At 73.0% G+C, this 57,671-nt stretch carries 27 protein-coding genes and 1 pseudogene (1 of these 28 running past the window's edge); 13 read left to right on the top strand and 15 right to left on the bottom strand.

What is annotated here, in order from left to right:
• From ACFYY6_RS31920 to ACFYY6_RS31900, 5 genes are all read left to right on the top strand, one after another.
• On the top strand, window positions 1-570 hold the end of the coding sequence (locus ACFYY6_RS31920; protein WP_351523618.1) for a class I adenylate-forming enzyme family protein. The gene continues 1,023 nt to the left of window position 1, outside the view; 570 of the gene's 1,593 nt are visible here — the last part of the coding sequence; the start codon falls outside the window, past its left edge; its stop codon occupies window positions 568-570.
• Window positions 571-827: 257 nt separating this feature from the next.
• Window positions 828-1,730, top strand: a complete 903-nt coding sequence (locus tag ACFYY6_RS31915; RefSeq protein ID WP_389196874.1) for a class I SAM-dependent methyltransferase — start codon at window positions 828-830, stop codon at window positions 1,728-1,730.
• Entirely contained in the window at window positions 1,727-3,544 is a 1,818-nt protein-coding gene (locus ACFYY6_RS31910) for a CoA transferase (RefSeq protein WP_386609375.1), read from the top strand. The genes ACFYY6_RS31915 and ACFYY6_RS31910 overlap by 4 nt, the downstream gene beginning before the upstream one ends.
• A gap of 29 nt (window positions 3,545-3,573) precedes the next feature.
• The gene (locus tag ACFYY6_RS31905; protein ID WP_389196872.1) at window positions 3,574-5,289 is read left to right on the top strand and encodes a class I adenylate-forming enzyme family protein; all 1,716 of its coding nucleotides are present in this window, start codon (window positions 3,574-3,576) and stop codon (window positions 5,287-5,289) included.
• A 234-nt stretch (window positions 5,290-5,523) separates the two neighbouring features.
• Window positions 5,524-5,799, top strand: coding sequence for a hypothetical protein (locus tag ACFYY6_RS31900; protein WP_388652541.1), 276 nt, complete (start codon window positions 5,524-5,526; stop codon window positions 5,797-5,799).
• Between the two features lie 94 nt (window positions 5,800-5,893).
• Here ACFYY6_RS31900 and ACFYY6_RS31895 read toward each other — a convergent pair whose 3' ends face one another.
• The 6 genes from ACFYY6_RS31895 to sbnA form a co-directional block, all read right to left on the bottom strand.
• Complete coding sequence (locus tag ACFYY6_RS31895; RefSeq protein WP_389196870.1) at window positions 5,894-8,710, bottom strand: hypothetical protein; 2,817 nt, start codon at window positions 8,708-8,710, stop codon at window positions 5,894-5,896.
• Complete coding sequence (locus ACFYY6_RS31890) at window positions 8,707-9,819, bottom strand: AAA family ATPase (RefSeq protein ID WP_351525091.1); 1,113 nt, start codon at window positions 9,817-9,819, stop codon at window positions 8,707-8,709. Before ACFYY6_RS31890 ends, ACFYY6_RS31895 begins: the two co-directional genes overlap by 4 nt.
• A 189-nt stretch (window positions 9,820-10,008) precedes the next feature.
• Complete coding sequence (locus ACFYY6_RS31885) at window positions 10,009-11,637, bottom strand: VWA domain-containing protein (protein ID WP_388652539.1); 1,629 nt, start codon at window positions 11,635-11,637, stop codon at window positions 10,009-10,011.
• Window positions 11,634-13,025, bottom strand: a complete 1,392-nt coding sequence (locus tag ACFYY6_RS31880) for a hypothetical protein (RefSeq protein ID WP_389196898.1) — start codon at window positions 13,023-13,025, stop codon at window positions 11,634-11,636. The genes ACFYY6_RS31885 and ACFYY6_RS31880 overlap by 4 nt, the downstream gene beginning before the upstream one ends.
• Window positions 13,025-13,528 (bottom strand): hypothetical protein, encoded by a 504-nt coding sequence (locus ACFYY6_RS31875; RefSeq protein ID WP_351525088.1) that lies wholly within the window; start codon window positions 13,526-13,528, stop codon window positions 13,025-13,027. The genes ACFYY6_RS31880 and ACFYY6_RS31875 overlap by 1 nt, the downstream gene beginning before the upstream one ends.
• A gap of 409 nt (window positions 13,529-13,937) precedes the next feature.
• On the bottom strand, window positions 13,938-14,897 hold the full coding sequence (gene sbnA / locus ACFYY6_RS31870) for a 2,3-diaminopropionate biosynthesis protein SbnA (RefSeq protein WP_351525087.1): 960 nt from the start codon (window positions 14,895-14,897) through the stop codon (window positions 13,938-13,940).
• 863 nt (window positions 14,898-15,760) lie between these two features.
• Between sbnA and ACFYY6_RS31865 the strand changes: the two genes are divergently transcribed.
• Together ACFYY6_RS31865 and ACFYY6_RS31860 are read left to right on the top strand one after the other, a co-directional pair.
• Window positions 15,761-16,627, top strand: a complete 867-nt coding sequence (locus ACFYY6_RS31865) for a BTAD domain-containing putative transcriptional regulator (RefSeq protein ID WP_389196868.1) — start codon at window positions 15,761-15,763, stop codon at window positions 16,625-16,627.
• Window positions 16,628-16,921: 294 nt separating this feature from the next.
• Window positions 16,922-17,093: pseudogene (locus ACFYY6_RS31860) on the top strand (transposase); the annotation flags it as partial.
• Window positions 17,094-17,109: 16 nt separating this feature from the next.
• On the opposite strand, the gene ACFYY6_RS31855 reads toward ACFYY6_RS31860, so the two are convergent.
• Both ACFYY6_RS31855 and ACFYY6_RS31850 read right to left on the bottom strand, forming a co-directional pair.
• The gene (locus tag ACFYY6_RS31855; RefSeq protein WP_389196866.1) at window positions 17,110-18,582 is read right to left on the bottom strand and encodes an IPT/TIG domain-containing protein; all 1,473 of its coding nucleotides are present in this window, start codon (window positions 18,580-18,582) and stop codon (window positions 17,110-17,112) included.
• 136 nt (window positions 18,583-18,718) lie between these two features.
• Window positions 18,719-19,516: an IPT/TIG domain-containing protein gene (locus ACFYY6_RS31850; protein ID WP_389196864.1), complete on the bottom strand. Its 798-nt coding sequence runs from the start codon at window positions 19,514-19,516 to the stop codon at window positions 18,719-18,721.
• A 605-nt stretch (window positions 19,517-20,121) separates the two neighbouring features.
• Between ACFYY6_RS31850 and ACFYY6_RS31845 the strand changes: the two genes are divergently transcribed.
• Window positions 20,122-20,610 (top strand): Ig-like domain-containing protein, encoded by a 489-nt coding sequence (locus tag ACFYY6_RS31845; RefSeq protein ID WP_351526154.1) that lies wholly within the window; start codon window positions 20,122-20,124, stop codon window positions 20,608-20,610.
• Window positions 20,611-21,198: 588 nt separating this feature from the next.
• On the opposite strand, the gene ACFYY6_RS31840 is transcribed toward ACFYY6_RS31845, so the two are convergent.
• Window positions 21,199-22,140 carry a TauD/TfdA family dioxygenase gene (locus ACFYY6_RS31840; RefSeq protein ID WP_386609368.1) on the bottom strand — a complete coding sequence of 314 codons (942 nt, stop codon included), beginning with the start codon at window positions 22,138-22,140 and terminating at the stop codon, window positions 21,199-21,201.
• Between the two features lie 189 nt (window positions 22,141-22,329).
• On the opposite strand from ACFYY6_RS31840, the gene ACFYY6_RS31835 reads away from it, so the two are divergent.
• The 5 genes from ACFYY6_RS31835 (at window position 22,330) to ACFYY6_RS31815 (ending at window position 37,237) form a co-directional block, all read left to right on the top strand.
• Entirely contained in the window at window positions 22,330-28,197 is a 5,868-nt protein-coding gene (locus tag ACFYY6_RS31835) for an amino acid adenylation domain-containing protein (protein ID WP_389196862.1), read from the top strand.
• 70 nt (window positions 28,198-28,267) lie between these two features.
• Window positions 28,268-29,332 carry a ketoacyl-ACP synthase III family protein gene (locus ACFYY6_RS31830; RefSeq protein WP_389196860.1) on the top strand — a complete coding sequence of 355 codons (1,065 nt, stop codon included), beginning with the start codon at window positions 28,268-28,270 and terminating at the stop codon, window positions 29,330-29,332.
• A gap of 23 nt (window positions 29,333-29,355) precedes the next feature.
• Window positions 29,356-34,605, top strand: coding sequence for a type I polyketide synthase (locus tag ACFYY6_RS31825; protein ID WP_389196858.1), 5,250 nt, complete (start codon window positions 29,356-29,358; stop codon window positions 34,603-34,605).
• 421 nt (window positions 34,606-35,026) lie between these two features.
• Complete coding sequence (locus ACFYY6_RS31820; RefSeq protein ID WP_351522280.1) at window positions 35,027-36,589, top strand: tryptophan halogenase family protein; 1,563 nt, start codon at window positions 35,027-35,029, stop codon at window positions 36,587-36,589.
• A 105-nt stretch (window positions 36,590-36,694) separates the two neighbouring features.
• Entirely contained in the window at window positions 36,695-37,237 is a 543-nt protein-coding gene (locus ACFYY6_RS31815) for a flavin reductase family protein (protein WP_386609364.1), read from the top strand.
• On the opposite strand, the gene ACFYY6_RS31810 is transcribed toward ACFYY6_RS31815, so the two are convergent.
• The 6 genes from ACFYY6_RS31810 to ACFYY6_RS31785 all read right to left on the bottom strand — a co-directional run bounded on the left by ACFYY6_RS31810 (window position 37,152) and on the right by ACFYY6_RS31785 (window position 57,653).
• Complete coding sequence (locus ACFYY6_RS31810; protein ID WP_389196856.1) at window positions 37,152-38,147, bottom strand: ArsR/SmtB family transcription factor; 996 nt, start codon at window positions 38,145-38,147, stop codon at window positions 37,152-37,154. The two genes, ACFYY6_RS31815 and ACFYY6_RS31810, sit on opposite strands and share 86 nt — an antisense overlap.
• A 110-nt stretch (window positions 38,148-38,257) precedes the next feature.
• The gene (locus ACFYY6_RS31805; protein ID WP_389196854.1) at window positions 38,258-39,601 is read right to left on the bottom strand and encodes an NAD(P)/FAD-dependent oxidoreductase; all 1,344 of its coding nucleotides are present in this window, start codon (window positions 39,599-39,601) and stop codon (window positions 38,258-38,260) included.
• On the bottom strand, window positions 39,598-39,879 hold the full coding sequence (locus ACFYY6_RS31800; protein WP_351522274.1) for an acyl carrier protein: 282 nt from the start codon (window positions 39,877-39,879) through the stop codon (window positions 39,598-39,600). The genes ACFYY6_RS31805 and ACFYY6_RS31800 overlap by 4 nt, the downstream gene beginning before the upstream one ends.
• Entirely contained in the window at window positions 39,876-45,059 is a 5,184-nt protein-coding gene (locus ACFYY6_RS31795) for an amino acid adenylation domain-containing protein (RefSeq protein ID WP_389196852.1), read from the bottom strand. Before ACFYY6_RS31795 ends, ACFYY6_RS31800 begins: the two co-directional genes overlap by 4 nt.
• A gap of 82 nt (window positions 45,060-45,141) precedes the next feature.
• Window positions 45,142-46,449, bottom strand: a complete 1,308-nt coding sequence (locus tag ACFYY6_RS31790) for an MFS transporter (protein WP_389196850.1) — start codon at window positions 46,447-46,449, stop codon at window positions 45,142-45,144.
• Window positions 46,450-46,454: 5 nt separating this feature from the next.
• Window positions 46,455-57,653, bottom strand: a complete 11,199-nt coding sequence (locus ACFYY6_RS31785) for an amino acid adenylation domain-containing protein (protein WP_389196896.1) — start codon at window positions 57,651-57,653, stop codon at window positions 46,455-46,457.
• Window positions 57,654-57,671: the final 18 nt, after the last annotated feature.

Below are 57,671 nucleotides of genomic sequence, written 5' to 3'. Positions count from 1 at the left end.
GAGCGCACCGCCACCGCCCGCGACCTGGGCCGCCCCATCCCCGTCAAGACCCGGCTGCGCGTGGTCGACCCACGCACCCAACTGCCCCTGCCACGCGGCCGGACCGGGCTCCTCCAGGCCCGGACCGCCGCCCTCGCCCTCGGCTACGTCGGCGAGGAGGACCGCTGGGCCGACAAGCAGCACCAGGGCTGGTGGAACACCGGCGACATCGGGCTGCTGCGCCGCGACGGCAGTGTCCGTCTGCTCGACCGCGAGGTCGACAACCCCGGCCGGATCAGCTGTCTGGAGACCGAGGACCGGCTGGAGGAACGGCTTCCCGAGGCACTGGAATGCGTCGTCCTCGGCCGCCCGGACGACAAGGATCCGCTGCCCGTCGTCGTCACCCGGGACGGGTGCCTCGACCCGTCGCGCTGGAAGACCGCCGCGGACGAACTCCCGCCCCTTGCCGATCCCGTCGTGCTCACCTGGGACGAGGTGCCGCGCACCGGGACCGGGAAGGTGCGGCGCGCCGCCCTGCTGCGGCAGCTCACGGGCGACTCCGAGACCTGCGGCACCGGCCGCTGGACCTGACCCCCGCCCGTCCGGGCCTCGGCCTTTCTGTCCTGGGCCCGGCCTGTCCGTCCCGGCCCCCATCCGGTCCCTCCCGGGCCCGGCCCTGTCCGTCCTGGGCCCGATCCGGTCCCGCCTGGGCCCGGTTCGTGATCCCCGTGTCGGGGTGTGATCGCCGCTCACCACACACCGCGCCAAGCCCCAACTCACCTGACACACCGTCAGTCCAACCGAGCCCCCAGTCCCATCGAGTTCCAGCCCCACCGGAGGAGAACACCGTGCCGCAGCCGACGGCCGCCCGCCCCACCCCCGCCCAGCCCGGGCCGGAGCACGTCTCGCCCGATCCGGGATCGGCCCGGCCCGCAGCCCCGGAACAGGTCCGGCCCGACCCCGGGTACGCCTTCGACAACGCCACCCCGCACAGCACGGAGCAGCACCGCTGCCTCGCCGCCGCCTACGACCCCGTGACCCTGCCCCGGCTCGCCGCCACCGGTGTCGGTCCGGGCTGGACGTGCCTGGAGGTCGGCGCGGGCGGCGGCAGCGTCGCCCGCTGGCTCGCCGGACGCGTCGGCCCCGGCGGCTCCGTGCTCGCCACCGACCTCGATCCGCGCCACATCTCCCCCGCCCCGCACCTGGAGGTGCGCGCACACGACATCGTGCGCGACCCGCTCCCCGAGAACCACTACGACCTCGTGGTGGCCCGCCTGGTCCTCCAGCACCTGCCGGAGCGGCGCGCGGTGCTCGACCGGCTCGTGCGTGCGTTGCGACCCGGCGGGGTGCTCCAGATCGACGAGTTCGACACCTCCTACGAGCCCCCGCTGCTCGCTCCCGACGCGGAGTCCGAACAGCTCTACACCGCCTTCCTCGCGGCCAAGTCCGCCGCCTTGCGCGCCTCGGGGGGCGACCCCCACTGGGGCCGGCGCGTTCCTGCGGCACTGCGGGAGGCCGGGCTCGTCGCGATCGACGTCCGCCCGTACGTCGAGGTGCGGCACGCCGGATCGGCCAGCCTCCAGCTCCAGCTCCACCACACGCATCACCTGCGCGACCGGCTCCTCGCCCAGGGGATGACGGATCGTCAACTCGACTGCATTCGGGAGCTGATGACCGATCCGGGCTTTCGCGCGGCGTCCAGCGTCCTGTACTCGACACAGGGCCGGAAGCCCGGAGGAACTCCCCGATGAGCATCGCCTTCTCCGCGCCCTCCCCCGCACCCCTCGCCCCTCCGGCCGCCCCGCCGGTCGTCGGCGAGGTGGCGGCACGGCTGCTGCGCGACACCCTCGGGGACACCGGAGACACCCGGGACACCGGGGTCGCCGGACCGTGCGCCGTGCGCCGTACGGCCGACTGGGCCGGGCCCGTGGCCGAGGATCTCGACGGGGAGGGCGCCGTCCAGGCGGCCTGCGGGATCATGCACGTCCACGGCAGGGCGGGCGGCGGGCCGCTCCCGCTCGCCGTGGACTACGCCGCCACCGCGGCCGGGGTGCTCACCGCCCAGGGTGTGTCCGCCGTACTGCTCGCCCGGCACCGGGGGCTGGAGCTGCGCGAGGTACGGACCTCCGCGGCGCAGGGGGCGCTGCTCGCGCTCTGTCAGTACCTCGCCGAGGCCACGGCCCCACCGGACGAGGGCGCCGCACCACGGATCCCCGTTCCGTCCGGCAGGGCCGCGTCCGGTGCGGCCCTTGGCGGTGCGACGCTCGTGTCGGCGGAGGGCGCGGCCTTCGAGCTGGAGACCCTCGATCCCGAGGCGTGGCGGCGGTTCTGGGCGCGGCTCGGGATCAGCGCACGGGTGGCGGGGCGCGGCTGGTCCCCGTTCCAGCAGCGGTTCGCGACCGCCGTCTGCGTACTGCCGGGGGAACTGCGGGAGGCCGCCCGTACCGCCCCGCTCGACGCCCTTCGCGCGGCCGCGCGGGCGTGCGGCGTCAGCCTGGTCGCACTGTCGGACGACCCGGTGCCGCCCGGACTGCCGGAGCCCGTACGGCTGGTACCGGCACCGGGCGGCGCGTGCGTCCCCCGGCCGGGCGGCGGGCCCGCGTCGCCGGGCGCTCTCCCACTCAGCGGCATACGGGTCGTCGAGTCCACCCGCCGGGTCCAGGGCCCGCTCGCCGGGCACGTACTGGAACTGCTGGGCGCCGAGGTGATTCGCGTCGAACCTCCGGGCGGCGACCCGATGCGGGGGCTGCCGCCGCTGGCCGACGGCTGTTCCGCCCGCTATGCGGCGCTCAACGCGGGCAAGGCCGTCGTGGAGGCCGACCTGCGTACCGCCGAGGGCCGTGCGGTGCTGTGCGAACTCGTCGCGGACGCCGACGCGTTCGTGCACAACTGGGCGCCCGGACGTGATGTGCGCCTCGGTCTCGACGACGAGGGGCTGTGGCGGGTGCGACCGGACCTGGTGTACGCGGGTGCGTCCGGTTTCGGGGACGCCTACCCGCCCGAGCACACCCCGATCGGTACCGACTACCTCGCCCAGGCCCGCAGTGGCCTCGCCGCCGCCCTGCGCCCGGCCGGGGAGCCGCCCGCGCCGTCGCTCATGACGCTGACCGACGTCCTCGGCGGTCTCGTCTGCGCCCAGGCGGTCGTGGCCGGGCTCCTGCGGCGGGCGAGGACCGGGAGCGGTGTCCGTGCCGAGACCTCGCTGCTCTCCGCCGCCGCCCTGGTGCCGCGTCCGCCCGTACGCCGCGCGGCGTGGTCGCCGTTGGAACTGCCGTTGCGTACGGCGGACGGCCACCTGTACCTGGGCGAACGGGCCCGCGCCGACCTGGCCGCGCTCGCCCGGGTCACCGGGACGGCGCACGCCGCTCCGGGGGCCGTCGCCGGGCGCTTCGGCAGGCGCACGACCGGGGAGTGGCGGGAGCGGCTGCACTCGGCCGGGCTCGGCGCCACCGAGGTCCGCACCGATCTGAGCGCCCTCCCCGCCGACCCCGTCTTCCGGGACGCCGTCGTCCCGGCCCCGCCCGGTGGATACGCGACGGTGCGCAGCCCCTGGACGTTCTCGTGACGGGCGCGGTGCGGGAAGCCGCGGCCCGCATGCGCACCGTTCCCGGGGCACGCCGCGACGGTGTGTGGACCTCCCGGGCCGGTCTGGCCGTACCCGACCTCGTTCCGCGTGCCGAGCGCCGCGCCTGGACCGAGGAGGGGCTGTGCCCGGACCGCGACCTCTACGCCCTGTTCCGGGAGCGGGTACACCGCCATCCCCGTCGGCAGGCGCTGGTGGAGAGCGGCGACCCGGCCGACGGGGGGCTCGACTACGCGGGGCTGGACGCCGAAGTCCGCCGCATCGCCGCGCTGTTCACGGAGGCGGGGCTCGGCGCCGGGGACGTCGTGGCGTTGCGGCTGCCCGGCGGCAGGGACGCGGTCGCCGCCGAACTCGCCGTGTACGCCATCGGGGCGGTCGCCCTCCCGCACCCGCCGGGCGGGGACGACCGGGACACCCTGGCCCTGCTGGGGCGCTCCCGCGCGCGGGCCGCCGTGCTCGCCGACCGCGCCGATGCGGCCGTGTGCGCGCGACTGCCTCTTCTCGACGTGGTGTTCGGCACCGAGCGGGGGATGGCGGGCACACGTTGGCTGGGCGAGCGGGCCCGGCGCCCATGGCGTCCCGTACCGGTGGACCCGGCCGCGCCCGCCCGTGTCCTCGTCTCCTCCGGCACCGAGACCGCGCCCAAGATGGTCGCCTACGCCCACCAGGCGATGGCCGGGGGCCGGGCCGCCTATCTGAGGGCACTCGATCCGGACGCGGCCGTGCGCCGCCACCTGGTCCTCGTACCGCTCGGCTCCTCCTTCGGGTCGTGCGGTGTCGTCACCCTCGTCGCGCTCGGCGGCACGCTCGTCGTCCCGCCGTCGTTCTCGGTGCCCGAGGCGCTGCGTGCCCTCGCCGTCCACCGCCCCACCCACGTCTTCGGGGTGCCGACGATGCTGCGCCGGATCGCCGAGAACTGTCCGGCGGACGCCGGGGACTTCCCGGGGCTGCGGGCCCTCGTCTCCAGCGGTGCCGCCCTGCCGCACGGCACCGCTCGGGCGTGCGCGGAGCGTTTCGGCCGGCCGGTGCTGACCGTGTACGGCTCCTCGGACGGTGTCAATTGCCATACGGTCTGGTCGCCCGGCGCCGAGGACGGGCGCGTCGGGAGACCGGACCCCGCGGTCGCGAGCATCCGGATCACGGGCCCCGACGGCGACCCGGTGCCGCCGGGCGCTTCCGGGGAGATCCAGGCCAAGGGCCCCATGACCCCGCTCTGTTACCTGGCCGCCCCCGAACTCGACGCCCGCTACCGGACCCCGGACGGATGGGTGCGCACGGGCGATCTCGGCCGGATCGGCCCCGACGGGCGCCTGTACGTCCTGGGCCGCATCAAGAACGTGGTGATCCGCGGCGGTCTGAACATCAGTCCCGCCGAGGTCGAGGCCGAGCTCGCCCACCACCCGGACGTCGCCGAGGCGGTCTGCGTGCCGGTCCCCGACCCGGAGCTGGGCGAACGGCTCTGCGCCTGCGTGCGCCCCGTACCGGGCGGCCCCGTTCCCGCCCTCGCCGATCTCAACGCCTTTCTGCTGGGCCGGGGTCTGGGGAAGCGCAAACTGCCCGAGCGATTCCTCCATGTCCCCGTCATGCCGCTCGGCCCCACCGGCAAGGTCTGCCGACGCACACTGACGGACCGGGCGGGGGACGCCTTCCGGGGAACGGCCCGTCAGGGCGTGTTTCGCGGCCTCGAGGAGAGTCGCCGTCGTGGGGCGGCAGGAAGCGGCGGTTGAGCGTGTCGAACGTCATCCGCCGCGGCGCCAGCACACCTGACGGCAACTCAGTGCCCACGGCGGCGGACGCCCGGCGTGCCGGGGCCGCTCAACGGCAACAAGCCGCCCCGCCGGGGACCTCCCCGCGGGACTCTTCCGACGGGCGCCCCGCTGGCACACTGGAGTCGGCCCTGTCATCCGGTCGTCCCCGGGCGGCGGGGCCGTCCCGGAGACCAGACATCCCGGAGGTCATACATGACGTGCGGAAGCTGCGGCGCGGTGGCGACTCAGGGGCCCGACGGGTCGTGGACCTGTTCCAACCAGTGCGGCTGGTCCTCGGCCGCCCCGGCCGTCGCGATAATCCCCGAGATCACCACCACCCGCTGTCGCGGCTGCGACGCCCAGGTGTACGGGCTCGACGGGAGATACGCCTGCGGCCTGTGCTCCTGGTCCAACCACTGGGATGAAGGCCACCGCCCGCTCCCCACCGCCGACCGGACGGCCGAGAAGGACGTCAACGTCCTGGAGTGAGCCCGGCGCGAGCCGGTGATCGACTCCGGCGCGAACGGCGGGACGCGTCCGGAGCGGGGACCCGGCGTGGGCACCGGGTCCCGCCCCGCCGACGTCACGAGCCGGACAGCAGCGCCTCCAAGGCCACCGCCGTGTCCGGGTGACGGCCGACGAGTACCGCACCCGACGGGCCGGGATCGGTCGTCGCCCATGCCGCGTCGCAGCCCAGCAGGTTCGCCACCGCGTCGCAGGTCGCGGGGTGGGCGGCGAGCAGCGCGACGCCCCGGGGCGCAACCGTGCCCCGTACCGAACGTACGGCTTCCGGTTCCGGGCGGGCCCGCCACGGCGGGACCCACTCGTCCAGTGCCGCGAGCCGGCCGGGGAAGATCCGTCCGGCCTCGCGGATCAGCAGCGGGGCCAGCTCCGTACCACTCGTCCGCAAGGTGCTGATCAGGGTCGGCAGCCAGGGCAGCAGCACCGGGTCCGGCAGCCGCCCGAACGCGTTCGACACCGCCTCCACGACGAAGTCGGTGAGGCCCGGGACGGGCTCCAGGGCGTGCACGAAGCCGCTGAGGTAGCGCGGATAGGCGGGCACCACCAGGGGGTTGGCGAGCAGCTCGTCGCAGCGTGCCCGCAGTTCGGCACGGGAGAGGAGCCCGAGGTGGTTCCGGGCCGCCCACAGCAGCGCCGTCTTCGACGGGTCCTCCGGGTGCGACTGGGCGACCGCCAGCTCCAGCTGGGCCCGGTCGCACCCCAGGGACAGGGCCAGGCTCTCCATGCTGAACAGGAAGCCCAGCATCGCCGCCACCTGACGGACGGTGGCGTCGTCGTCGGTGAACGCCGTGGGCAGCAGGGTGCAGTAGTGCGCGTAGCCCGCCTTGACGAAGGACTCGATCCACGGCGGCAGCACCGGCTCACTGGTGCGGTAGTACGCCAGCAGCCCGCGCACCCGGCGCAGCACCTCCGGTGCGTCGTCGACGCTGCGTTCGGCGGAGAGCACCTCCAGGGCACGGGTGCCCAGCTCGTCGGCGAGGCGGCGGCTGCGCAGGTACAGGGTCGCGTCCTCGACGGTCGCGAGGACGGTCGCCGCGGTGGCCTGCGGGTCGTACGCCGTGCGGCGCAGGCGCTGTTCCAGGACCTGTTCGAGGCTGACGCCCTCGTAGCCGAGCTCGATGAGGGCCCGCTGGTGGGTGCCGAGCGCCAGGTCCCACGACTCCTGGATCGGACGTTCGCCGAGCCGGCGCTCACCCATGATCGGGCGTGCGGCACCCCGCGGCATCAGGCGGCGCAGCATCCACAGCACATCGGAGCACCGCTCCAGTTCGGGCTGTGCGGCGATGTTCAGCAACGCCCTCTGTACGCCGCGTTGCTGGAGTTTCAGGTTCAGCGGCGCGAGCCGGTCGTGCACGTCGCGTGCCAGGGGCGGCAGCGCGTCGTAGCCGACCTGTCCGACACGGTCGCCGCCCATCATGATCTCGACGAGGCGGCGCACGTCGCGCCGGCCCGGCACGGTGTCCTTCTCGATGCAGGTGACCGCCGCGTCCTGGAAGTCGTACGGCGTGGGCCTGGCCCGGTCGCGCATCCCGGCCAGCAGGATCGACGTCTCGAACACCGCGATGGCGTCGGCGGTGGAGGCGAGATAGCCGTTGCGGCGGGCGGCGCGCACGATCTCCACGGACCAGCCGAGCAGTTCGGCCTCGTCCAGGCGGTCCAGGACGGGTGGCCGCCGGAGGAATCCGGTCAGCTTGTCGGAGGCCGGGACCGCGGCCGTCGGTGCGGGGACCGCCGGGGCCGCGGTCTTCTTGGGTTTCGCCTTCTTCGTACCGTTCTGGCCTGCCAGGCGGTACGGCTTGACACCGGTGCGCTTGAGGTTCTTGGCCCAGACCGTCGCCGCGATCGACACCGAGCCCGCGGCGAGGCCGAACTGCGCCTCGATCGCCGCGTGGCTGGACGGGATCAGTCCGTACTGCCACGTGGTGGCGGTGCGCGGGCCGATCTCGAAGGTGTCGGTGCCATGGACGCCGAACTCCGCGACGCGGCTGACCGCGTGGAAGGCGCCGCAGACATAGAGGCAGTCGGCGGGATCGGTGCCGGTCGCGGCCAGGTGCTCGCGCATCCTGGTCCACATGTGGCGTTCACGGTCCTCGTCCACGCGCACCCGGTCGGAGTCGCCGGGTGCCAGGCGCCGGAAGAGGCTGCCGATCAGCAGCATGACCTGGCGGTAGGTGTCGTGGTCGCTGCCCCGGTCGCCGAGCGGGAGTTCGACGTACTGGTGCCACCACTCGGACCAGTGCCGCACCTTGCCGTGGCGCAGCAGGTGTTCCTCCAGTTCGGCGAAGCGCGGGCGCAGGTCGCCCAGTTCCACGCCGACCGCGTCGCCGTGGAGCGCGGCCTCCTCCTCGGTGGGCGGCGGTGCGTCCGCGTCGGCGGACTGCTCGGTCCGCGTGCCGCGCGGGTCCCACTGGAAGACGTGGTCCGAGGAACGGTCGACGAGGACGAGCTCGACACCGGGGGTGTCCAGGGCGTAGGCGATCGCCTGGTACTCGGCCGACGCCTCGGTGATCGGAGCGATGACCGACAGCGGGGACCACTCGGCGGGGAAGCCGTCGACCTCGGTCGCGAACGCCTGGACCGCGACCGGGAGGCGGCAGTTGCGCAGCTCGGTCAGCAGCGGTGCCATGTCCTCGCACAGCTCCAGGTAGACGACCTTGGGCTGCTTCTCGCGCAGTCGGCGGGCCATCGCGGTCGCCGAGGCGGGCGAGTGGTGGCAGACGGGGAAGACCTCCAGCGGCTCGCGCACCGCGCGGTCGACGTCGTCGACGATGCCGAGGAGGATTCCTTCGAGGGCGTCGGGTCCGTCGGCGAACGTCGCGGCGGCTTCCTGGAGCTGCGTGCGCAGTGTCGCGAAGGTCCCCTCGTGGGCGGCGCTCATGACAGGGTGGCGATCGCGTCGCGGCCGCCCTCCAGGAACTCCGGCCAGGATCCGCCTTCCTCCTTGCTGCGGGGCTCGACGACGCCGTGCAGGTACTTGTTGAGGATGGCGAGGTCCTCGGGCTCGCGCCGGGCCAGCGACCCGACGAGCGAGGAGGCCAGGGCACGAGCGGTCAGGGAGCGCTCGCCGAAGAAGTTGCTGTGCAGGATCGCGTCCTCCAGCACACCGATCTGTTCGGCGGTGGACAGCGCGGACTCCAGCTTCTCGTCGTCGCTGCCGGCCGCCGCCGACGAGGCGCGCAGATCCGCGAAGCTCTGCAGCAGCACGTCCAGCAGCGTCGGCGGGACATCCAGCTCTATCTGGTGACGGCGCAGCAGTTCCTCGGTGCGGAAGCGGACGATCTCCGCCTCGCTCTTCTTGTTCGTCACCACGGGGATGCGTACGAAGTTGAAGCGGCGCTTGAGCGCCGAGGACAGGTCGTTGACGCCCCGGTCGCGGCTGTTGGCAGTGGCGATGATCGAGAAGCCGGGCTTGGCGAAGACGATGCTGTCGCTGTCCAGTTCGGGGACCGAGATGTACTTCTCGGAGAGGATCGAGATCAGCGCGTCCTGGACGTCGCTGGTGGAACGGGTGAGCTCCTCGAAGCGGCCGATCGCGCCGGTCTCCATCGCGGTCATGATCGGTGAGGGGATCATCGACTCCCGGGACTGGCCCTTGGCGATGACCATGGACACGTTCCAGGAGTACTTGATGTGGTCCTCGGTGGTGCCGGCGGTGCCCTGCACGACCAGGGTGGAGTTGCGGCTGATCGCGGCGGACAGCAGCTCGGCCAGCCAGCTCTTGCCGGTGCCGGGATCGCCGATGAGCAGCAGGCCGCGGTCGGAGGCCAGGGTGACGATGGAGCGCTCGACGAAGCTGCGGTCACCGAACCACTTCTGGGAGATCTCGCGGTCCAGGCCGTCGGCGCGCTCGGAACCCAGGATGAACAGGCGGACCATCTTCGGGGACAACCGCCAGGAGAACGGCTTGGGGTTGTCGTCGATGGACTCCAGCCAGTCCAGCTCCTCGGCGTACTTGATCTCGGCGGGGGCGCGCAACAGGTCGGACATGTCAGGGCCTTTCTCAATGATGTTCGGCAGGCTTGGCAACTTGGCGACGTGGCAAGTTGCCTGGTTCTGCGGATCCGGCGTGGTCGGTGGATCCGGCGTGGTCGGTCGATCCGGCACGTTCGACGGTTCCGGGAGTCGGTCGAATCGGTGGAATCGTTTGATTCGGTGGAGTCGGTCGATTCGGTGGCCCTATGTGAGGAACGTCTTGAGCTCGTGGACGAGTTTGCGGATGTGACCGGAGATCACCGGGGTGCCGAGGTCCTTGAAGCGCTCCCGGAACCAGGGGTTGACGCTGGCGCGGCCGGAGCTGGTCACCGAGCCGACCGGGATGAACTTGGCGCCCGAGCGGTGAATGGCGGTCATGCTCTCGAACAGCGGCTCGCTCCGCCATTCGTAGAAGTCCGAGATCCACACCACGACCGTGTTGCGGGGCTCGGCGATCTTCGGCTGGGCCAGGGCCATGGCGACCGTGCCGTCCGTGCCGCCGCCGAGGTTGGTGCGCAGCAGGGTCTCGAACGGGTCGTGCACCCAGGGGGTGAGGTCGAGGGCCTGTGTGTCGTACGCGATCAGGTGGACGTCCACCTTCGGCAGCCCGGCGAAGATGGACGCCAGGATGGTGCAGTTGACCATGGAGTCGACCATGGAGCCGGACTGGTCCACGACGACGATCAGCCGCTGGGGCGTCGTCTTGCGGACGGTGTGCCGGTAGTAGAGACGGTCGACGTAGAGCCGCTCCTCCTCGGGGCTCCAGTTGGTGAGGTTCTTCCAGATCGTGCGGTCGAGGTCGAGATTGCGGAAGACGCGCTTGGGCGGGATGGAGCGGTCCAGGGCTCCGACCGTCGCCTTCTCCACCTGGGTGCGCAGCACCTCGGCGACCTCGTCGACGAAGCGGCGGATCAAGGCCTTGGCATTGGCCAGGGCCACGCCGGAGAGGTTGTTCTTGTCCCGCAGCAGTTGCTCGATCAGCGACATGCTCGGGGTGAGCTGGGCGGCGAGCGCGGGGTCGGCGAGCACCTCGCGCAGGTGCATCCGTTTGACGAGGTCCGCCTCGAGTGCGCCCAGCTCCGGGCCGATGGCCGGGATGAGCCGGCTGAGGTCGGGGTTCGTTCCCCGGGCGCCGGTGCCGGTGGGGCTGACGCCGGCTCCCGCGGCGCCTCCGCCGGTACGGCCGCCGCCGCGTCCACCGCGCAGTTCACCGGGCTGGCAGCCGAGCGCGCGCTCCAGCCAGCCCGCGTCGGACTGCCAGCGTGCCAGCTGTCCGGCGGTGACCGTGCCGGAACCGGTGGCGAAGACGTTGAGCAGCACCTTCGACACCAGTGCCGCGCGCCGCACTTCGGCGGCCCGGTCGCGTCCGTCCTCGTCCTCGTCCGTCGCGTCGTCCGGGGTGGGGGCCATCAGGCCGTCGAACTCGTCGGCCAGACCGGGGTGGCGCTGCACCACCGAGTCGACGGATGCCTGCGGGTCCAGCAGCGCGGACGGCAGACCGATGTCCTCGACGACGGCGAGGCTCGCCGATTCCAGCGTGGGCTGCTCCTCGTGGTCGAAGAGGCGGGCGAGGAGCCGCCAGTACAGGACCTGGCGACGGTTGTCGTACGGGTTCGCCACAGGATCCCCGTCGGGGTCCGCCGCGGATGTCCCGCCGGGGTCCGCCGCAGAGCCGTCCCCGGCTCGCGCCGCGGCGCTGTCGCCGCCTTGCGTCGCGGCTGTGCCGCCCGGTCGGGTCGCAAGGGGCGTGTCGGTGTCCACCGCGGGGGTCTCGTCGCCTTCCGCCCCGGTGATGCCGTCGGGCTCTCGTGTCCCGGGAGTCCGTCCGGTCATTTCCGCAACAGCCTTCCGGCTCGCTCCCGCAGCACCGACGTGGCGTCGGTGGCGGCCTTCTCGGCCTTGGCGCCCGCCTTGTCGGCCGTGCCCCCGGCCCATCCCCCGGCGTGGAGCGCGACGGTCTTCTTCCGCACGGTCGCCTCGACGGCCAGGGGCTGGACGCTGAACGATCCGTCGTCCCAGCGCAGCAGTCCGACGCACGCGCCGGACGCCGCCACGGCCTCCGGGGTGAGCGGTCCGGCCGCCGGGATGCGGTCGGTGTCGACGGCGAGGGGGTGCCCCGCGACAGTGAATGTCACGGCCCCGTCGTCGTCCTTCCCGGCGGTGTAGCCCTCCAGGAAGACGGGCACGGCGATGCGCACCGGGTGCCGGTCCAGCGGCGCGGTCACCGGGTCGGCGGCGGTGGGCAGGGCGACGCGGGCGGTGGCGAAGACGTCGGCGGGCTCGCCCGGGCGGGCGTGCTCGTCGCTCCAGATCAGATCGCCCTCGGCGGTGATGGGCATGTCGGTGAGGTCCATCGAGCGTCCCTCGCCCGCGGCTGTCAGCAGCGAGAGGTGCGGGCGCAGCAGCTGCCACACACCGGCACCGACGACGGTGTCGGGCTTGGGTACGGCGACGGCGGCACGCACGAGGCGGGGTGCCGTGCCGTCGGCGGGCTCGAACACCGCGTGGACCTGGGCCTGCGCCGCGGTCGGGTGCTCCTGGAGGTCGACGCCGAGGGGCAGGAGGCGGCCCGTGGCCGTACCGCTCGCGGATGCCTCGGCCACACCGGGCAGCGTCAGCAGCAGGGCACGGGACCACAGGTCGGCCCAGCGGCGTTCCGGGATGTGTTCCAGCGTGGCCCCCGGGCAGGACGCGGCGAGTTCGGCGGCGAAGCCGTCGAGGAGCGTCGCCGGGCGGCGCAGGGCCGGATCCGGGAGCATGGCGGAGACGACCTGGGCCGCCCCGGAGACCACCTCGTGGTCGATGCCCTGCCATCCGGTACGCGCCAGGTCGGAGAGCCAGGAACGGGCCGCGGCGAGCAGGTTCGCCGCGTGCTCTCCGTCGGCCGGGGCGACGGTCTCCTCGGCGCGGGTACGGCCGGTCGCCTCCTCGACGCGGGTCATCAGTGCATCGTGGACGGAGCCCAGGAGTGCGGTCCGGGCGGCGGCGAGGGCGATGAAGTGGTCCTCCCCGGCGGCTCCGGCCGCCGCCTTCTCCGCCGCCTCGGCGGTACGGGCGGCGAGCGGCGTCCCCGCGACGGCGTTCGCCAGCTCTGCCAGGCCGGTGGCCTGGGCGGGCTGCGGGCGGAGCAACCCGGTGACGAGGACCCGGTCGAAGGCGTCGACGGCCGCAAGGGTCTCGTCGAGCCCGGTGATGGTCTCGGCGAGCAGGTCGGCACGCATCACGCCACCGCCCTGGTCGGCGGGAACCACTGCATCTCCGGCAACGGCGCGGTGGTGGGGGCGAGTTCCAGGTACGCCAGGTGGCGCAGGAACCGGCTGAAGACGGACGCGGCGGCCGCGGTGTCCCCCTGCGACGGACGCGTCGCGGTCATGCCCGCAGTGATGGTCTGCGCGCTCGGCTCCCCGTCCCCCGTCTCGGCCTTCAGGTAGCGGGCGACGCGTTCGGCGCCGTACTGAAGCACCGCCTCGGTGATCAGGGACCCGATGTGTTTGCAGAACGAGCCGCGCGCACCGCCGCAGGGGCGGTTGTTGTTGGTGCTGCAGGTGAACGCAAACGTGCCGACGGCGACCGACGAGACATAGACCCGTGCGATGTCCGAGCCGCTGGACACCACGCCCTGCAAGCGTCCGTCGGCCAGCTCGACGAACGGAACCTTGGCGAGCTTGCGCGGCCGGGCGGGCGGTATGACCCGTGCCGTGCTCGACCTCTCCCGAACTGACAACGCACCATCTCCTATGCACCAAGGGGTTTTCCGCGCCACGTCGGCGGGACACTGCTGAACATAGTTGCGACCACTGACAACGCCCGATCGCGCGCATGCGGCAGCGCCCCGCACGGCCTGCCGGACGGCACCGGGCGAACTCGGGGAGGGAGGCGGAAGAAGGGAATCACGGCCCGCGCAGAAGTCGCCGTGCACGGGCCGACGGCGAACGGGCCGGAGCTATCGGCCTTCGCCCGTCGGGACTTCCCGGACGCGGGGGATCCGAGGCCCGCGCACGGCGGGCGGCGCTTCGACGACACGGCCCAGCGGACCGGTCACCGCGCTCGTCGACCAGCCGGGCCGGGGTCGTCGTCCGCCTCCACGCCGGCGCGCGGACGGCCGCGACGGGTGCTGCGGCGGGCGGGTCCGGTCAGCGGGCGCTCGTCCTCGGCCGCGGAGTGCGCAGGCGGGGGCCGTAGGAGCGGGTGAGCCAGTCGTCGTCGTAGACCGTCTCCAGGTAGTTGGCACCGAGATCCGGGGCGATGGCGACGGCGGTCGTGTCCTCGGGAAGGTCGTTGGCCGTCAGCCAGGACAGGGCGCCGCTGACCACCGTGCCCGTGGAGCCGCCGAAGAGGAAGCCGTGGCTCACCAGCCGGTGGCACATCCGGATCGTGTCGGTCTCGGAGACGTGGACGACGTCGTCGACGTACGACGGGTCGAGGATGGCCGGTCGGACGCCGGTGCCGAGACCGGGGATCAGGCGGCGCATCGGTGGCCCGCCGAAGGTCACGGAGCCCTCGGCGTCGACGGCCACCAACGTGACCGAGGGCTGGCTCTCGCGGAAGTAGGCGGCGCAGCCCATGAGGGTGCCGGTCGTGCCCGCGCCGACGAAGAGGACGTCGAGCCCGGGGAACGCCTTGGCGATCTCGGGGCCCGTCGTGCGGTAGTGCCCGGTCCAGTTGCCGTCGTTGGCGTACTGGTTGAGCCACAGGTAGTCGGCGTTCGCCGCGCAGAGCGCGGACACATGGGCGAGCCTGGCACCGAGGTAGCCGCTCTCGGGGTCCGGTTCGGTGATGACGTGGACTTCGCTGCCGAGGGTTTCCATCATCCGGCGTGCGGTGCGCGTGCAGCGCGCGTCGGTCACGCAGACGAAGCGGTAGCCGCGGCTCGCGGCCACGATACTCAGGGCGACACCCATATTTCCCGAGGACGATTCGATCAGCGTCGTGCCCGGGGTGAGCTCTCCTGTCCGCTCCTTGGCCGTCACCATCTCGGTGGCGGCCTTCAGCTTGACCGAGCCGGCAAAGTTGAACCCCTCGCACTTGAGGAACAGCCGACGGCCCATGGCGGCCATGAGGTCGACGTAGAGGTCTCCCACATTGAAGTCCATGGGATTCGAGATGATAGCTGTCACCTGTTGCGACCCAATCTCTTCGGGGAGCCCCTCCGCGACGCGCATATCAAGGCTGCACATTGCCCCGATATTTGACCTATACGGCAGCTATTGGTGGGGCCCACGACGCCGCGACGACCGGCCCGACCGGCGTTTTTACAGCATTCATACAACTGACGGGCGTGCGTGGCGGGCAGCCGCACCCCTTCGTCCGGCCCGCCCTCGGGCGGATGAAGTGCCGCCCGACAATGACACCTGCCAACCATTTCTGACAGGTATCCCGCCAACAATCTCTTGCATGCCGCCTGAGCAGTGACGACGACATGGCGCCTCCATGGGGATCACCACGATCCCGGCATAGCCGCAGCTCCGCGACCAAGAGGGCGATCAGCATGGATTCCGACCGCCGCGAAGCCCTCCGGACCAACTGGAATCGGCCAGTCGAGAAGCGGACAGCCGATCGACAAAAGCGCGTCCACCTTTATCAGCACCGCCTTGACGCCCGTTCCTGAGCGTGACTACAGTCGCTCCGTGGCCAGAAATATTCAACAACTGGCCCGCCGGCAGATAGTTCACGGGGGAACGGGGACTAGAGAATGCTTCTGACGCACATTCGGACCTGCCCAACGGCCCTGGGAATTTAGGGCGCGCCGACGGCTGCTGCCGACAGGGTTCCGTACCGCTCACGTCCTCCCCGTCACATCTTTCCAACATGCCGCTCCACGATGCCCTTCTGATTCCGGGGATTTCGGCATGCCGTCAAAATGGCGCCATATGGCCGGGTATTTCGGATCGACCGTCCCGGCATGCCCCCATGCTCACGCCCCCACCGACCCGACGCATAAGGAGCACTATCGGTGATGGAGTTTCGAATTCTCGGCCCTGTCGGACTTTGGTTGGAGAACAAAGAGATTCCGCTCAACGGCACGAAACAACGGACTATGCTGGCGGCATTATTATTGGCCGGTGAGCGGGTTCTTCCCGACTACCGGCTCGGAGAGGCGCTCTGGGGCAAGAGGCCGCCCGGCACCTACCAGGCGCAGATCTACACGTACGCGTCCAGGCTGCGACAGCACCTGGAGAATCACGCCGAGATCATCCGCAAGGGCTCCGGCTACATGCTGCGGATCATCTGCGGGCGGTTCGACCACAACGAGTTCGACGTGTTGTCGCGTGCGGGGCACGCGTGCCTGGCGGAGCGCAAGTACCAGCAGGCGTCCGAGGCGCTGGCCTCCGCGCTGGAGCTGTGGCGGGGTCCCACGCTCACGGACGTGACCGAGCACCTCGGCCAGACGGAGCGACCGGGCATCGACGAGGCGTACATGAAGACGCTGGAGAGCCGCATCGCGGCCGATCTCGCGCTCGGCAGGCACGTCCAGGTGACCTCGGAGCTGGTCGGCCTGGTGAGCGCCCACCCGCTGCGGGAGCGGCTGCGGGCCCAGCTCATGGTGGCGCTCTACGCGGCCGACCGGCAGGCGGACGCATTTGCCGTGTTCCACGAGGGTCGCCAGCAGTTGGAGGAGGAGCTGGGGGTCGATCCCGGTCCCGCGCTCCGTCAGACGTACCAGGCCATGCTCACCGGCAGCATCGACGAGATCGGGCACGAGACGCTGATCGGCATACCCGGCCACGCCCTGGGCGCGGACGACTTCGCCCGGCGGCCGGGGACCGGACTCACGGTGCGTCCGGCCCCCCGCCTCGCGATGGACACCGCCTGTCAGCCGTGACGGCCTCATCCCGTGGAAGGGTCGTGGAAGAGTTCAGGGACGGTGCTCGGCGCGCCGTCCCCGGCGACTTCGTCGTGGACGAACGGTGCGGTGCCGGACCCGCCACGCGGGCCGGTGTCCGTCCGTGCCGACGGTCGATTCGGTCCGGAGCCCCGCAGCCGCTCGTCCGCCGTCGCCTCGGCCCGCGCGACTGCGCGGCCAAGAACTCCTGACGAAATGATCTTTTGAGGTGGTTGGATCGCTCCAGGACCGTTGATCCGGGGGTGCGGAGTGGCGCGGCCGAAGCCGTGGTGAATCGATGACGAGTTGTGGGCGGTGATCGAGCCGTTGCTGCCGAAGGTTGAACGGCGGACCCGGCATCCGGGGCGCATGCGGCATCCGGAGCGGCCGGTGTTCCAGGGCGTTCTGTTCGTGCCGCACACCGGGGTCGCCCTGGGAACGCCTGCCGCGGGAGCTCGGCTTCGGGCCCCGGGGCGGCTCTGTTACTCGTAGGTGTAGGTGAGGGAGTTGCTGGTCCCGCCGGGGGAGTGGATGGTGACGGGAACGCTCCCGACTCCGGGCGGCGAGGTGGCGAGGACGATGGTGTCGGAGATGGCGGCGAAGACGGCGGGTGTGGCGCCGAAGAAGACCTGATCGGTGTAGGTGAGGGCGGTGCCGTTGATGGTGACGTTGGTGCCGCCGGTGGCGGGGCCGGTGTCGGGGATGAGGCTCGTGAGGGCGGGTTGCGGGACGTAGGTGTAGTAAGGGTTGCCGATGCCGGCGTTGCTGGTGCCCCCGGGGGTGGTGACGGTGACCACCACGGTGTTGGTGCCGGCCGGCGCGGTCACCGTGATCTGGTTGTCCCCTACGACGACGATGTTGCTGGCGGCCTGGGCATCGAAATGGACGGCGGTGGTGCCGGTCAGGTTGGTCCCGAAGATGGTGACGGTGTTGCCGCCGCTGATGGGCCCGAAATGGGGGTCGAGGTCCGTAAGGGTGGGTGCCGGCGTCGTGGTGTAGGTGTAGGTGACGCTGTTGCTGGTGCCGCCCGGTGTGGTCACCGTCACGGGGACGGAGCCCGAGCCCGGAGGGGCGGTGGCGGTGATCTGCGTGTCGCTGTTGACGGTGAAGACCGCCGACGCCGCACCGAAGCGCACCGCACCGGCGCCGGTGAAGCCTGTGCCCGTGAGCACCACCTGATTCCCGCCACTCGTCGGCCCCTGGCCGGGCACAAGCCCACTGAGCACCGGCGCCGGAACATACGTATAGGTAAGGCCGTTACTGGTGCCGCCCGGTGTGGTCACCGTCACGGGGACGGAGCCCGAGCCCGGAGGGGCGATGGCGGTGATCTGCGTGTCGCTGTTGACGGTGAAGACCGCCGACGCCGCACCGAAGCGCACCGCACCGGCGCCAGTGAACCCTGTGCCCGTGAGCACCACCTGATTCCCGCCACTCGTCGGCCCCTGGCCGGGCACAAGCCCACTGAGCACCGGCGCCGGAACATACGTATAGGTAAGGCCGTTACTGGTGCCGCCCGGTGTGGTCACCGTCACGGGGACGGAGCCCGAGCCCGGAGGGGCGATGGCGGTGATCTGCGTGTCGCTGTTGACGGTGAAGACCGCCGACGCCGCACCGAAGCGCACCGCACCGGCGCCAGTGAACCCTGTGCCCGTGAGCACCACCTGATTCCCGCCACTCGTCGGCCCCTGGCCGGGCACAAGCCCACTGAGCACCGGCGCCGGAACATACGTGTAGGTGAGGCCGTTGCTCGTCCCGGTCGGCGAGGTCACCCGGACGCTCGTCTGCCCGACGCCCGGAGGTGCGATGGCCCTGATCGAGGAGTTGCTGACCACCGCGTAGATGGCGGAGTTCGTACCGAAGCGGACGGCCGTCGCACCGAGGAGGCCGACGCCGGAGATGATGACCTGGTTGCCGCCGACGGCGGGGCCCTGGGCGGGATTGAGAGTACTGATCACCGGTGGCATGACGCGGGCCTCTCTTGCTTGTCTCTCGTTCGGGAGGGGTGTGCATTCCGCGCGGGACTCGTCGGCCCCTGGTCCGCAGCAGGGGTGTGTGCCCTGGGCGCCCAGGGCACACACGACTACGCGGGTATCAGGTGGTGAAGACGAGGGCGGGGGTGGAGGTGCCGCCGGGGGTGGTGACGGTGACGTCGAGCGCCGTTCCCGTCGGGGCGCCCGAGGGGACCGTCACGACCAACTGAGTGCCACTGAGCGCGACGAAATCGGCGGCGAAGTCGGTCGGTCCGGCGGGGTCGGTGAACGTGACGGCGCTGACGCCGAAGAAGCCGGTGCCCGTGATGAGAACCCCGCTGTCGCCCGGCGATCCCGTGCTGGGCGAGATGGTGGTGGCCGTCGGCTGGTCGTAGTAGGTGTACTGGTCGGCGGCGCCGGTGATGGGGCTGACCCCGCCGGGGTTCGTCGCCGTGACGTTGACGGTCACCGGGGGTCCGGTGACGGCGAAGGAGGGCGGGGTGGCGGAACGCTGGGAGTCGCTGACGACGGGGCCGAGGGTGCCGGGGCCGGCCGCACCGAAGGTGACCGCCGTGGCCGCGGCGAGCCCGCTGCCGAAGAGCGTGGTGGGGGGCGGGGAGGTGTCGGGGCCGACGTTGGCGCTCACGCCCCCGATCGTGGGGGCGGCGACGTAGAAGAACGGCTTGCCGTTGCTGGTGGAGGCGCCCACGGTGACAGCGACGTTGACCTGACCCGCACACCCGCCGAGGGCGGTGACGGTGATCTGGGTGTTGGCGACGGTGACCGTGCCGCTTACGGACGTGTTGCCGAAGGAGACGGTCGGCGTACTGGCGAGGGCACCGAACCCGGTACCGGTGATGGTCACGACGGTACCGGCCGTGCCCTGTGTGGGGCTGATGGAAGTGATGACGGGTGCCATCGGAGTCCTCCTGTGAGGTCGGATGGTGAGCTGTACCGCCACATCCGGGCCGATGCCGCCTGCGAAAGCAGGCACCAGGCGGTGGACTGGACCACACCGCCGGGGACACCCGTGACCGGGGCTGCCGACCCGAGGCGTCATGGGAATCGCAGCACTGCCGCTGATGCCCCCAGCGGATGGATGGGCGGTCCCTGGTCGGACATCAGTCAGTGAGCCACTTGGGCGTAAGAAGCAGCAAGAAGGATAACGACACATCACTCAAATGGGGTAAGTTCGCGTGTCTGCTGAGAAATACAGGGACATCTGGGGCGAGCCGTGAGGGCGGTCAGTCGACGGCGGCGGACCGTCGCACAGCGGCGCAGGAAAGGCACGGAACCGGTTCCGCGCGTCCTCGTCCGACCGGCTCTGAACATCCCGAGCAGGGGAAAAGCCGGAATCGACAGCGCGCGTCGGGAAAAGAGCGGTGTCGGCCCTGACGAGTGATTCACGTGGTCCAAGCGGACCGTCTGCGCGAGCGCCTTCATGTCTTCCATGCAGGGGCGACTACGGTCCTCAACTTGTCCGGTGAGTCGAAACACCCCGGAAAGCCCACAGCCCAAGGAGTCATGTCAGTGAGACGTTGGCAGGGATTGAGATTCTGGAAGACAGCGCTCTTCACCGCGCTGGCCGCGGTCATCGCGCTAGGGACCCCGGCGGCGGCCCAAGAGCTCTCGACCACCACGGTCGTGGCGTCGCCCACCACCGCGGCCGTCGGGTCGCCAGTGACGCTGACGGCCACGATCAGCTGCCCGGAAGACCCCAGCGGCGGACTGGGCGTGACATTCTTCGACGGCCCTGACCTCCTCGCCACCGTGCCGGTCGGGGCCAATGGCGTGGCCGTGTACAGCGCGGCCTTCGCCACCGAAGGCGCACACACCATCACCGCCGCCTACAACGGCAACGACGTGTGCGCCGCCTCGAACGACGAGACCACGGTCATGGTGTCGTCGACCCCCACTCCCCCCACCCCACCCCACGGATGGTGCGCCTTCGTCTGTGGCAGCCTGATCAATTTCACCGTCGGCGACATCAACAACAACATCGTGGTGCACTGACCCTTGCCCGGTGAGAGGGGCGTCGCTCGCTGTGATCGCCGGGCTGTGCGGCGCCCTGAGCCACCCCCCAAGTCGGTTCGGCGGTAACGACCTCGTCCACGATTGTCAGCGGCGTCGCGGCGTCTGGGACCTCCGCCTCCGGCGTTGTCGTCAGTCCCCGACGCTCCTTCCCCAAGCTCTCAGCTGCGTTCGAGCAGGGGAGACCCCATCCGACTCCCTCCTCCGCCTTGGATTCGAAGGCTCCAGACGCCGCTCCTTCCTCCACTGCCAATCGTGGACGAGGTCGTAAGCCCGCTGGTGCCCGCGCCGAGCGTGGCCGCCTCCCGCCGGCCGATGCCGCCACCCCGGGCGCAGACGAAGGCCGGCGACCGGGGGCGACGACAGCCGTACCACCTGCCGCCCCAGCAGGGGCGCGACCGGTGCAGGAACCCGGCCCGGGGACGGCGGGACGCCGGGCACGGCCCTCGGCCGCACGCCCTTTCGGCCGGGCGGGAGCCCCGGACACGGCCCCGGTGACAGCGTCTCAGCCGGGATGGGCCCCAGCCGGGGACAGCGCCCCCGGCCCGGTACACGGCCCGGCACGGCGCCTCAGTCGGACATGGCGACGAGGACGCGTCGGTGCCCCGTGAACGGCCGTCGGCCGTGCCCCACCAGCATGTTGTCGATGAGCAGCAGGTCACCGGTCCGCCAGTCGACATCGACGGCGGCGGCCAGGCCGCGGTCGCGCACCTGCGTGATGTACCGCGCCGGGATCGGGGAGCCGTCGGCGAAGGCCACCGACTGCGGAAGGTCCTTCTCCGGCATGATCCGGTGGAGCGCGGCGGCGGTCTCGTCACCGAGACCCGCGGCGTGCCACTGGTCGGCCTGGTTGAACCAGACCTCGGTGCCGGTGACCGGGTGCACTGCCGTCGACGGCCGTACCTGACTCACCCGCAGCGCTCCGTCACGCGTCCACTCGTACGTCGCGCCGGTGTCGTCGAGGAACGCCTCCACGTCGGCCCGGTCGTCGGTCTCGAACGTGTCCTGCCAGCTCTTTCCGAAGCCCTTCCCGCCGTGCAGGTGCTGGGCGTAGCGCACCCCGTCGGCGAAGGCCGCGCGGACCTCGGCGTCGAGAGATTCCAGCCACAGGGCGCCGTCGACGACGGGGGTCGCGCCGCCCGTCGCGGCCGCCCGGTCGCAGAAGAAGAGGAGCCGGGAGGGCCACTGGTGGGCGTAGCTCATCTCGTTGTGCATGGAGATGGTGTACGCGGGCGGGTACTCGGTCGAGGTGTAGACGTTCCGCCCGACCTTGGTGCGGGGCGAGTTGCCGTGGACGTAGGCCAGCCGGTTGGGCAGCAACAGGTCCATCACGTCGTCGAGTTCGGCCGGGCTGACGCGGAACCCGCGGAAGACCAGGGCCTTTTCAGCCACCAGCAGGGCTCCGAGGTCGTCGAGCCCGCGGAGGTGGCCCAGCAGTGCGTCCGGGGCGGGCTCGGCCCCGATGTCGGCCGGGGTGATCACCAGCGGCTTCCAGGTGCTGTGGGCGTCCATCGGGCTTCTCCTTCTCGGCAGGACCGCGGTCCGGTTCGACCATGGGGAGCCCGCCTATATTTCTTCGCTATCCGGCCTATTCGTTCCCGGACCGGTCGATGTATAGGCGGCCTATAGCAGCGATCTCCAAGGTTGTATTTACCGTGCACCTCTGTGTGCGGCGGAGCGGGAGCCTCGAATCTGCGAGCGATGGAGTCGGAAATGGTCCAGGGGGACGCGGTACGGCTGCCTTTGTCCGCCGGTCAGCAGGGAGTGTGGTTCGCTCATCAGCTGGACGCGTCCGGACAGAAATACAACTGCGCGGAATACATCGCCGTGGACGGGCCGCTCGACCTGGCCCTGCTCGATGGGGCCTGGAGCCTGCTGCGCGCCGAGGCCGACATCGTCCGTATCCGGACCGTCGTCCGGGACGACGGCGGATTGTGGCAGGTCCTGGACCCGGAGCACGCGACCGTCCTGCCGACGACGGACTTCGCGGGCGCGGCCGACCCGGAGGCGGAGGCCCTGCGGTGGATGCGGGAGGACGTCCGGCGCCCGCTCGATCTGGCCGCCGGGCCGATTTCCCGCTTCGCGCTGCTCAGGCTCTCCGGGAAGAGGTACTTCTTCTACTACCGCATCCACCATGTGGTGGTCGACGGTTACGGAGTTCATCTGCTGGGCCGAAGGCTCGCGGAGCTCTATTCCCAGCTGGCCGCCGGGCGGAATGAAGTGGAGCCCGTATTCGGGTCGCTCACGGAACTGCTCGCCGAGGAATCCGCTTATCGCGCGTCCGCCGATTTCCCGGCGGATCGCGCCTACTGGCTGGAGCGCTTCGCCGACCTGCCCGAGCCGTTACGGGTCCCGGGGCGCCCGGGTGCGGCGGCGGAACTGCCGGAGGAACTGCTGCGGCTGCGGCTGGCCGCCCCGATCGCGCCGGACGATCTCGACCTGCTGCGCGCGGCGGCCGCCGCGACCGGTACGACCTGGCAGATCCTGTTCACCGCGATCGTCGGCGTCTACCTCCATCGCGTCACCAACCGGCGGGACATCGTCCTCGGGCTGCCGGTGACCGGCCGGCGCAGCATCGCGTCGCGCCGTACGCCCGGCATGACGACCAACAGCGTGCCGGTACGCCTGGCCGTCTCCCCCGGCGAGAGTCTCGCCCGGCTGGTGCCCCGGCTCACCCGGGAGATCGGCGACGCGCTGCGGCACGAGCGGTTCCGGCTGGAGGACCTCCAGCGCGAGCTGGCGCCGGAGGGCGAGATCGGCGCGCTGCTCGGACCGATCGTCAACTTCATGCCGTACGGCGGTCCGCTGCGGTTCGGAAACACCCCGGCCACCAGCCACAACCTGGCGTCCGGGCCGACGCTCGACCTGTTCGTCACCGTCCGTCCGGAGCCCGGCGGCGAGGCGCTGTCGCTGGTCCTGGAGGCCAATCCCGAGCGGCACGATCTCGAGGGCCTCACCGCCCATCGGAAACGGTTCCTCGCGTTCCTGCGCGCGGCCGTCGGCGCCCCGGACGCACCGGTCGCGTCGCTCGACGTGCTCGGTCCCGAGGAGCGGCACCGGCTGCTCGTGGAGCTGAACGGGACCGCGCTCGCGGTGCCCGACCGGACTGTTCCCGCGCTCGTCGCGGAGCGGGCGGCGGCCGCCCCGGAGCACGTCGCGCTCGTGGACGGCGCGCGCACCGTGACGTACGCGGAGCTCGACACGCGGGCGGAACGGCTCGCCCGCCTGCTGGCCGAACGGGGGGTCGGGCCCGAGGACTTCGTCGCTCTGGCGCTCCCCCGATCGCCCGAGCTCGTCGTGGCGATGCTGGCGGTGTTCAAGGCGGGTGCGGCGTTCGTGCCCGTCGACATGACGTACCCCGCCGAGCGGATCGCGTACACGCTCGACGACTCCGCTCCCGCGTGCGTGATCACCACGGCCGCGCTCGAAGCGCGAGTGCCGGGGAAGGCGCCCCGCATCCTGCTGGACGAGGACGGCGTGGACGCGTACGAGGGCGCCGCCGTGGCGGGCGGGTCCCGGCCGCCACTGCCCGGACCGGACCCCGACCACCCCGCGTACGTCGTCTACACCTCGGGGTCCACCGGCTCCCCCAAGGGCGTCGTCGTGCCCCACCGGGGGCTGGGCAATCTGGTCGCGGACCACATACGGCGGTACGGGCTCGACACCGGCAGCCGCGTGCTGCAACTGGTCTCCCCCGGATTCGACGTGGCGATGGCGGACATCTGGCCGACGCTGGCGGCGGGCGGGCGGCTGGTGCTGGCTCCCGCCGGTCGGACCGTCACGGGCCCGGCGCTCGCGCGGCTGCTGCGCGCGGAGGGGGTCACCCAGGCCGCCGTGCCGCCGGTCTTCCTGGCGCGCATGGCGGCCGACGACCTGCCGGAGCTGCGGGTGCTGATCACCGGCGGCGAACCGGTGGCGCCCGAAGTGCTGCGCCGATGGGCCACGGGGCGACGGATGTTCAACGAGTACGGCGTGACGGAGGCGACCGTCACCACCACGGTGAGCCGGCCGCTGTCGCCCGCCGGTGCCCCGCCGATCGGCGGGCCGGTCGCCAACTCCCGGGTGTACGTGCTGGACGACTCCATGGCGCCGGTCCTGCCGGGCGTGGTCGGGGAGCTGTACATCGCGGGCGCCGGGCTGGCCCGGGGCTATCTGCGCCGCCCGGAGCTGACGGCCGGACGGTTCGTGCCGTGCCCGTACGGAGCGCCCGGCTCACGCATGTACCGCACCGGCGATCTGGTGCGGTGGCGCGACGACGGGCAGCTGGAGTACGTCGAACGGGCCGACCACCAGGTCAAGATCCGCGGGTTCCGCATCGAACCGGGCGAGATCGAGGCGGTGCTGGCCCGCCACCCGTCGGTGGGGACCGCGATCGTGGCCGTCCGGGAGAACGGGCCGGGCCGCAAGCGGCTGGTCGCCTATGTGGTGACCGCGCCCGGTTCCACCGCACCGGACCCCGGGGAGCTGCGGGGCTTCGCGGCCCGTTCGCTGCCGGACCACATGGTGCCGGCCGCCGTGGTGCCGTTGGAGGCCGTGCCGGTGACCCCGAACGGCAAGGTGGACCGCCGGGCGCTGCCGGAACCCGACTTCTCGGCGGCCGTGCCCGGCCGGCCACCGTGCGACGCGCGCGAGGAGACCCTGTGCGAGCTGTTCGCCGAGGTGCTCGGGCTGGAGCGGTTCGGTGTGGAGGACTCGTTCTTCGACCGGGGCGGTGACAGCATCACCGCGCTCCAACTGGTCTCGCGGTCGCACTCGGCGGGCCTTTGCATCGAGCCGGCCGACGTCTTCCGGTACCCGACCGTCGCCGAGCTCGCCCCGCACGCACGCGAGCGGGCGGACGGGGACGCGACCGGGGGCGACGACGAGGTGGTCGGGGCCGGTCCGGTGGCCGGGGTGCCCGCCCTCCGCCGGGCGGCGCGCCTGCTGCGGACACCGGCCGGGGCGGGGCACGAGTCGGTGCTGCTCCGGGTGCCCGCCGGGGCTGGGTTCGACGCGGTGGCCGAGGCCGTCCGGGCCCTGGTGGACCGCCATGACGCGCTGCGGCTGCGGCTGGCGGTGAACGGTGCCGGAGGATGGGACGCCGTGACGCTGCCTCCCGGGACGTTCGGCGCGCCGGAGCTGGTCACGCGGGCGGGTCCGGACTCCTTCGGGGAGCCTTTCGGAGATCTCTTCGAGGACGCGTGTGCCGCGGCGCGGTCCCGGCTGTCGCCCGCCGACGGGCTGATGGCGCAGTCCGTGTTCTTCGACGCGGGCCCCGACCGTGCGGGGCGGCTGCTGCTCGTGGCGCACGCGCTGGTGGTGGACGCCGAGTCGTGGCGCGTCCTGCTCGCGGATCTCGCCGCGGCGTGGGAGGACGTGGTCGCGGGGCGGGCCGTCGCCCCCGGTCCGGCCGGGGCGTCCGTGCGGGCATGGGCCGCGCGGCGGGCGGCGCCGGACCTTCCCGACGACGGCGCGAACCCGGGCCCGGCCACGGGCCGGACCCGCAGCCTGCGCATGACGCTGCCCGCGAGCGAGTTCGGCGCGTTGCGGACCACGCTCGCCGGTCTGTACCGGGCCGATCCGGGCGAGGTGCTGGCGACCGGCCTGGCGCTGGCGTACGCGCGGTGGGCGAACCGGCCCGAGGACGACGCGGCGGGCGGCGCGGTACGACTGGAGTGGCGGCGCCGGGACGCCGCGGCCGGGCGGACCGTCGGGCCCCTCACCGACGCGGTCGCGGTCCGCCTCGACACGGACGGGGCGTCCTGGGACGAGGTGTGCGCGGGATCGCCGTCGGTGGCGGGGGTGCTCAAGGGGGCCAAGGAACGGCTGCGCGCCCCGGGGGTGACCGCGGGGGCGCCGCCGCTCCTCGCCTTGTACGACCGCGGGCTGCTCCGCCTGGCCGGAGGTGGCGACGGAAGGCTCTTCGGGGACGGGGACGGCCCGGCCGGACACGACGGGGACTGGCTTCCCGTGGCCGGTCCGGACGGACCGCACTCCGCGTTCTCGTTCGCCGCCGAACCGGTGACCGTCCCGGCGGGTTCGGTGGCGTTCACGACCGTGGCCTACGACCTGGGCGCGGAGCCCGAGCTGGACGTCACCGTGGTGTGGGACGGCGACCGGTACACGGACTCCGCGGTGAAGGAGCTGACCGAGTCGTGGTCCACCGCGCTGGCCGGTCTGGTCGCCCACGGCCGGTCGGCCGGGGCCGGCGGCCTCACCCCCTCCGACCTTCCGCTGGTGGATCTGGACCAGGCGGGGATCGACGCGCTCGCCGCCGCCCACCCCGGCCTGTCCGACGTGCTTCCGCTCACCCCGCTGCAGGAAGGGCTGCTCTTCCACAGCGTCCTCGCGAAGGACGGGGCCGACGCCTACGCGGCGCAGCTGGTCTTCGATCTGGAGGGCCCGCTGGACCCGGTGGCGCTGCGGGCGGCGGCGGGCGCGCTGCTCGGGCGGCACGCCGGGCTGCGGGCCGCGTTCCGGCACGAGGACGTGGCGCGGCCGGTGCAGATCATCTGCGAGGACGTACGGATCCCTTGGCGGGAAAGGGATCTGACGGGCCTTCCGGAGGAGGGGCGCCAGGAGGAGGCGCGCCGTCTGGCGACGGCGGAGCGCGGACACCGGTTCGACATGACGGCGCCACCGCTGCTGAGGTTCCTGGTGCTGCGGCTCGGGAAGGACCGCCATCGACTGCTGCTGACGGCCCATCACATCCTTTGGGACGGCTGGTCGACGGCGATCCTGGTCCGTGAGCTGTTCACGCTGTACGCGCGCGGGGGCGACGCCTCGGTGCTGCCGCCCGCCCCGCCGCACCGCGACCATCTGGCCTGGCTCGCCGGCCGGGACCGCCCGGCGGCGCGGCACGCCTGGGCCGCCGCGCTCCGGGGCCTGCCCGGCCCCACCCTCGTGGCCGACGACGCCCCGGAACCGGCACCGGCGCAGCAACACCTCACCGAGCTGCTGGACGAGGAGCTGACCGCGGCCCTGGTCGGACGGGCACAGGCCCACGGGGTCACGCTCAACACCGTCGTGCAGGTCGCCTGGGGGTTGTTGCTGGCCGCGATGACGGGCGCCGACGACGTGGTGTTCGGGGCCTCGGTGTCCGGGCGTCCGCCGGAGCTGCCCGGGGTCGAGGACATGGTGGGCCTGCTGACGAACACCGTCCCGGTCAGGCTGCGGCTGCGGGCCGGCGAACCGGTGCCTCGGACCCTGGCGCGGCTCCAGCGTGAGCAGAGGGCGCTGCTGCCGCACCACCATCTGGGGCTGGGCGACATCCAGCGGCAGGCGTCGGGGCCGGACGGCGGGGCCGCTCCCGGCCCCGGCGGCGGTGGTCTCTTCGACACCGCCATCACCTTCGTCAACCACTCCTTCGACGCCGAGGACCCGGCCGCGGCCGGGGGCCTGCGCCTGGTCTCCTTCGACGTGGACGACGGCACCCACTACCCGCTGCGGCTGGCCGCCGTGCCGGGGCGCTCGCTGACCCTGCGGCTCGGCCACCGGCCCGACGTGTTCTCCCGCGCGCAGGCGAGGCGGCTGCTCGGCCGGCTGGTGCGCACGCTGGAAACGCTCGCGCACGGCGACCCGGTGCTCTGACCCCACCGGGTCGCGGCCCCGGCCGCGACCCGCCCACTCCCATTCCACCGATCGAGGAGGCGAGGCGGCCTTGCGGACGCCCGACGTATTCATCAAGGGGCTCGGAGTCTTCCTGCCCGGCACGGTCGCCGTCGAAGAGGCCGTCGAGAGCGGGCGGTACTCCGCCTTCGAGGCCGAACTGCACGAACTGGCCGGTGCCGCCGTGGCCGGTGAGATCCCGGCGCCGGAGATGGCGCTGCGCGCGGCCCAGGAGGCGTACAAGCGCTGCGGGCACCGCCCCGGCGACACCGATCTGCTGCTGTATGCCGACTCCTGGCACCAGGGGCCCGACGGCTGGCAGCCGCAGTACTACCTCCAGCGGCACCTCGTGGGCGACGAGGTGCTCGCGGTCGAGGTGCGGCAGGGCTGCAACGGCATGTTCGGCGCCCTGGAACTGGGCGCCGGACACCTGCGGGGCCGTCCGGCGGCCGGGGACGGCGCGGGGCGGCATCCGACCGCGCTGCTCGTCGCGTCCGACAACTTCGGCACCCCGATGATGGACCGCTGGACCATGGGTCCCGGCTATGTGGCCGGGGACGCCGCCGCCGCGGTCGTGCTGACCACCGAGCCGTCGTTCGCCCAGCTGCTGTCGGTGGGGTCGGTCGCCGTGTCGCAGGCCGAGCAGATGCACCGCGGCACCGAACCGCTGTTCCCGCCCGGTCCGACGGTGGGGCGCCCACTGGACTTCCAGGCCCGTAACGCCGAGTTCAAGCAGGCCGCGCTCGCCGACGGCGTGGGCACCGGCGCCCTCGTACGGGTCCACGGCATGACGCTGGAGCTGGTCGAGCGGACGCTGTCGGAGGCGGGCATCGGCCTCGCCGACGTCACCCGGGTCGCGTACATGAACTACTCCCGGGAGATCGTCGAGCAGCGCTGCATGGCGGCGCTGGGCCTGCCCATGGAGAAGTCGACGTGGGAATTCGGCCGGACGGTGGGCCACCTCGGGGCGAGCGACCAGATCGTCTCCCTCGACCATCTGCTCGGCACCGGTGAACTGGGGCCCGGCGACCACTTCCTGATGCTCGGCGTCGGCCCCGGCGTCACCCTGTCCTGCGCGGTCGTGCGCATCCGGCACACCGCCCCGTGGTGCGGTTGATCGAGTCGAAGGAGACCGAAGTCGTGTCCAACACAGACAAGTCCGCGGCGCCCGAGGCGATCGCGGTGATCGGAGCCGGCTGCCGGCTGGCGGGTGACGCCGACTCCCCCGGTACGTTCTGGGAGATGCTGCTGGCCGGCCGCGACGGCATCGGCGACATGCCCCGGGACCGCTGGGGCGTCTACCGGGACCTCGGTCCCGAGCACCGCGCCGCGGTGCGTCGCGCCGACATACCCGGCGGGTTCATCGAGGACGTCGAGGGCTTCGACTCCGCATTCTTCGGTCTCACACCGCGCGAGGCGGAACTGATGGACCCGCAGCAACGACTGCTGCTCGAAGTGGTGTGGGAGGCGCTGGAGGACGCGGGCATCCCGCCGCGGAGCCTCGCGGGCGGCGACACCGGTGTCTTCGTCGGCATCGGCTCGGACGACTACGGGCGGCGGCTGCTGGAGGACCTGCCCGGGATCGAGGCGTGGACCGGGATCGGCAGCGCCATGTGCGCGGCCGCCAACCGGATCTCGTACGCGTTCGATCTGCGCGGCCCGAGCATGGCCGTGGACACCGCCTGCTCGGCGTCGCTGGTCGCCACCCATCTGGCCTGCCAGAGCCTGCGGGCGGGCGAGAGCTCCGTCGCCCTGGTCGGCGGCGTCAACCTGATCATCAACCCCGGGCTGTCGCTGACGCTGGAGTCCGCCGGTGCCACCGCACCCGACGGCCGCTGCAAGCCGTTCGACGCGTCCGCCGACGGGTACGGCCGGGGCGAGGGCGGCGCGGTCCTCGTCCTCAAGCGGCTCTCCGACGCCCGGCGCGACGGCGACCGGGTCCTCGCCGTCGTCCGCGGCAGCCACGTCAGCCAGGACGGCCGCACCAACGGCATCATGGCCCCCAGCGGCACCGCGCAGCGGGAGCTGCTGGAGGCCACGCTGCGCCGGTCGGGCATCGACGCCGGTTCCGTCGACTACGTCGAGGCCCACGGCACCGGCACGCGACTCGGCGATCCGCTCGAAGCGGGCGCGCTGTCCGCCGTGTACGGCGAGGGGCGGCCCGCCGACGCGCCGCTGCTGATCGGCTCGGTCAAACCCAACATCGGGCACCTGGAGGCCGGGGCCGGGGTCGCGAGCCTGCTGAAGGCCGTACTGGCCCTGCACCACGGCGAGATACCGCCGAGCCTCAACCACCACGAGGGCAACCCGGCGATCGACTGGGCCGGGGGCGGTCTGCGGGTCGTCACCCGACGCACCCCGTGGCCGGACCGCGGCCGGCCACGCCGCGCCGGGGTCTCCGGCTTCGGATACGGCGGCACCATCGCGCACGTCCTGCTGGAGCAGGCCCCCGCGCCCGGCCCGGCACCGGAGCGCGCCGCGTCCACCGCACCCGGGCGGACGCGGCTCTTCCCCGTCTCCGCCAAGTCGCCCGCCGGGCTGCGCGCCTACGCGGGCGCGCTGGCCGACTGGCTGAGCGCTACCGGCGCGGGCCGGGGCGCCGCTCTCGACTCCCTGGGACACACCCTGGCACTGCGCCGCTCGCACCTGGACCACCGGGCCGGGATCGTCGCCGCGACCCGCGAGGAGCTGGTCGCGGGACTGCGGGTCGTGGCCGAGGGGGAGCAGTCGCGGGAGGCGGTCGTCGGCACGGCACCGGCGGACCCGGGACGCGGGCTGGTGTGGGTGTTCTCCGGCCACGGTTCGCAATGGGCGGGCATGGGCCGCGAACTGCTCGCGTCCGAGCCCGCGTTCGCCGCGGCGATCGACGAACTGGAGCCGGTGTTCCTGGAGGAGATCGGCTTCTCGCCCCGTCAGGTGCTGCTCGACGGCGACTTCGAGACCGTGGACCGCGTCCAGACCATGATCTTCGCGGTGCAGATCGGGCTGGCCGCGGTCTGGCGCGCCCACGGTGTCACCCCGGACGCCGTGATCGGCCACTCCGTCGGCGAGATCGCCGCGGCGGTGACGGCCGGGGCGCTGTCCCGGCAGGACGGCGCCCGGCTGATCTGCCGACGCTCCGAGCTGCTGCGCCGGGTCGCGGGGAAGGGCGCCATGGCGATGGCGAGCCTGTCCCTGGAGGAGGTCACCGAGCGCCTCGCGGACCGTACGGACGTGGTCGCCGCCATCTCCGCCTCCCCCGGCTCCACGGTCGTCTCGGGCGACGCCGACGCGGTCGCCGCACTCGTCGAGGAGTGGCGGGAGCAGGGCGTACAGCTGCGACAGGTGGCGTCCGACGTCGCCTTCCACAGCCCGCAGATGGACGGGCTGCTCGACGAACTGGCCGCCGCGGCGGGTGACCTGGCCCCGCGTGAGCCGGTGGTCCCGATGTACTCGACGGCGCTCGCCGATCCTCGTACCACCCCGTCGGCGGACGGGGCGTACTGGGCGGCGAACCTGCGCAACACGGTGCGGCTGGCGGCGGCGACCCGGGCCGCGTCCGAGGACGGCTACCACGCGTTCCTGGAGATCTCCGCGCACCCCGTGGTGGCCCACTCGCTCGGGGAGACCCTCGCCGACCTCGGGCGGGAGGACGCGTTCGTCGGGGCGTCGCTGCGGCGCAACCAGCCGGAGCGGTCCTCGCTGCTCGCCGCGCTCGCCGCCGTCCACGCCTCCGGTATCGGGTGCGACTGGGCACGTCTGCACCCCACGGGTGACCTGGTGACCCTGCCGCGGGTGGCCTGGCAGCGGCAGCCGCACTGGCGGGAGACCCGCTTCCCGGGGGCGGGTCAGGGTCTCGGGCACGACGTGGACGCGGCGACGCTCCTCGGTGCCCCGGTCGCCGTCGCCGACCGGCCGCTGCGGCTGTGGCGGACCGTGCTGGAGGACGCGAACCGCCCGTACCCCGGCAGCCACGCCATCAACGGGACCGAGATCGTGCCCGCCGCCGTGCTGATCAACACGTTCCTCGCGGCGGCGGAGGACGGGGACGGCGCGGGCGCCCCGGAGGGGGAACGCACGGGCTCCCGGGCGCTGGGCGGTATGGCGCTGCGGCTGCCGCTGACCGTCGGCGAGCGCCGCGAGATCCAGGTGGTGCACGGCGACGACGGGTTGCGGCTCTCCTCGCGGACCGCGGACGGTGACGGCTCCTGGCTCACCCACACCACCGCCACGGTCCTGGACACGCGCCCCTGCGTACCGGTCGAACTGCCCGCGTCGCCCGGCGCGCTCGTACCGGCCGACCCGGGCGGGATCCAGCGGCATCTGGCCTCCGTCGGCGTGCCGACCATGGGCTTCGACTGGAACGTGGAGGAGTTGCGGCGCGCCGAGGGCGTGCTGCACGCACGGGTGACCGCCGCGCGGCCGGAGCGGGCCCCGGCGACCTGGGCACCCCTCTTCGACGCCGCCCTGTCGATCGCCCCGTCCGCCTACCCGGGGCCCGCCGCGCTGCGGATGGTCGCGCATCTGACGGCGGTGGTCGTCGAGGGCGTGCCGCCGACGGCCGCCGACATCCGGGTCGTGCACGATCCGACGGCGGACGCGGTGGACGTGCTGATCGCGGACGCCGCCGGCCGGGTGCTGGCCGCGCTGACCGGCGTGCGGTACGCGTCGATCGGCCAGGAGTCGATGACCGCCGCCAGGCCCGAGGACCTGGTCCACGAGGTGGTGTGGCGTCCGCTGGAGGAAGCGTCGCGGTCCGGTGGTGACACGGGAGGCGCCGGGCGGGACATTGTGCTGATCGGCGCGGTCGACCACCCCCTGGCGGGTGCGCTGCGCGAGCGGATCGTCTCCGAGGGGCGGCGGTTCTCGGCCCTGAAGCGGCCCGAGGACCTCGACGACCCGGCCGGGCTCGACCCGGCCACCGACGTGCTGGTGCTGCCGCCGTCGCCCGCGCCGGGCGAGTCGGTCCCCGACGCGGCCGCCGCGAACGCCTGGCTGCTGCTGGCGACGGCACAGCGGCTGGCCTCGTCGGGCGCCGTGAAGTTCCCCCGGCTGTGGGCCCTGACGAGCGGGGTGCGCGAGTCCCGGGAGGCGAGCGGCCCCGCGCACTCCGCGCTGTGGGGGCTCGGCCGGGTGCTGGCCGGTGAGCACGGCGAGCTGTGGGGCGGCATCATCGATCTGCCGACGGACACCGCCAAGACGGCCGATGCGCTGCTCGACGTGGTGCGGGCCGCGCCGCGGGAGGACGTGGTGTCGCTGCGGTCCGGTGGCCGCGCCGAGGTCGCCCGGCTCGCCCGCACCGGGCGGGAGTCCCGGCACGAGGCGGTGGTCTGCCGCTCCGACGGCACCTATCTGATCACCGGTGGGCTGGGGGTGCTGGGTCTGGAGGTCGCGCACTGGCTGGCCGGGCGCGGGGCCCGGCGCCTGGTGCTGGCCGGGCGGCGGGGGCTGCCGCCGCGTGCCGAGTGGGACGCCGTCGAGGACGAGGCGACGCGGCGTCATGTCGAGCGGGTGCGGGCGCTGGAGGCGCTCGGGGTGACCGTGCGCGTGCTGGCGCTGGACGTCGCCGACGCGGCCGGGGCTGCCCGGCTGCTCGCTCCGGACGCGCTCGGGATGCCGCCGGTCCGGGGGATCGTGCACGCCGCGGGTGTGCTCGACAACCGGATGGTCCCGGACGTGGACGAGGAGTCGTTGCGGGCCGTGATGCGGCCGAAGGCGCAGGGCGCCTGGGTGCTGCACGAGCTGTTCCCGGTCGGCAGCCTGGACTTCTTCGTGCTGTTCTCCTCCTGCGGCCAGCTCCTCGGGCTGCCGGGTCAGGCCGCTTACGGTTCCGCCAACGCGTTCCTGGACGCCCTGGCGCACCATCGCGGTGACACCACCGGTTTCGGCTGGACGTCGTGGCGTGGCCAGGGCATGGCGGTGAACGAGGTCGTGGACCTGGAGCTGCGCGAGCGGGGCGTCACCGCCATCTCGGTGTCCGAGGCGTTCGCCGCGTGGGACCACGCGGCGCGGCGCGGTACCGGTCACTTCCCGGTGCTGCGGACGGTCCCGCTGGAGGCGGGCGGGGAACGGCCGCCGCTGCTGCGGGAGATCGGCACGGCGGAACCGGAGGCGGCGGAACCGGCGCAGGACGGCGGGGACTCCTTCGCCGGGCTGTCCGGCGAGGCGTTGCGCGAGCGGCTCACCGGGGAGATCGCGGCCCGGATCGCCGGGGAGATGCGGTTGCCGGTGGCGTCGCTCGACATCCGCCGCTCGCTGGTGGAGCAGGGGCTGGACTCGGTGATGACGATCGTCGTCCGCAGGCGTCTGGAGAAGCGGTTCGGGCACAAACTGCCGGCCACGTTGCTGTGGCACCAGCCGACGGTGGCGGCGATCGCCGGGCACGTCGCGGAGCTGCTGTCCGGGGAGTGAGCCCGTACGCGGAGCCGCCCTCCTCCCCCGCCGGGAGGAGGGCGGCTCCGTCGTGTCCGGGGCCCGTCGGGGGTCGTCGGGGCCCGTCGGGGCCCGTCGGGGGTCGTCGGGGGTCGTCGGGGGTCGGAATGGACGCCTCAGGGCCGTGTGCCGACCGCCCTGATGGTGCGAAACATCGAATTAATCCCTTCCACGGGATTCGGTGCTGGACTTTCGCGCCGGATCATCGACCTCCTCTTTTGGAACACCCGCCAACGGCCGCGGGACCCAAACTCCCGCCGCGGCCGGGGAATTTCACCGGATTCCCGCCTCCGAGGGCCGGTGTGCCACCTGCGATTTTCATCGGTCGCTTAAGGGCCTTCCGGGGGTTGCGCAGTGGACCTAGTGTCGTTTTTCGTCTGGCCCTCGTGGAATTACCGGATTGGAGACGCTCGTGCTCAACAAGGTCGTCATCGTGGGTGGCGGTACGGCGGGTTGGATGACCGCCTCGTACCTCAAGGCCGCTTTCGGCGAACGGATCGACATCACGCTGGTGGAGTCCGGAAGAGTCGGGACCATCGGCGTGGGCGAGGCCACTTTCAGCGACATCCGACACTTCTTCGAGTTCCTGGGACTCAAGGAGAAGGACTGGATGCCGGCCTGCAATGCCACGTACAAACTGGCGGTCCGGTTCGAGAACTGGCGGGAGAAGGGGCACTATTTCTACCACCCGTTCGAGCAGATGCGTTCGGTGAACGGCCATCCGCTGGCCGACTGGTGGCTGCGGGAGCGGCCGACCGAACGGTTCGACAAGGACTGCTTCGTCATGGCCTCGGTCATCGATGCCGGGCTCAGCCCGAGACGGATGGACGGCACCCTGCTCGACCAGCCCTTCGACGAGGGCGCGGACGAGATGCGGGGCCTGACGATGTCCGAGCACCAGGGCAAGACCCAGTTCCCGTACGCGTACCACTTCGAGGCCGCTCTGCTGGCCAAGTACCTGACGGCGTACGCGGTGGAGCGCGGCGTCCGGCACATCGTCGACGATGTCGAGACGGTCGGTCTCGACGACCGGGGCTGGATCAGCGGGGTCACGACGGCCCGTCACGGCGAGCTCACCGGCGACCTGTTCGTCGACTGCACCGGCTTCCGGGGTCTGCTGCTGAACAAGGCCCTGGAGGAGCCGTTCGTCTCGTACCAGGACACCCTGCCCAACGACAGCGCGGTCGCGCTCCAGGTCCCGATGGACATGGAGAAGCGGGGCATCCGCCCCTGCACCACGGCCACCGCCCAGGACGCCGGGTGGATCTGGACGATTCCGCTGATGGGCCGGGTCGGCACCGGCTATGTCTACGCCAGGGACTACCTCTCGCCCGAGGAGGCCGAGCGCACCCTGCGCGAGTTCGTCGGCCCCGCCGCGGCCGACGTCGAGGCCAACCACATCCGGATGCGCATCGGCCGCAGCCGCGACTCCTGGGTGAAGAACTGCGTGGCCGTCGGCCTGTCCAGCGGGTTCGTGGAGCCGCTGGAGTCGACGGGCATCTTCTTCATCCACCACGCGATCGAGCAGTTGGCGAAGAACTTCCCCGGGCCCGACTGGCACCCCGCCCACCGGGACCGGTACAACGACGCCGTCGCCCATGTCATGGACGGCGTACGGGAGTTCCTGGTGCTGCACTACCTGGCCGCCAAGCGGTCCGACACGCAGTACTGGCGCGACACCAAGACCCGCGCCGTCCCGGACGGGCTGGCGGAGCGCATCGAGAGGTGGCGCGTCCAGCTGCCGGACAGCGAGACGGTGTACCCGTACTACCACGGGCTGCCGCCGTACTCGTACATGTGCGTCCTGCTCGGCATGGGCGGCATCGAGGTGCAGCCGTCGCCGGCGCTGGCGCTCGCCGATCCGGGCGCCGCGCGGCAGGAGTTCGAGGCGATCCGGGAGAAGACACAGGCCCTGGCCCGCACGCTGCCCAAGGCGTTCGACTACTTCTCCGGGATGCGCTGACGCCGTCGTGGCGCCTCCCGTCCCGACGTCCGTGGTGGCCCCGCCGCGCGGGTCCACCACGGCGGGCCTCCCGCAGGTGTCCGTACCGACAGAAAGCGGAACGTGATGAGGGAATCAGTCATTCCGTCGGCCGTCCGGACGCCGGTCCCGGCGTCCGGCGAGGAGTTCCGGACGCTGATGAGCGGTTTCCCCACGGGTGTCGCCGTCGTCACCGCGACGGGCCCCGACGGGGAACGGTGGGGCATGACCTGCTCGTCGCTGTGCGGGGTGTCGCTGGAACCGCCGGTGCTGCTGGTGTGTCTGCGGACCGGGAGCCCGACGCTGGACGCGGTGCTCGGCTCGGGTTCCTTCGCGGTGAACCTGCTGCACGCGGGCGCCCGGAGGACGGCGGAGCTGTTCGCCTCCGGCGATCCCGACCGGTTCGGGAAAGTGGTCTGCACGGCGGACACGCAGGCGGCGGGGCCTCATCTGGCCGACGACGCGCACACCGTCGCGGACTGCGCGGTGCTGTCGGCCCGGCCGGTGGGCGACCACGTGCCGGTGTACGGGGTGGTCCGCCGGGTCACCCGGCGAGGCGATCGGGTCCCGCTGCTGTACGGGCTGCGGGGGTTCCGCGCGTGGCCGGAGGGTCCGCCGGACCGGGGCTGACCGCCGTGGCGCCGTCGCGCAGCCGGCCACCGAGGAGCGCCATGCCGAGCGGTGTCACGGTGTGCAGCACACTGTTGCGCACGCGATGGGTGGTGATGAGGCCCGACCGGCGCAGGACGGCGGTGTGCTGGCTGGCCGCGGCGGAGGAGACCCCGAGGCGCGCGGCGAGCTGGCCGGTGGTGCAGGTGGCGGTCAGGGCGCGCAGCGCGGCCGCCCGGGTCTGGCCGACCAGGGCGCTCAGCGCCCGGCCGTGGTTGTCGGGCCGCCCCCACGGGGTGGCGGCCCGGGTGCCGGTGGCGGGGACGGCGAAGACCAGCGCCGCCATGCCGGTGCCCCGCTCCCGTTCGACGACCCTGCCGGGGTGGCCCGGCAGGAAGACGGTCGGGCACAGCAGCAGACCGCGCCCGTCGAGGTGGAGATCGCGGTCGGGGCCGTCCGGGATCTCCAGGACGGCCCCGCTCCACACGATCCGCGGGTGGAGGGTGGCGAGCAGTCGCTCCATCCCGCCGCCCATGGCGATCCGGCCGCGCGCCTCGCACTCGGCGTCGAGCCGTTCCCCGATGCGTTCCCAGTCCGGGGCGACCACCGCCCGCCACACGTCCAGGGCGAGCCGGGACAGTTCGGCGCGGGAGGCTCCGGCCGGTGTCCCGCGGTCGTCCGGGGAGCCCCGTTCCAGCAGGCGCAGCACGTCGTCGGGGTTCGCGATGCCGCGCGGCAGCCGGCCGGGGGACGGCCAGGACGGGGCTCTTCGGAGGAGTCTGTGGTGTGCCTCCGCGCGCCAGCGGGCGTAGCCGGCGTGGCCCGGGGCGGCCAGCGCGCCGAGCGCGAGGGCCCCCTCGGCGAGGGGGCCGAGGGTGCCGCACAGCCGGGTGCGGGCCAGGTCGGACGCGGTGAAGTGGATTCTCTGCATGGGTCTCGCCCCCGTGGGTGGTCGACGGCCCGGCTCTCCCGGTCGTGGGTACGGCATTCCGCCCGGCGCCGTGGCACCGGGCGGAATGCGGTGGAGGTGCGTCCGGTGCGTCAGAACGAGGGGGCCGAGGTGGGGGCCCGCAGTGTGCCCAGGTAGGGGTGCCACAGATGGTCCGGGTTGTTCTCGACCTCGGCGACGATCTCGCGCATGGCGGCCAGTGCCTTGGGCTCCTCGCCGTCGTACACGTCGCCCTGGAGCATCTTCAGTACGTCGATGCGGTAGCGCGGATCCTGGACGAAGGCGGTGAACAGGACGTTCAGGCGGTAGTAGATGGAGATGAACTCGTACCAGTACCGCACCGCGCGCCGCAGCTTGGTCTCGTAGGTCTCGAACCGCTTCCTGGTGTAGTCGCCCGCCTCGTGCGCGGCGATGATGTCCTGGGCGGCGATACGGGCGCTGTTGAGGGCGACGCTGACGCCGCTGGAGAAGATCGGGTCGACGAACCGGGCCGCGTCGCCGATGAGGACGAAGCGGTCACCGCATATCTGCCGCATGGCGTAGCTGTAGTCGCCCTCCGCCTTGAACTCCCGGATCCGCTTGGCGTTCTTGAGGGCGTCGTGGAGTTCGGGCCGGCTGGAGACTAAGTCCCAGAAGAATCCCTCACGGTCGGTGGCCGCGGCGGCGAAGCGCTTCTTCTGGGTCACCACACCGAGGCTGGTGATGGTGTCGGTGATCGGGATCTGCCACAGCCAGGTGTCCTTGATGGGCAGGAAGTGGACGAAGATGTGGTCGCGCTGGGAGGCGTGGCCGGCGATCGCGTCCCGGTCCAGGCCCTCGAACCAGGTGTGGACGGCGTACTGGTCGAAGACCGGGTCGGCCACCTTCACCTTGAGCTGGCGTCCGAGCAGGGTCTGGCGGCCGGAGGCGTCGACGACCATGCGCGCGGTGAAGTCCACCTCCTTCGACGCCAGGCGCACGGTGAGCCGCACGAGTTCGGGGTCGGCGAAGTCCGTCCTGAGAACCCTGGCCCCGTTGAAGACGGTGGCGCCCTGCTCGTCGGCGTGACGCAGCAGGATGGCGTCGAACCGGCCGCGGTCCACGTGGAAGGTGTAGTCGCGGTCGACGCCCGGCTGGTTGCGCTCGACGAACGCGATGTCGGCGGTCCAGCCGTGGCTGAGGCCGCTGTAGCCCATCCTCGGAATGTCGCGGGACTCGGCGGAGGTCCACGAGGCACCGTACTTCTTCGGGAAGTCCGCCTCGTCGATCTTCTCCAGGGCGCCTATCTCGTGCAGGACGGGCGTGGTCGCCGGTACGAGCGATTCCCCGACGTGCGGGCGGGGAAAGGTCTCGCTCTCGAACACGACCACGGAAAGCCCGGCCCGAGCGAGGTAGGAGGCCATGGTGGAACCGGCCGGGCCGCCGCCGACGACGGCCACATCGAAGTCCGCCTTCATGCCTTCTCCCCCTGTTCATCGGATTCCTGCGACAGTTCGTGAAGCATTCCGGCGATGGTCCGGATGTCCTTGAAGTGATGCGCGTCGATCTTCGCGGGCGACACGTACAGAGCCATTTCGTCGCGGATATGGGTCAGCAGGAGAGCGACCCGCAGCGAGTCGAGGACTCCCGATTCCATGAGCGGCGTCGTGTCGTTCAGTTCCGCCCGGGCCTCGCCGTGGAGGAATTCCTCCCCGATGAATTTCACGAGCGCGGATACGTAGTCGTCTTCGGTCATCCCTCTTCGCTTTCTGCGCGATGCCAGGTCTCCAGGTCTTCCTGCGACATCCGGTCGATCTCGGCACGCACCTCCGCCTCGACCACCTGCGCCAGTTCGGCCACGGTGCTTCCTTCGAAGACGGCCCGGGTCGGGAAGTCGATGTCGAAGGTCTGCTGGATCTCGGCGATGAGCCGGATGGCGAGGATCGAGTTGCCGCCTTCCCGGAAGAAGTGGCTGTGGGCGCCGGCCGGACCGCCGAGGAGGTCCTCGAAGATCTCCGCGATGCGTTCCTCGACGACGCCGCGCGGGGCGACCGCGTCGTCCGGGGCCTCGCGGTCCGGGTGCGGCAGGGCGGCTCGGTCCAGCTTGCCGTTGGCGTTCAGCGGGACGGAGGCGATCGGTGCGAGCGCCGACGGGACCATGTGGTCGGGCAGCCGCGCGGCGCAGTGCGCGACGAGCGTCTCCCTCAGCTCGCCGGGGTCCCCGGCTCCGGGCACCGGCACCCAGTAGGCGGCCAGGCTCGCGCGGCCGGAGGCGTCGTCCACGGTGATCACGACCGAGTCCCGCACGGCCGGATGGTCGTCGAGCACGCTCTTGATCTCACCGGTCTCCACGCGGTGGCCGCGGATCTTCACCTGCCCGTCGCGCCTGCCGACGAAGTCGACGTCCCCGCCGGGCAGCAGCCGCACGAGGTCGCCGGTGCGGTAGAGCCGGGCGCCCGCGGGGCCGTACGGATCGGGTACGAAGCACTCGGCGGTGAGGTCGGGGCGGCCCCCGTAACCGCGTGCGACACCGGTGCCGCCGACGTACAGCTCGCCGACGACGCCCACGGGCACGGGGCGCATCCGGTCGTCGAGGACATGGACCGTGACGCCGGGCAACGGCCGTCCGATGGGCACCGATTCGCCGGTGACCGGGGCCGTCACGGGGTGGACGGTGGTGCCGACGGACGCCTCGGTGGGCCCGTACTCGTTGATCAGCCGTCCGGGGCCCAGGGCCCGGGCCCACCGGTCGGCCTGCCGCACCGGCAGGGCCTCTCCCGCCACCACGACGAGTTCGGCGAGTCCGGCCGTCCGCTCGGGCGTGAGCCGGCTCGCGAGGATCTCCAGATGACCGGGCGTCAGTTTGAGGAAGGAGTACGGGGCCCCCGCCACGAGGAGTTCGCCGAGCGCGGCCAGATCCAGGTCCTGCGGCAGCAGCCGCATCGGCCGGCCGGCGAGCAACGGCGCCCACAGGTTCGGCACGACCAGGTCGAAGGCGACCGAGGAGAACACCGCGCCGCCGCCGGTGCCCCGGGAAGCGAGTTCCTCGACCGCCCAGCGGACATGGTTGGAAAGGCCCCGGTGGGTGATCTGTACGCCTTTGGGGCGGCCGGTCGAACCGGAGGTGTAGATGACGTAGGCCAGCCCGTCCAGGTCCGGCGCGGGAGCCGGTTCCGACTCCGGGTCCGGGTCCGGGTACACGGGCGGCTCCTCGTCCGTGACCACGAACCGTCCGGTGAAGACCGGGGCGATCCGTTCGCGGTGCGACGCCCGGGTGACGAGGACGTCCGCACCGGCGTCCGCCAGCACCCGCCCGATGCGGTCGGGCGGGAAGGACGGGTCCAGCGGCAGGTAGGCGCCGCCGGCCCGCCACACGGCGAGAAGCGCGGCCGGGAGGTCGAGATCGCGGTCGAGCAGGACCCCGACCACGCACTCGGGACCGGTGCCGAGGGCGCGCAGCCGCCGGGCCAGCCGCCCCGCGTGCGCGTCGAGTTCGGCGAAGGTACGGGTGGCGTCGCCCGCGACCAGGGCGGTGGCGTGCGGCACGGCCGCGGCCCGCCGTGCGAACAGCTCCGGGACGGATGCGGTCACCTCGGGAGCGGGTGTGCGGTTCCGGCGCGCGAGGGCGTCGCGCTCCTCGACGGGCAGCATGTCCAGGGTGTCGAGGCGGCCGAGCGGGTCGGTCGCGACGGACGCGAGCAGCCGCTGGAAGTGGCCCGCGAGCCGTTCGACCGTGGAGTGCTCGAAGAGGGACGTGGCGTACTCCAGCGCACCGACGACCGTGCCGTCCGCCTGTTTGCGCATGTAGAGCGTGAGGTCGGTCTTGGCGACGGACGACACGGCGGTCACGGCGTCGAGATCGGCGGCGTCCGCCGCCGAGCCGGTGAGTCGCTCGTCGTGGTAGTCGAACGCCACCTGGTAGAGCGGGGTGCGCGAGAGGTCGCGTTCGGGGGCGAGTTCGGCGACCAGTTCCTCGAAGGGCAGCTCCTGGTGGCCGAACGCCTCCTTGCAGACGTCCCGGACGCGGTCGAGCGCCTGCTCGAAGGCGAGGGAGCCGTCCAGGGGACAGCGCAGCACGAGGCTGTTGAGGAAGAATCCGACGACGTTCTCGATCTCGGGGCGTTCGCGGCCGGCGACCGGTGTCCCGATCACCACGTCCCATTGGGCGGTGTACCGCGCCAGCAGGGTCGCGAAGGCCGTCAGCAGCACCATGAACGGGGTCGCGCCGCCACGCCGCCCCACTTCGCCCAGCGCGTCCGCGACGGGGGCGGGCACGGTGAACGGGACGAGCGCGCCGCGCGCGTCGCGGGCCGGCGGGCGGGGCCGGTCGGTGCGCAGGGCGAGGGGCGCGGCCCCGTCGAGCACGGCCCTCCAGTGGGCGAGTTCGCGCGCCACGAGGTCGTCGCTGAGACGGTTGCGCTGCCAGACGGCGTAGTCGGCGTACTGCACGGGGAGTTCGGGCAGTTCGGGCCGGTGGCCGGCGCGCAGGGCGTCGAGGATCCGGTGGAAGTCCTCGCGCAGGACGGTCGCCGACCAGCCGTCGCCGACGATGTGGTGCATCAGCAGGACGAGCCTTCGGTCGGGGGCGTCCGGCGAGCGGGGCGGCTCGGAGCCGCCCGGTGCCGACCAGGTCCCGGAGGACGGTGCGTCGTCCGGCTCGGTGATGAGGAGCGCGCGGACGACCGGCCCCCGTTCGAGGTCGAAGCCCCGCTCGGCGTCCGCCTCGACGACGGCGCCGACCGCCGTCCGCGGTGCCGTCGCGGTGCGCAGCTCCATGGGTGCGGGCGGGTCGATGATCTGGACGGGTTCGCCGCCTTGGCCGCCGTCGGCCACGAACCGGGTGCGCAACGCCTCGTGCCGGGCCCGGAGTTCGTCCAGGGCGCGCCGCACCAGGGCCTCGTCGTCGGTCGCGGGGACCCGTAGGAAGAGGCCGGTCACCCATTCGCGGCCGTGCGGTTCGATCCGTTCCAGCAGCCAGAGCCTGCGTTGGCCGAGCGAGAGCGGCAGCGGTCCGCCGCGCGGCACGGGACGGACCGGGGGTGCCTCGGCCGGGTCGGTGCCGTCGGCGGCGCCCTCGGTGATCAGACGGGCCTGGGCGGCGACGGTGGTCGCGCGGAGCAGTCGGGACAGTTCGACGGTCCTGCCGGTCGCGGCGCGCAGCCGGTTGGCGAGCCGGGTGAGCTGGAGCGAGGAGCCGCCGAGTCGGAAGAAGTCGTCGTGCACGCCGATGTCGTCGGTCCCGAACAGCTCGCGCCAGACGTCGGCGACGAGTCGCTCGGTCTCCGTCGTGGGAGCGGCGGCCGGGTTCCCGCTCGTGTCGGGCGCGGGCAGGGCCGACCGGTCCAGCTTGCCGCTGGACGTCCTCGGGAAGTCCGCGACCGTGAGGTACGCGGCGGGCAGATGGGTCTCCGGCAGCCGTCCGGCGAGGAAGGCGCGCAGTTCGTCGGGCGTGGGTGCGCAGGCGTCGGGCCGGTGGCGGAGGTACGCCGCGAGCCGGGTGCCGCCGGGTGCGGTGAAGGGGGCGACGGCCGACTCCAGGAGGGCCGGGTGGCCGGCGAGGGCCGCCTCCACCTCCCCGGGTTCGATCCGCACGCCGTTGACCTTGACCTGGTGGTCGGTGCGGCCGAGGTATTCGAGACCGCCGTCGGCCCGCTGCCGTACGAGGTCGCCGGTCCGGTACAGCCGGGCGCCCGCGGGCCCGTCCGGGTCGGGTACGAAGCGTTCGGCGGTGAGTCCGGGGCGGCCGAGGTAGCCGTGGGCGAGGCCGATGCCACCGACGTACAGTTCGCCGCGTTCGCCGGGTTCCACGGGGTGTCCGTCGGGTCCAACGACGAGGACGCGGATGCCGGGCAGGGGCCTGCCGATGGGCACCGGACCGGTGGACTGGACCGGGTCGAACCGGTGGCCGGTGACCTCGTTGGAGCACTCGGTGGGGCCGTAGGTGTTCCACACCTCGACCTCGGCCTCGCCGTCCTCGACCCGGTCCAGGAACCGCTGGACGAGTTCCGCGTGGAGCTGTTCGCCGCCCGAGGAGAGCAGGCGCAGGGCGGTGCGGTCGAGCCGGCCGGGTTCGTCGACCAGCATGCGCAGCACCGAGGGGACGACCTGGAGGACGGTGACCCGTTGCTCGTCGACCGTCCGCACCAGCAGCGCGGGGTCGCGTTCGGCACCGTCCGGGGCCATCACGACCGTGCCGCCGCCGATCAGCGGGGCGAAGATCTCCCAGCCTGCGGCGTCGAACGTCAGCGGTGTCTTGTGCAGGACCCGGTCCCCGGCGCCGATCCCATGGGTGCGCACCCGCCAGCCGACCTGGTTGGCGAGGCCCGCGTGGCCGACCACGACGCCCTTGGGGCGGCCCGTGGAACCGGAGGTGTGGAGCACGTACGCGGGGTGGTCGCCGGTCACGCGGACCGCCGGGGCGTAGTCCGGCAGGCCGTCGAGCACGGTGCGGTCGGCGTCGAGGCGCACCACGCGGACGCCGGGCACGTGGAATCCGGCACCCCGGCCGCCTCCGCCGGCCCCATCGGCCTCTTGAGTCCCTTCAGTCCCTTCAGTCCCTGTGGCTCCGCCGGTTGCCTCGGCCGGGTCCGGTCCGGTCACCACCACGGTGGCGCCCGTGTCCGCCAGCAGGGCGGCGGTACGGGCCGGGGGGTGGCCGGGGTCGAGCGGTACGTAGGCGGCGCCCGCCTTCCAGACGGCCAGCAGGGCGACGGCGAGGCGGGTGCCGCGGCGCAGCAGGACGCCGACCGGCGCGTCGGGTCCGGCCCCCGTGCGCAGCAGGAGGTGGGCCAACCGGTTGGCGTCGCGGTCCAGTTCTCCGTACGTCAGTGTCCGCTCCCCCACCACGACGGCGGGGGCGTCGGCGGCCGAGGCGGCCCGGCGCGCGACGAGTTCGTGGAGCGGCGCTGCGGCGGACGGGTCCGGCGCGTGGTTCATCAGCTCTCCCAGGGGTCGGCGGGCAGTGCTCGGGCCGCAGCGCGATCGTGCTGAGCCGGCCCATACTGCGGCTATAGGGCGGTTATCCCGGCTGCTGGGACGGGTCGGAGCCGGGCGTCCCCGACGGGCCGGGGGTGTCTTGCGGTGCGTCCGGGCGGCGTGCGCCCCGTACCGCGGGGATGAGGGCCGCGGCCACGACGGTCGCGAGCATGACGGCGGCGACCGCGAGCACCGTCCTGGTCGACCCGACGGCGCTGAGCGCGAAGCCGCCCGCCAGGGCGCCCAGGGAGCCGGCCCCGGAGCTGAGCAGTCCGGCGACGGCGCCGACCCTGCCCTGCATGCCGTCCGGGGTGACGCTCACCTGGTAGACGCCCGCCATCACGTTGAGGATCGCCCCGGCGAAGGAGGTGCCCGCGAACAACGCGGCGAGCAGGAGCACATGGGAGGTCAGGGCGACGAGCGGCATGAGCGCCGCCCAGACCGCGAAGATCGTGATCATCACGGTGCCGGGGTTCAGCCGCCGGACGAACCGCGAGCCGGTGAGGGCCCCCGCGATGCCGCCGATGCCGGACACCAGCCCGATGACGCCGACGGTGGCGGGTGATCCGCCGTTCTGCTTGATGATGAGGACGAGGGCCAGCGAGAGCGCCTGGAAGAGGATGTTGGTGACCGCCACCAAGGAGATCGCGGCGCGCAGGAAGCGCTGTCCCCACAGCCAGCCGAAGCCCTCGGCGATCTCCGCCCGCAGCCGCCACGGCGTGTCCCGGGGGCGCTCGGCCTGGAACTCCTTGCGGATCATCAACAGCCCGACCAGGGCGATCAGATGGCTCGCGGCGGCGAAGAGGAACGGGGACCACCGGGCCACGCCGTACAGCGAGCTGCCCAGCGGCTGGCCGAGCAGGGAAGCCGCCCGGGCCCTCGCCTCGTTCTGGGCGAGCGCCGCGGACAGGTGGCTCTCGTCGACGACGTTGCGGACCGCCGCCCGTTCGGAGAGCCGGTAGAAGATCGCGGCGGTCCCCTCGACGAACGCCACGGTCAGCATGTGCGGCAGCCACAGCCTGCCCTGGGCCAGGGCCACCGCGACGCTGGCCATCGCCAGCAGTCCGGCGAGGTCGCAGACGATCATCGTGCGGCGGCGGTCGAGACGGTCCACGACGACCCCGGCCGGCAGTTGGACCAGCAGCATGGGCAGCAGTCCGGCGAAGCCCACCAGCCCGGCCTCGGTGGTCGAGCCGCCGTACCAGACCATGAGCAGCGGGAAGGCGACGGTGGCGGCCCGGTCGCCGAGCACGGAGACCCCCGCGCCCAGCCACAGCAGCAGGAAGTCGCGGTTCCGGCGCAGCGGCGGGGTGGCCCGGGGCGGGCCCGACGCGACGTCGGGCCCGCTCACGGCGCTCACGCGGTCCGGCCCGCGAACCGGCCGGGCTCCAGCAGCGCGACGCAGCGCCGGGCCACGTCCCCGCCCGCGTCCCCGTTGGTGAGGACCACGAAGCCGGTGCCCGCCCCCGCGCGGCACATGGCCAGGGCGTGGTAGCCGCCGCCCGCGCCGCCGTGGCCGAACTGGACGTCGTCACCGAGGTCGTCGACGACCGTGCCGAGGCCGTAACCGCTGTGCGGGTGCTGCGGTGTCAGCAGTTGCCGTGCGCTGTCCCGCTCCAGCAGGGCCAGTGGCCTGCCCAGGTGGGCGCGACGGATCTCCAGCAGCGCCTTCGCGACGTCGGTCGCCGTCGTCCAGAGACCGGCGGCGGCCGTGTCGGGCCACAGGCGCCAGCCGCCGGGCACCGGCCGGCCGTTCTCGTCGTGTCCCGACGCGGCCGGGCGGCCGGAGCGTTCGGGGAAGGACTGGTCGAAGCTGCTCGCGGACATGCCGAACGGGTCGAGGACGAGCCGTCGCATCAGGGCGTCGAAAGGTTCTCCGGTGGCGTCCTCCAGCACCTGCTGGACCACCGAGAAGTGGACGTTGGCCTTGCGGAAGACCGTGCCGGGGGCCAGTTCGGCGCGGACCGCCGGGTGGAGGTCCGGGTGCCTGCCGTGCAGCAGGCCGGGCAGGTCCGCCAGTGGCGCGCCGTGCGGCTGCCCCTCGCTCGGAGTGGGCGCGAGACCGGCCAGGTGGCCGAGCAGCTGCCGCAGCGAGATCACCGTGCCGTCCGGTGGGCTCCACCGCCGCAGTCGGCGGGCGACGTCCTCGTCGAGGTCCACCGCGCCCTGCTCCGCGAGGCGTACGGCGCCGATCGCGGTGATCAGCTTGCTGAGCGAGCCGACCTGGAACAGCGTGTCGCCGGTGACGGGTTCGTCCCCGCCCGCCGTGCGGACACCGTGGTGCTCGACGGCGACCAGTTCGCCGTCCGCGACGACCGCCAGACTCGCGCCGGGAACGTTCGCGGCCGAGAGCCTCTCCGACGCCCCGGACCGCGGCGGTCGCGACGTCCGCGGAGGCTCCGCGGACCGCTGTGCGACCGCCTCGTCGATCGCGGCGGCCACCGCCGCCACGCTGTCGTCGCGGTAGAGCATGAGAAGCGAGAGCGGCAGCCTCGCCCGACGGGCCTCGGCGATGACCCGGAAGGCCAGGACCGAGTGGCCGCCGAGGGCGAGGAAGCGGTCCGTGCGGCCGACCCGGCCGATGCCCAGCGCGTCCGCCCACACCCCGGCGAGCCACTGCTCGGTGGCGGTGGCCGGGGCCTCGTACTCCTGCCGGGCGAGGTCGGCGTCGTCCGGATCCGGCAGCCTGCGCCGGTCCAGCTTGCCGTTGGCGTCGAGCGGCAGGGACTCCAGGGTCGTGAAGGCGGACGGGATCATGTAGGCGGGCAGCGTCGGCGCCAGGGCGTCGCGCAGCGCGGCCGGGTCCGGCACGGCGTCGCCCACCAGGTGGGCGACCAGCCGCGCCTCCCCGCCGGCGCCCCGCCACAGCACCGCGCGGGCGTCGAAGACACCCGGCAGCGCGGTCAACGCGGCCTCGATCTCGCCGAGTTCGACGCGATGGCCGCGGACCTTGACCTGCCCGTCGCCCCGCCCGAGGAACTCGACGTTCCCGTCCTCGCGTACCCGGGTCAGATCACCGGTCCGGTACAGACGCGCCCCGGGGGCGCCGTACGGGTCGGGCACGAACCGCTCGGCGGTCAGGGCGGGCCTGCCCAGATAGCCGCGGGCGACGCCCGCCCCGCCGATGTACAGCTCTCCGACGACACCGTGCGGAACGGGCCGCATCAGCGCGTCGAGGACGTGGCCGGTCACCCGGGGCAGTGGCCGTCCGATCGGTACGGGGTCGGCCTCGGCCTCCGTGTCCACCGGGAACTCGTGGGTGACGACGGTGGCCTCGGTCGGCCCGTAGGAGTTGAGGACCCTTCCTCCGCCGGTCAGCGCCCGCGCCTGCCGCACGGCGCGCGGGGTGACCGTCTCGCCGCCGACCACCAGGGTGCGTGCCACGGGCGCCGCGTCCTCGCCCGCCCGGCCGTGGATCACGTCGAGGTGGCCGGGGGTGAGCTCCATGAAGTCGAACGGGCCGTGGCGGTCCAGCCAGGCGCCCAGTTCGTCCAGGTCCCGGCCGTGCGGGAAGATGTGGACCGGTGCTCCGCCCATCAGCGGGGTCAGCATGCTGGAGACGGACATGTCGAAGGCGGGCGAGGAGAACAGCGCGGAACCGCGGTCGCCGTCCGCCAGGTACTGCGTCAGGCCGTACGCCAGGAAGTTCGCCAGTCCGCCGTGCGTGATCTGCACGCCCTTGGGGCGGCCGGTGGAGCCGGAGGTGTAGATCACGTACGCGAGCGCGTCGCGGTCCGTGGTCCGGGCGGGCGCGGCCGTCCGCGTCGCCGCGGTCCCCTCGTGCGCCTCGTCGGGCCTGATACGCGGACCCTCGAACTCCCAGCTTCCGTCCTTCGCCGTCGAGTCGGTGACGACGGCCGCCGCCCCCGAGTCGGCCAGCATGTACGTCAGGCGGTCGGCCGGCAGGGACGGGTCCAGCGGCAGGTACGCGGCGCCTGCCTTCCAGCTGCCGAGCAGGGCGGCGACGAGGTCGACGCCCCGGCCCAGCAGCAGGCCCACCAGCGCTCCCTCGCCGACGCCGGCCGCGCGCAGCCGGTGTGCGATCCGGTTCGCCCGGTCGTCCAGCGCGGCGTACGAGACGGGGGCGCCGTCCACGATCACCGCGGGCGCGTCCGGGGTGCGGGCCACCCAGCGCCCGAACCGGTCCGGCGGGGTCCACCCGGGTTCTGCGCCGCTCTCGCCCGTCCCTTCGGCGAGCAGCCGCTCCAGCTCGCCGCCGGGCAGCAGGGCGGCCCGGGTGTCGCCGTCCGGGTCGGCCGCCATCGCCTCCAGCACCGCCCGGTACAGCGCGGCGAGACGTTCGCCGCCGGCCCGGCCCACGGCGTGGCCGTCGAGGTCCAGGACGAGATCGGTGTCGTGCGCGGTGACGGTGAAGGGGAACTCGTCGTGGCTGAACCCCGCGGCGGGCGCGCCGCGCAGGGCGGCGGGTCCGCCGCCCGGGGTGTCGAAGTCCTCGTAGCTGAAGTAGACGTCGAGGAGCCGGGAGCCGTTCGCGAACTCCTGCTGGATCGCGGGCATCGGGTAGTTGCGGTGCGGCCACGTCTCCAGTTCGCGTGCGAAGACCTGGCGCACCAGTCCGCGCCAGGTGGGTGCGGCGGGAGCGGCGGGGAACGGCAGAGTGTTGAGATGGGTGCCGTAGACCCGTTCGGCACCCGGGGCCTCCGGCCGGCAGTGGGTGACCAGGCCGGAGTGGAAGTACCGCTCGGGGGTGAGCCGGCCGAGCACGGTGAGGTGGGCGGCGAGCAGCACGCTCTTGAGCGGTGCCCCGGCGGCGGAGGCGAGTTCCCGCAGTCCCGGCCGCAGCGTCTCCAGGGGCACGGTGACCCGGTGGGTGCGGCGCGGGGTGGACGGGTCGTCGCCCCAGCCGTCGGGCAGGGTGAAGCGGGCGTGCCGTTCGACGACGCCCTGCCAGTACGCGCGGTCCTCGTCGGACCCCAGGGCCTGCAGTTCGGCCGCGACGGTGTCGGCGAACCGCACGCTCGGCGCCTCGTACGGCGAAAGGGCCCGGCCGTCGCGGAACGCGCGGTAGAGCTCCAGCAGTTCACCGCGGAACATCGCGAACGTCCAGCCGTCGACGATCAGGTGGGACTGGGTGACGGTGAGCTGCCAGCCGCCGCCGGCGAACCGGTGCACCACCAGGCGCAGCAGCGGGGCGGTGTCGTGCGGGAGAAGGGTGCGGCTCTCGGTGTCGATCAGTTCCCGTACGGTCCGGTCGCGCTCGTCCTCGTCGGCGCCGGTGAGGTCGACGACCCGCAGCGGCACCTCGGCCGTGGGGTGCACGCACTGGACGGGGACGGAGCATGTGCGGGTGTCCACCGAGGTGCGCAGCGCCTCGTGGCGGCGGATCAGCTCGGCCAGGGCCCGCCGGAACGGTTCGCGGGAGAAGGGTTCCTCGGGGCCGACGCGCATCGACGACACCCGGTGGTAGGCGTGCGGGCCGTCGGCGGCGAGCATCTCGACGAGCATGCCGGTCTGGGTGCGGGTGAGCGGGTAGGCGTCGGCCAGGTCCGCGGGGAGCAGGGCCCGGTCCGCGTCGCCGAGCAGGGCGAACGGCGCGACGGCGGTGGTCCGCGGGGTGGTGCCGGTCCGTCCGTCCGCCAGTTCGCACAGGGCGGCGACGGTCTGGTGCTCCAGCACCTCGCGGGCCGTGACGTCGACCCCGGCCGGGCGCATCGCGCCGGCGACGGCGACAGCCTTGACGGAGTCGCCGCCCAGGTCGAAGAAGCCGTCCCGGACACCGACCCGTTCCACCCCGAGCGCGTCGCGCCAGACGGCGGCGACCCGTTCCTCGGCGGGGGTGCGGGGCGCCTCGTAGGGGGGCCGGGCGTAGGCGGTGCGGCCGGGCGCGGGCAGGGCCCGCCGGTCGAGCTTGCCGTTGGGGGTGAGCGGGACGTGGTCGATGACCTGGTAGGCGGCCGGGACCATGTAGTCGGGCAGGGTGCGGCCGAGCAGCTCGCGCAGTTCGCCGGGTTCGGGGGCGGTGTCGCCGGACGGCACGAGGTAGCCGACGAGGCGCTTGTCGCCGGGGGTGTCCTCACGGGCGACGACGATCGCGTCCCGTACGCCGGGGTGGGCGGCGAGCGCGGCCTCGATCTCGCCGAGTTCGATGCGGTAGCCGCGGATCTTGACCTGGTGGTCGGCGCGGCCGATGAAGTCGAGGCTGCCGTCGGGCCTGCGGCGGGCCAGGTCCCCGGACCTGTACAGGCGGGCACCGGGCGGGCCGAACGGGTCGGGGACGAACCGCTCGGCGGTCAGGTCCGGCCGGCCCAGGTAGCCGCGGGCGACGCCGGGGCCGCCGACGTGGATCTCGCCGGGAACCCCTTCGGGGACGAGGTTCCCGTGCGGGTCGAGGAGGTGGACGGTGAGGTCGCTGAGCGGTCGGCCGACCGGGTTTCCGGCGCGCGGTTCCAGGTCGCGCCGGGTGATGCGGTGGTAGGTGGTGTGCACGGTGGTCTCGGTGATGCCGTACATGTTCACCAGGGCGACCCGGCCGAGGCCGAGGCGCTCGGTCCACGGCCGCAGTTCGCCGATCTCCAGCTTCTCCCCTGCGAAGATCACGGCGCGCAGGGACAGTCGCCGCACGCGCGGGTCGCCGTCGGCGGCCGCGGCCACCAGGGAGCGGAACGCGGAGGGTGTCTGGCTGAGGACCGTGACCTCGTGCTCGACGAGCAGGTCGAGGAAGTCGTCGGGCGAGCGGGTGGTGTCGCCTGGGACGACGACGAGCGTGCCACCGTGGAGCAGGGCGCCCCACATCTCGAACACGGAGACGTCGAAGGCGTAGGAGTGGGACATCGACCACACGTCGGCCTCGTCGAAGGCGTAGTGCTCCTGGGCGGTGGCCATGAGGCGGACGACGTTGGTGTGGGTGAGGGTGACGCCCTTGGGGCGGCCGGTGGACCCGGAGGTGTAGATGACGTAGACCGTGTTGTCGGGGACGGACAGCGGCTCGGGCTCGGTCGCGGGTTCGGCCGCCAGGGCGGCGCGGTCCCGGTCCAGGACGACGAGCGGGCCGTCGTGGGCGTCGCCGAGCAGCGGGAGCGTGCCGGAGTCGGCGACCAGCACCGCGGCCCCGGCGTCGGTCAGGACGTGGCGGAGTCGGTCGGCCGGGTTCGCGGGGTCGAGCGGCAGGTAGGCGGCACCCGACTTGAGGACGCCCAGCAGGGTGGGGACGAGGTCGGCGCCGCGCGGCAGGCAGACGCCGACGAGCCGCTCGGGTCCGGCGCCCAGCGCGCGCAGCCGGTGGGCCAGCCGGTTGGCGCGCGCGTCCAGCTCCGCGTACGTGAGCGAGGTGTCCCCGGCGACGACGGCGACGGCGTCCGGGGTCCTGGCGGCCTGCCGACGGAACAGCTCGTGGACGCAGTCCCGGACGGCGGCGCGGTCACCGGCCGTGGCTCCGGCCGCCGCGGTGGCCTGGTCGAGGAGGCGCGCGCTCTCGCCCGCGGGGAGGTGCACGCCGCGCGCGTCGCCGTCGGGGTCGGCCGCCATGGCCTCCAGCACGGCGCGGTACATGCCCGCGAGGCGTTCGGCGTGGGCCCGGGTCATGACGTCGTCGCGGGTGTTGACGTAGAGCCGGTGGCCGCGGTTGAAGACGGTGAGGTCGAACTCGTTGGTCGCGCTGGTCATGCGCGTCCCGTCGGCGACCCGGTCGGTGTCGACCTGGTGGAAGTCGATGTAGTTGAAGTAGACGTTGATGAGTCGTCCGCCGCCCCATTCGTGCTGCACGGCGGGCATCGGGTGGCGGCGGTGCGCCCACAGTTCGACCTCGCGGTCGAAGACCTGGGTGACCAGCTCGCGCCAGGTGCGGGCGGAGCGGTCGACGGCGAAGGGCAGGGTGTTGAGGTACATGCCCAGCACCCGGTCGGCGCCGACGGCCTCGGGGCGGGTGTCGACGACGAGTCCGGCGTGGTAGGCGGGCTCGCCGGTGATCTGGCCCAGCACCTTCATGTGCGCGGCGAGCAGGACGCTCTTCAGGGACACCCGGGCGGCGGCGGCCAGTTCCCCGAGCCGGTCGGCGAGGTCGTCGAACGGCACCTCGTGATAGAGGAGTTCGTCGGTCTCGCCGGCCCATTCGGCGGGCAGGGTCACGGGAGCGTGCTCGGAGGTGATCCGCCGCCAGTACGCCCGGTCGTCGGCGGACGCGAGGGAGTCCAGCTCGGCGGCGATCGAGTCGGCGAAGCGGATCGCGGGCCGGTCGTAGGGTTCGGGTTCGGTCCCGTCCCGCAGCGCCCGGTAGCAGTCGAGCAGTTCCACCAGGAGCTGGTGGTAGCTCCAGCCCTCGGTGATGGCGTGGGACTGGGTGAAGGTCACCCACCAGGCGTTGTCGCCCTCGTCGTGGGCGAGGATCCGGAACAGCGGTGCCCGCTCGACGTCGAAGGTCTCGGCCCGCTGCTCCCGCATGAGCGCGAAGCGGGCGGCGGTGAGTGCCTCCTCGTCGAGCCCGCGCACGTCGTGGACGCGGACGGGTATCTCGGCGGTGGCGTGCACCAGTTGCATCGGCACGGAGTAGCCGGTGAGGTGGCAGGAGGTGCGCAGCACCTCGTGCCGGTCGGCCAGGACGGCGGCCGCCGCCCGCAGCGCGTCGGGGTCCAGCGGCTTGTCGTCGGCGACGCGGAAGGTGTTGATGATGTGGTACGGGTTCCGGTCGCTGTCGATCATCTCGATGAGCATGCCGAGCTGGGTCCGGCCGAGCGGGTAGGCGTCCACGACGTCGGCCGGGAGTTCGGCCCGGTCCTCCTCGGAGATCAGCGCGAACGGTGCGGTGAGGGCACGGTCGGCGGAGGTCAGCGCGTCCCGGCCGGCGAGGAGTTCGCAGAGCCGCTCGACCGTGCGGGCCTCCAGGACGTCCCGTACGGCGATGTCGACGCCTTCCGCGCGCAGGGCGCCGACCAGGGCGACGGCGCGGATGGAGTCGCCGCCCAGGTCGAAGAAGCCGTCGCGGACGCCGACGCGGTCGACGTCGAGCGCCTGCCGCCAGACCTCGGCGATCCGCCGCTCCTGGTCGGTGCGCGGGGCCAGGTACGTGCCGCGGACGAAGGCGTCGTTGCCGGGTGCGGGCAGGGCCCGCTTGTCGACCTTGCCGTTGGGGGTCAGCGGGATGCCGTCCAGCCGGACGAACGCGGCGGGCACCATGTACTCGGGCAGGCTCCGGGCGAGCAGTTCGCGCAGGTCCTCCGGGGTGACGGTGTGCCCCTCCAGGACGGTGTGGTAGGCGACGAGGCGCTCCTCGCGGACGACCACGACCGCCTGGCGCACGGCGGGGTGGGCGGCGAACGCGGCCTCGATCTCGCCGAGTTCGACGCGGTGGCCGCGCACCTTCACCTGGTCGTCGACGCGGCCGAGGAAGTCCAGGCTGCGGTCGGGGCGCCAGACGGCCAGGTCGCCGGTGCGGTAGAGCCGGGCGCCGGGCGGTCCGTAGGGGTCGGGGACGAACCGCTCGGCGGTCAGCCCCGGCCGGCCGAGGTAGCCGCGCCCGACGCCCGCGCCGCCGACGTACAGCTCGCCCGGGACGCCGACGGGCACGGGGTGGAGCGCGGCGTCGAGGACGTAGAGCCGGGTGTTGCGGACGGGCTCGCCGATCGGTACGCGGCCCCGTCCGGCCTCCGGTCCGGCGAGGACGGCGTGGGTGACGTCGTCCGAGCACTCGGTGGGGCCGTAGGCGTTGACGAGCGGGACGTGCGGGTGGCGGGCGAGCCAGCGGGTGCACAGCTCCGGGGGCAGTACCTCGCCGGTGACCACGAGCCGTCGCAGGTACGGCAGTTCGGGAGCGGGCGCACCGGTGTCCCAGAAGTCCAGTGCGGTGCGCAGGAGGGACGGTACGACCTCCAGGACGGAGATCCGTTCGTCTGAGACACGGCCGAAGAGCTGCTCGGGGTCGAGCGCGGCCCCGCCGTCGACGACACGGACCCGGCCGCCGGTGACGAGGGCGGCCAGCATCTGCCACACCGAGATGTCGAAGGCGGGCGGGGCGTTGAGGACGAGGCTGTCGCCAGGGGCGAGCCCCAGGTCCTCGATCTTGGCGAGGAGGTGGTTGCCCATGCCGTCGCGGCGGACCATCGCGCCCTTGGGGCGGCCGGTCGAGCCGGAGGTGTAGATGACGTACGCGAGGTTGTCCTGCTCGGCGGTGGGCTCGGGGTCGTCGGCGGGGAGGTGGGCCCATGCCGTCTCGTCGTCCAGCAGGACGGTGGTGGTCTCGCCGGTACGGGACACGGCCTCCACCAGGTCGCGCCGGGTGAGGAGGTAGCGCGCGGCGGCGTCGTCGGCCATGAAGCCGAGGCGCTCGGCGGGGGCCTCGGGGTCGAGCGGCAGGTAGGCGCCGCCCGCCTTGAGGACGGCGAGGACGGAGAGGACCAGTTCGGGCGAGCGTTCCAGGCAGATGCCGACCAGGGTCTCGGGGCCCACGCCGAGTTCACGGAGCCGGTGGGCGAGCCGGTTGGCGCGGGCGTTGAGTTCCCCGTACGTGATCGTGGTGGTGTCGTCGACGACGGCGACGGCGTCCGGTGTCCGTGCGGCGAGGCGCTGGAACTCCTCCGGGACGCGGAGGTCGGCGGGATCTTCGGCGGTGGCGGTCAGCTCGTCGAGCAGCAGCCGTCGTTCGCCGTCGGGGAGCCGGGTGAGGCGGGCGTCCCCGTCGGCGTCGGAGGCCATGGCCTCCAGGACGGCCCGGTACATGGCGGCGAGCCGTTCGCCGTCGGCCCGGCCGAGCACATCGGTGCGGGTGGTCAGGTTCAGCCGGTCGCCGCGGCAGTGCAGGGTGATGTCGAACTCGGTCTGCGAGACCCCGAACCGGGCGTCGGCGCGGGCGTCGTCGCCGTCGGCACGCTCGTCGCGGGGCAGGTCGACGTAGTTGAAGGCGACGGTGACGAGCCGGCCGCCGTGCCAGTCGCGCTGCATGGCGGGGAAGGGGTAGCGGCGGTGCGGCCACAGGTCGGCCTCGCGGTCGAAGACCTGGGTGATCAGCTCGCGCCAGGTGCGGGCGGAGCGGTCGGCGGGGAAGGGCACGGTGTTGAGGTGCATGCCGTAGACCCGTTCGGCGCCGCGGATCTCGGGGCGGGCGTCGACGACGAGGCCGGTGTGGAAGGCGGGCGCCTCGGTCAGCTGCCCGAGGACCTTGACGTGCGCGGCGAGCAGGACGCTCTTGACGGAGACCCGCAGCCGCGTGGCGAGGGCCCGCAGGGAGTCCTCCAGGTCGTCGAGGGGCACCCTCAGGTCGTAGCTCTCCCCGGGGCCCTCCTCGCGGTCCCAGCCGTCGGGCAGGGTGAAGGGCGAGTGGGTGGCGACGACGGCGCGCCAGTAGTCCGCGTCGTCGGCGGAGCCGAGCGAGGCCAGTTCGGCCGCGATGTAGTCGGCGTAGCGGACGACGGGGGCATCGTAGGGTTCGGGCTCCAGGCCGTCGCGCAGCCGGCGGTAGGTGCCGATGAGTTCGGACAGCAGCCAGTTGTGGCTCCAGCCCTCGGTGATGGCATGCGGCCGGGCGATCGACAGCCACCAGCCGTCGTCGTCCGGGGCCTCGCCGGTGTAGGCGGTGACGCGGAGCAGTGGTGCGCCGGCGAGGTCGAAGTCGGCGTCGCGTTCGGCGCGCAGCAGCGCCATCAGTTCCGCGCCGGGCGCGCCGTCGGGCCCGTTGGCGGTGGTGGGTACGCGGTGGACGGTGACCGGCACGTCCGCGTCGGCGTGCACGAGCTGCATGGGCACGCCGTAGGAGTGCAGGTCGAAGGAGGTGCGCAGCATCTCGTGGCGGCCGACGACGATCCGGGCCGCCGTGCGCAGTGCATCGGGCGAGAACGGGTGCCGGTCGGAGATCCGGTAGGAGATGAAGCTGCGGTAGGCGTCGCCGCCGCCCAGCAGCTCCACGACCATGCCGGTCTGCACCTGCGACATCGGGTAGGCGTCGGCGAGGCCCTCGGGCAGCCGGGCCCGGTCCTCGTCGGAGATCAGCACGAACGGGGCGACGAGTGCGTCGTCGTCCTCGGTCAGTCCGGCGCGTCCGGCGAGGAGTTCGGCGAGCGCGGCGACGGTGCGACGGGCGAAGACGTCGCCGACCGAGATGTCGAGGCGCTCCTCGCGCAGGGCGCCGACGAGAGTGACGGCGCGGATGGAGTCGCCGCCGAGGTCGAAGAAGCCGTCGTGGACGCCGACCGGGTCCACGCCGAGGACGTCCCGCCAGACGGCGGCGATCCGTTCCTCGGTCGGGGTGCGGGGGGCGACGTAGGCGGAGCGGGCGAAGGCGTCGTGCCCGGGAGCGGGCAGGGCCCGCCGGTCCAGCTTGCCGTTCGCGGTGAGCGGGACGGCGCCCAGGGCGACGAAGGCCGCGGGCACCATGTAGGGGGGCAGGGTCTCGCCGCAGTGGGTGGCGAGTTCCACGCCGGTGGGCAGGTCGGTGCCCGGGGCGGCGACGCAGTACGCCACCAGTTGTTTGTCGCCGGGGGTGTCCTCGCGTGCGACGACGACCGCGTCCCGGACCCCCGGGTGGGCCGACAGGGCCGCCTCGATCTCCCCCAGCTCGATCCGATACCCCCGGACCTTCACCTGCTGATCGATCCGCCCCAGGAAATCCAGACTCCCATCCGCCCTCCT

Origin of the sequence: Streptomyces sp. NPDC001750, assembly GCF_042892615.1 — a bacterium.
GTDB lineage: Bacteria > Actinomycetota > Actinomycetes > Streptomycetales > Streptomycetaceae > Streptomyces.
This window is presented reverse-complemented; position numbering and strand designations above follow the sequence as displayed.

What these genes read in the sequence shown, in the direction of transcription:
- ACFYY6_RS31910 (WP_386609375.1), top strand. Translation starts at nt 1,727, where the DNA reads ATGAGCATCGCCTTCTCCGCGCCCTCCCCCGCACCCCTCGCCCCTCCG.
- ACFYY6_RS31905 (WP_389196872.1), top strand. Translation starts at nt 3,574, where the DNA reads ATGCGCACCGTTCCCGGGGCACGCCGCGACGGTGTGTGGACCTCCCGG.
- ACFYY6_RS31900 (WP_388652541.1), top strand. Translation starts at nt 5,524, where the DNA reads ATGACGTGCGGAAGCTGCGGCGCGGTGGCGACTCAGGGGCCCGACGGG.
- ACFYY6_RS31895 (WP_389196870.1), bottom strand. Translation starts at nt 8,710, where the DNA reads ATGAGCGCCGCCCACGAGGGGACCTTCGCGACACTGCGCACGCAGCTC.
- ACFYY6_RS31890 (WP_351525091.1), bottom strand. Translation starts at nt 9,819, where the DNA reads ATGTCCGACCTGTTGCGCGCCCCCGCCGAGATCAAGTACGCCGAGGAG.
- ACFYY6_RS31885 (WP_388652539.1), bottom strand. Translation starts at nt 11,637, where the DNA reads ATGACCGGACGGACTCCCGGGACACGAGAGCCCGACGGCATCACCGGG.
- ACFYY6_RS31880 (WP_389196898.1), bottom strand. Translation starts at nt 13,025, where the DNA reads ATGCGTGCCGACCTGCTCGCCGAGACCATCACCGGGCTCGACGAGACC.
- sbnA (WP_351525087.1), bottom strand. Translation starts at nt 14,897, where the DNA reads ATGGACTTCAATGTGGGAGACCTCTACGTCGACCTCATGGCCGCCATG.
- ACFYY6_RS31865 (WP_389196868.1), top strand. Translation starts at nt 15,761, where the DNA reads ATGGAGTTTCGAATTCTCGGCCCTGTCGGACTTTGGTTGGAGAACAAA.
- ACFYY6_RS31850 (WP_389196864.1), bottom strand. Translation starts at nt 19,516, where the DNA reads ATGGCACCCGTCATCACTTCCATCAGCCCCACACAGGGCACGGCCGGT.
- ACFYY6_RS31845 (WP_351526154.1), top strand. Translation starts at nt 20,122, where the DNA reads ATGTCAGTGAGACGTTGGCAGGGATTGAGATTCTGGAAGACAGCGCTC.
- ACFYY6_RS31840 (WP_386609368.1), bottom strand. Translation starts at nt 22,140, where the DNA reads ATGGACGCCCACAGCACCTGGAAGCCGCTGGTGATCACCCCGGCCGAC.
- ACFYY6_RS31835 (WP_389196862.1), top strand. Translation starts at nt 22,330, where the DNA reads ATGGAGTCGGAAATGGTCCAGGGGGACGCGGTACGGCTGCCTTTGTCC.
- ACFYY6_RS31815 (WP_386609364.1), top strand. Translation starts at nt 36,695, where the DNA reads ATGAGGGAATCAGTCATTCCGTCGGCCGTCCGGACGCCGGTCCCGGCG.
- ACFYY6_RS31810 (WP_389196856.1), bottom strand. Translation starts at nt 38,147, where the DNA reads ATGCAGAGAATCCACTTCACCGCGTCCGACCTGGCCCGCACCCGGCTG.
- ACFYY6_RS31805 (WP_389196854.1), bottom strand. Translation starts at nt 39,601, where the DNA reads ATGAAGGCGGACTTCGATGTGGCCGTCGTCGGCGGCGGCCCGGCCGGT.
- ACFYY6_RS31800 (WP_351522274.1), bottom strand. Translation starts at nt 39,879, where the DNA reads ATGACCGAAGACGACTACGTATCCGCGCTCGTGAAATTCATCGGGGAG.
- ACFYY6_RS31795 (WP_389196852.1), bottom strand. Translation starts at nt 45,059, where the DNA reads ATGAACCACGCGCCGGACCCGTCCGCCGCAGCGCCGCTCCACGAACTC.